Here is a 57,671-nt window from a genome sequence, read left to right as displayed (position 1 = left end):
TAATCGCTCCCATTGGATTTGGTTTATCGCTATTACTGTTATTTTTGTTCATGCCCTTGGTCATCCGGCTATCTCATTTCTTAAAAGCAGTTGCTGTTCCCAATGAGCGCACCATGCATCATTCCATCATGCCCAGACTGGGCGGAGTCGCAATTTTCTCCTCCTTTATGATCGCCTTGCTTCTGCTGCTGCCATGGTTTCATATGGATAAAAGCACCATCGCCGGAATTCTCCTGGCAGCCTTGATCATCGAAATAACCGGAATTTTGGATGATAAATATACCTTGTCGGCCAAGTGGAAAGCCTTGGGGCAATTCATCGCCACGCTGGTGGTGGTTGGTTCCGGCCTGACGATTGATCAAATACATATCCCTTTTGGGAATGATTTTTTCTTTCCTGTATGGATTTCCATCCCTCTGACCATGTTCTGGATTATGGGCGTGATTAACGCCGTGAACTGGATTGACGGCTTGGACGGGCTGGCCGGCGGGGTTAGCGCCATTGCGCTAATTACCACCATCATTATCGCATTGATCACCGGCAATTTGCCCGTTGTGCTGTTGTGCAGTGTTTTGCTTGGCAGTCTGGTGGGGTTCCTGTTCTTCAACTTTGAGCCGGCGAGAATTTTTATGGGCGAGTCCGGATCGGCGTTCATCGGCTTTTTCCTTGCCACCATGTCCATCATGGGCTTCAAGCAAGCGGTGTTTGTTTCGTTCATCATCCCCATCGTCATTATGGGGGTTCCCCTGTTTGACACCTTGCTGGCAATGACCCGGCGCTGGCTGAATCATAAGCCTGTCTACCTTGCCGACCGGGGGCATCTCCATCATAATCTGGTGGACTACGGCTTAACCAAAAAGCAGGCGGTATATGTCATGTACGGCATCTCCTGTTTTTTCGGCGCCTGCGCCATTATTCTGACTAAAGCGTCGGAATCCCAGGTTACCACGGTTTGTGTCATGATTCTGATATCCTTATTCGTGGTAGCCGCCGCGGAGCTGGTGGGCATTATTAAGAAAAAGCGGATACTGATGCGGTTTCAGCAAATAAGGTCGAAGAGATAATGGAGCAGGACGGGGGCTGTCCGGACAGACGATCCGCTATTTTTCAAAATTGCTCCCTTTTGAGCATTTCGCGGACAGACGATGCGTTATTTGTCTCTGGAGGCGCCCAATATCGCATTTTGCAGTCGCATAACGGAACCACAGTCCGCATAAATGGGAAAACGAGGTTTTTCGTCGTGATAACGGAACCTCGGTCCGGATAAAAGACGGATCGCCAGAAGCGGCGCCGCGTATGCTTAACGCAACAACAAATAACCCAGTCCGCCCCGGCACTGGGTTATTTCCGTTATAGCATCCGCTTCACTTCTGCCGGCCCGCACCGCCCCTCCATCTGGCCGGCTCACTTTCTCCGGCAGCCGCATCCGGCTCCCCGCCGCAGCTTCCCCGACAGCCACACCTTGCCGGGCTTTCCCTTCACGATCAGGGAAATCCGGATACCGTACAGCTTCTCCGCCAGAACCGTCTGATGCCGGACCAGCACCTCCGCCTGGCGTCTGAGCTGTTCCGCAGCCTCGGGAGAATCCAGCGTCAGGGCGGCGATGCCCTCCAGCATATCCGCCAGGGCACGCTGGCTCCGGGCCAGCGAACTGAGGATATCCAGCCTGATCTCCATCTCCCGCTCCTTGGGCGTCATGCGTCATCTCCCGAATCGCCGAACAGATCCGCCAGACTGCCTCCGGTTCCCTCCGATTCTTCCTTCTGAATCAGAATCCCCAGATTCTTGGCAAGCCCCTGCTCCATCCGGGTGATGCCTGCGATCACCTCCACGATGTTCTCATGCAGCTCCAGAGCGTTCTTGTGGAATTCCTCGCAGCCGGGATAGCAGCTTTCGCGCATGTGCCCGCATACCCATGCCCGGCGCTGCTCCGCCTCCAGCGCCTTGGCCTCCAGAATCACCGAAATATGCTCCTGCATCAGCGCCGATGATTCCAGCATATCGAGCAGAGTCTCACCGCGTTTCATGTACGCCTCCTCCTCTCATTCTTCCTCTTGGCCTTGAAGCTCCTTAATCACCGGCTCCAGATTTTCCGCCAAGGCCTCCTCCAAATCCGCCAGACCGTTCAAATAAACGGCAATATTCTTGGACAGATCGTGAGACTGGCTCTTCACGCTGTCCACCCCTGCGCCGGCCATATGGGCATGGGGGATATTGATCACCAGCCCTGCCGCATGGCAGGCCAAATCCCGCTCCGCCTTCAGAATGCGGGCCAGCTCACGGTGAGATTTGGCCATATGGTGCAGGACCCAGTCGATGCGTTCGTTCATTCCCTCACTCCCTTTTTTCACGGAAATGCGCAATCGTGTACCCGTCATTCACAGCATATGCAGCCGGCCAAAAATTGGAACAAAACAGCTTTGTCCTTCATGCCCCGCTCCCTGCAGACAGCCAAAAATCCCGCGGCCGGGCTGATGTCTTGTACGCGCCAATCGAAAGCAGCGTAGGATAGTCTATCGGCGCGCCGCGGGAGCCAGCCTGCACGGATTTGCCTTAAACCCGGCGCGCAGCAGCCCTGTTTTTTGTGAAGGAGGAAGCGGCATGAAAGCAATCGTTACGGGAGGCGCAGGCTTTATCGGTTCCCACCTGGCCAGGGAGCTGCTGGAGCGGCAATGGGAGGTCCATGTTATGGACGATCTGTCCACGGGCCATGCCTCCAAGGTTCCCCAGGGGGCCGCCCTTCATATTGTGGATATCCGTCAGCCGGAGGCGGAGGAACGGATTGCCGCCATCCGGCCGGACATCGTGTTCCATTTGGCCGCCCAGGCGGATGTTCAACGCTCCATTAAGGAGCCGGACACGGATGCGGCCATTAACATCATCGGGACGGCCCGGATTCTCAAGGCATGTCGGGCAGCTCAGGTCCGCAAGCTGATTTTCTCCTCCACTTCCGCCGTTTACGGGGAATTAAGCCGGGAGCGGATAACCGAGGAGGACCCGCCCCAGCCCATCTCCTTCTATGGCATGTCCAAATGGGCGGGCGAGCAGTACCTGGAGGTGTTCCGGCGTCTGCACGGCCTGCCCTACACCGTTCTGCGGTACGGCAATGTCTACGGCCCCGGCCAGACGGCCAAGGGGGAAGGCGGCGTCATCGCCTTGTTCATGGAGAAGCTGGCCAAAAACGAACCCCTGCGGATTCACGGGGACGGCGAACAAACCCGGGATTTCATCTATGTCCGGGATGTGGTGGCGGCCAACCTGGCGGCGGTGGAGGCGGGAGACGGGGAGACCTTCCAGATCAGCACGGGGCACACTACCTCCGTCAACCATATCACCCGGCTGCTCCGGGAGCTGCATCCCGGCGGCGTGCAGGTGCAGTACGGGCCCGCCCGGCCCGGCGACATCCGGCACAGCTGTCTGGCCAACGCTAAGGCGCAGAAGCGGCTCCATTGGCAGCCCGCAGTCAGCTTCCGCCAGGGGCTGGAGGAAACCTACCGCCACTGGTTTCCCCCTTCCGGCTGAAGCCGGCCGCGCCGGCGTTGAGAAAAACTCCTATCGGAGTATTTCGAGGAGGAGCGACCGCGTTAAGCGGAAGTTTTTATCGCCAATCAGAATGTTTTCCTTACGCACTTTAGCACTGTAAAGAACTTACACATTCTGATGTGGTAAGAAAAACGCCTGCGGCGTCCTTTGGCAACCTGCGGCTTACCCATAATAAGGGATGCCCACCCAGGTTTATGTTTGCATAGCCGCAGTCGAAGCGTTCTACCCGCCGCCTCTGATTCAAACAGGGATTCATCAGGTGAGTGCATGATAGCGGGCAACAAATAAAATATCGGCAATGTCCTCCAAAAGACCCTGATTCCCACTGAAAATGAAGCCCTTAGCAGACATTTCATGTCGCTATTCGGTCGATTTTCCGCCTTTCATGCAAATAACAGACATTGTTTTGCCGCTTACACACTTTCAGATCACCCCACCACCCGAGGGAAAGCGCCCCACTTCGAAAGGGCTCCCTTCCCCCAGCGATTATGTAACTACTCAGCTATCTCTTTGGAAAAATGATGTTTTAAAGGGACTCAGAAGCCCTCATTGTCTGCCGCGGGCACATTCCGCTTCCAATTCCACATTGCTGTTATCCGCTTTTAGCGACAACATCTCCGATGTATGGTAGATAGTGGCGGGATATTGGGGATGTGGAATAATATGGAGGATCGATAATGCAAAAGTACATTTATTTTATGGGTCAGCGGCTGGAATGGAGGGTCTAAATGCAAAAGTACATCTATTCACGCGAATTTTAGCCTTTTGGCGGTTTTAAGCGAAAATAAGTGCACTTTTGCATTATGAGAGCGAGATAGAGGGTTAGCGCCTAAAAATAACTGCACTTTTGCATGATAACATTGGTCGATGCTACGGAGGCGAGGACAATGGTAGTTACTGATATTCTAAAAAAATGGGAGCTTCCGTCTTTCAGACTGGCAGGTTTACCGGCGTGGCGCTTACATCGGTGGCATCGGTGGTGATCGGGTGATTATGGGTTGGATGATCCGCTATGCTCTGCAGTTGGTGAGACATAGGCGGTTCCCCCGCTTTCTAACGGCGGTCAGAGCCGCTATTTGTCCCAAAAGAGCGGTTCCAATCTTCTAACGGCGGCTACAGCCGCTATTTGCGGCAACGATCATGCGGAGGGACGGAAAAGCTCCAAATACCGTCTCCCACCGCCGTTAGAATTTCCAAACACCGTTTTTCGGCAAAATAAGGTCTTTTGCCTCCGTTAGAATCCGCAAGGGGCAGACAGTTGCCGCAGCGGGGCTGTAAGCCGGTAACAATCCCCCCCCTCCAACAAAGTAAAAAGGGCTCCCTCTCCTCGGAATTTAATACTTTCTGATATGTGAACAAACGCAAAAACGGCCCGCAACGGGCCGTTTTCTCTGCTTGCAGCAAGGTTTCGCCGGACAAGGATGCGCCGGGCACCTCCACTTACGTGCCGTATACCGCTCCCTCCAGGCTATATGGCCCCACAATCCGGGCCTTCAATTCGGGAGAGCGGACGGTCAGAAAGTAGGAAACCTGGCCTGCTTCCCCGCCTTCCTCATACTTGGTGCGGGTATGGGCCTTGAAGAAGCAAGCCTCCGTCATCTGGTAGACGATGGGGCCGGAGGCGGAATATTTGCGGATTTTGACCTCCAGCTCCCCCATATCCCAGGTTACCGGCTTATCCCAGCCGATCTCCAACAAAAGCATAATGCGGTCCGCCGGCACAAGACCGGACAGGGTGACAGAAGTGAGCACAATTTCGCTCTCCCCAACAGGGAAAGGCTGAAACTCCCCTTTTTTCGCTTCCGTTTTATAGCCGGATTTTTTGTACATGGTCATCACCTCACAAGGATTGAAGCATGGCAATAAACTGGCTGCAGTACAGGTCCGGGTTAAAGTTATTCACCACATGCTGCTGGGCGCCGACCCGGATCGCCTCCCGCAGCTTCCCGTTGCCCATTAATTCCTTCGCCTCGGCAACGGCATGGGCAATATCTCCCAGCTGGTAATACTTGCCCGTCAGGTTATGGTAGATGGAGGTGGATACACCGTCGGAGTTGCTGGTCAGGACGGGACAGCAGCAGCTCATGGCCTCCAGCAGCGCATACGGCGCTCCCTCCACCTTCGAGGTGGAGCACAGGAAACCGCCGGAATCGCCGATGACGGAAAAATAATGCTGCATCTGGGCATGGGGCACATTGGAGCGCAGGGTCAGCCGCCGGCCCAGGTCCAACTTGCTGATCAGCTCCATGAATTTCTCCCGCTCCTCCGGGGAGGAAAGGGTATGATCCTCGAACATCCACATGTTTAGATCGGGAACATGCTTCGCCAGCTGATGGCCGATGTGCAGGAACTCCCGCCAGTTCTTGTTGTCCTCAATCCGCCCCAGCCAGGCTATAATGGGCGCATCATGCTTGGGCGACGGACGGTAGGTAAAGCGGGTATAGTCGAAGCAATTGTTGAACCGGAATTGGGGCTTGGTGGGAAACAGCTCCGCAAACAGCGCGTCAATATGGGGGGTGCATGGATTCAGCAGCCCGTTGGCATAAGCATTGATATAAGGCGCCGCCAAGGTCAACTGCTCTCGGGCTACATGCTTGGGCCCGTAACCCTGGATTTCCAGCACCAGCTTGCCGGTATAGCCCAAGAGGCGTAAGCGCGGAAAGGACATGTGGTCCGTTACGGCGACGATGGCATCGAACTGATGGGAATCCAGAATATGCTTGACTGCAATGTCATCCGTGGTGACATAGACCGGGAAATCGGTGGAATTCTGCAATCCCGCTCCCCAGCGGTAGTACAGGCAATGCCCTTCGATGCCATAATTCCGGAGGGCCCGGCACCTCTCCCGGTTCAGCGTCTCCACACCTCCGCTGGGCACATAATATACAAACAGCACCTTCATAACGTTGGGCTCCCCTCCTGCGGCGAAAGGTTATGCTTACGAAGCAAGCTTTCCTGCGGAAAGCTCTTAGCCGATGCTTTCGAAGCAAGCTTTCCTGCGGAAAGCTCTCAAGGCATCCGAATAAAATCCTCCTGGCTGTAAACGGCCACCACATTGCCGTTCAGCTTGGCATAAGTAATAATTCCCGTAGTATTGTACGAATTGATATTGGTCACCAGCAGCATGGAAAAAGGGATCAGATTGGTGGGAATGTCCGGTATCCAAACAGAGCCGTAAGCGGGAACATGATGCAGCGCCACATATCCGACTGCGCCGTTATAGTACATATGCAAGAGAACGTCGAACCCCTCCGCTCCCAGATTCTGCACCGACAAGTCCATGGACGTAATATAGTTGGAGTCAATTTTTCCGCCTGCCAGTGTTTCCAAACGCATGATGGACAAGCCGACAACCTCCTTTTATAGGGACAAATGGAGCCTTCAGAGCTTTTCTCGCTATTCCTTATTACTTTATGCGGAAGGGCGGACAACGGCAGGGCATACATGGAGGGGGAAAACCCAAACTTATTTCTGTGAGTGTACAATCACCGGGCATAACCGGCGCATTTACTGTGTATAGGAAGGCATCATAATCAATAAAGGAGCGAGCCGACGTGAAGCTGGAAGATTTGAAGGGTGAATATGACGCCATATTCAGCTTGGGCGATTTGTGCCTGGCTGCCATGCAATTGGAAAGATTCAATCTCCGGCCCTATGCAGGCGTGCTGGACTGGATGGCCTCCTACAACCTGTCGGACGTTAGCCGGCTGCTGGCCAACCGGTTTGCCGGATTTATGGACTATCCCAATCTGAAGGTAGTAGGCAATGCCAGCGACAAGCTGTATCTGGTGCTGGAGCAGCAGTACAACTTTTTGTCCAACCACGATTTCTTCACCGCCAATAATTTCCCGCCCCACCTGGCTGCCTATCCTGAAATTAAAGCCAAGTACGACCGCAGAGTGGCCCGCTTCCTGGAGAAAATGGAAACGGCGGATCACATTCTGTTTATCCGGACAGAAGGAACCTATGATCAGGCTGTGGAGCTGGAGGCGGTCCTCGCCGGCCTGGTGAAGAAGGATTTCAAGGTGCTCCTGATCCAGCATGACCTCAATGTGCAAACCCTGGTGGAAAACGACTGGCCCCTGCGCAGAACCTGCTCCATCCGGCTTCCCGATCAGGACAAATGGGAAGGAAACCACCACTATTGGGAGCACATCCTAAGCGGCGTTCAGCTGCGGATTTCCTGAAAGCAGTCTTTCGTTCACACAATCGGCCAGCGCTTCCCCGGCAGTTTCAATTCCGGCGGCGGCGCTGGCCGATTATGTTTTCTATTTCTTCTGGAGAAGAATCATCGTTTCTTCATTGGGGTTGCAATCCAGAGGATAAATATTGATGGCTACGGGCATGAAGGCAAAAATCTGCGTCATCACCTCATTCCAATCCACCCAATGGTTGATAAAGCCGTCGTGATGCTCCACGCCGGTGAAGGTGGTGGAGCCCAATCCATAGAAGAAATTAACCAATACATATTTGGAGCTGACCCGGTAAAGCTCGGAGAACCCGGCTCCCCAATCCTCCAGATGGTTCAGCACATCCTTGCAGTACACAAGCTCGAAGCTCCCGTCCTGAAACGGCAGGCGGTGAATATCGCCCTTTATGAATTTGCCTCCGGGGTATTGGCGGGTGCAGTAATCCACCATATTCTGGGTCATGTCCACACCGGTATAGTCAATGGCAGGCCGGCTGTTTACAGCGCCGACATAATCCACGCCGGGACCGCATCCCACCTCCAGCATTCTGGAGATCTTCAATTGGTCAAGCAAAGACCTGTACAGCTGCCGGACCGGCTTGTAATACCCCTCATTGGCCGACTGCAAAAAATTCCTTGGATCGACATGCTCCCAATAGTTGTTCACTGCTTGATCCTCCCCTCATTTATGCGGTAAAAAGGTATAAACGGCCATATCCGGAAGCTGGTAACCCTTGGGCAGGCCGGAAAAGATCCGGTTCCATACGTAATAATCCACCGTCAGACCCTGGCTGCTGCTTTGCGTCACAAATATCCGGTTATACAAATCCCCCAGCACCTTATACCTGTCATCCTGCATGCCAAAACCTCCTCCAATCCGCTGTCAGGCCCTGCCTGAGGCCTCGATCACCTTCCCGTACACCTCCAACAGACGCGAGATCATCAAATCCAAAGACCAGTGGGACTGGGCCCAGCTCTGGGCTTGCTTCCCCAGCCTGATTCTGTACGCATCATTCTCCAGCAGTGCATTCAGCTGCTGGAAGAGCGTTACGCTGTCTCCCACCGGGGAGATCAGTCCGGTCACCCCATGCTCCACCATTTCGGGCAAACCGGCGGCGGAGGAAACCAGCACAGGCAGACCCGCCATCTGCGCCTCCATAACCGAAAAAGGCTGGTTATCCTGCAGGCAGCAATGGACAAATATATCCGATTGGCCCAGCAGACCGGGCACATCCAAACGATTGCCCAAAAAAGCCACCTCCTGCTGAAGGCCGAGCCTGCGGGCCTGCTCCTCCAGAGCCGCCCGCTGGTCTCCGTCCCCCGCGATCCAGCATACCCAATCTGACCGGGCCTGCTTCAATGTGGCCAAGGCTTCGATCAAAACATGGACACCCTTAATAAAAACCAGGCGGGCCGGGAAAATAATGACCTTTTTCCCTGGAGGACGCCGGATGTTGGTGCCGGCGGCAAAGTTGGCCCAGAACGGCTCCGCATCCAGCCCGTATTGGAACACAGCCACCTTTTCAGGAGATACCCCGAATTGGGAAATCAGCATATTGCGCTGCCAATGGTTGGCCGTAATGGACAGGTCCGTTCCGGAAGCCCCGTAATATTCCATCGCCTTGAAATAGTTATAGGCCGGGCTATTCTCATGAATGCCCAGCTCCGGATGCATCTTGAAGTGGGAAAACATTTCGGTGGCTACCGAGCCGTGAATATGGGACACCAGCGGCGTCCGTTTCGGCTTGACCCGGGCCAGGGCACGGGCCGAGATGACATCCTGGGTATGGATGACATCGTATTTCTCCAACCCGAAGTAGGCGGCGGAGAGCTCCAGGCAGTAGCGGTCAAATTCGTTCTGCCAAATCACCGGCTGCTCGAACAGATGGGGAGCGAGGCTCTGGCCGAGCTTCGTTCCCAGCATGGGAAGCAGATGCTCTTTATCCAGGGATAGCCCTTTGTTATAGATGTGGAAGTATTTGTAATCTGGACTGTTCCCCAGCAGATCCACCTCATGCCCCATCCGCTCCAGCCTGTTCCTGATCTGGTTCATGAAGGTCCATACGCCGCCGATATGCGGAATCAGCCAATATGTCGCCAACAGAACTTTCATCCATGGTTCCTCCTTGCCGTTACAGGCATTCAAGCAATCGCTGCATCCGTTCCTTATAGACGGATTGCACCCGGAAGAATTCCTCCAGCAGCTCCGGCCGGTAGCGGATGGACCCCATCTGGTCATGAAACCGGTACATCGTCAGCGCCTCCGGCAAATAATGCAGCTTGACGCCGCTGACCGCCAGCCGCAGCCACATCTCGTAATCCTGGGTATACGGCAGGCTTTCGTTGAACAAGCCGCATCTGCCGAAAACCTCCTTTCTGCACATCATGGTACAGCCGTTAATGGGATTGTACAGCGCCAGCAGCCGGTAAATATCCCCCGGAGCGGAAAGGGGCGTTCCCGCGAAGCTCTCTGTAATCACATCATCCTTATCCATCACCGCGTAGGCGGTAAAGCAAAAGTCCGCCTTCCAAAACTCCATAACCTCCAGCTGGCGCCGGATTTTATCCGGCTTATACATATCGTCGGAGGAGAGCCAGGCCACATACTCCCCGGTGGCATTCAGAATCCCCGCATTCATGGCGCTGGCTGTTCCGCCGTTGGCTTTGCGGAAGTAACGGAGGCGCTCCATATATGGCGCAATCAGCTCCGTATGCCGGACCGATCCGTCATCCACCACGATAATCTCCAGGTTGGGATAGGTCTGATCCAGCACGCTCCGGATGGCCCGCCCGATATAAGGACAATTGTAAAAAGGAATGACAACCGTTACTTTCGGATTCATGCCACACCTCCTCAATAAGGCGTTGCCAGAGCCAGCGCCTCCAGCCGGTGGCGGAAAGTATTCTGCACAGCCTGGACTTCCTCCATAATCTGCGGCCGGAACCGCATGGTTCCCATTTGGCCATGCCAGCGGTACTTGGTCAGCGGTTCATCCAGGAAGTGAATGTTCACGCCGGACAAGAGCGCCCTGATCCAATACTCGTAATCCTGGGTATACCGCAGGCTTTCGTCGAAAATCCCCACCCGCGCTATCAGCTCCCTTTTGAACATGACGGTACAGCCATTAATGGGATCGCAGGTGGAGAAGGCCCGGATAAATTCGCTTTGGCTGGAATAGCGGACGGCCTGGGCATAAGCGGTCACGTGCCCCCACTCGTTGATCTGGTCGAAGGCGGTGAAGGACAAGAGTGAATTATAATGCTGCATAAAAGCCAGCTGGCGGGCGATTTTGTGGGGATAGAACAAATCGTCGGAGCTGAGCCAGGCGATATAATCGCCGGTAGACATCCGAATGCCGTGGTTGAGGGCGCTGGCCGTCCCTCCGTTGGCCTTGCCCAAATAATGGATTCGGGACACGAAGGGATTGATTCTGTCCTGATACAGCGTGGAGCCGTCATCCACTACGATGATCTCCAGATTGGGATAGGTTTGTTCAAGGGCGCTGGAGATAGCCTGTTCCACGTAGGGGTCGTTATAAAAGGGAATGACGATGGTCACTCTGGGAAGCATGGCATGGTTCCTCCTCTTTATGTCTGTTGCGGCGGGCAAGACTGCCGGGTCAGGTCCTCCCTGCAGAAATCAAGGGCGTCCGACAGGGATTGGGTGAAGGGGATGGCCGGTGACCAGCCTAGGCGACCGGTCAGGGAGGCATCCATGGGCAGCGGCGGCGGAAGCGGCGGAGTGTTCCCCACCTCGATGGGAAGGGTAAGGGGCGTCAGTCCCCTGTAGGTCTCCACCAGATCGCCCAAGGAACGCATGGCGCCGGAGCAGACGGGATAAACAGCGCCGGACTGGCCGGATTCCAGAATGACGCGGTACGCGGCTACCGCATCCCGGACATCCAGATAATCCCGCTTTTCATGCCAGGATGACAGGCAAAAGCTGGAAGTATCCGTTCCTTTCTCCCACCGGGCGATCCGGGCGGCCAGAAGCCCGCAGATTCCATTGGAGCGGCCGGGGCCGATGAGATTGGAGGGTTTGGCCACCAGCACCTCCTGGCTGTACAGGAAGCTCCAGGCCTGGGCAATCAGCACCTGCATGGTTTTGGCCAGACTGTAGGGATGCAAGGGCTGGGGCGAATCGGCCAGGTCGAAGCCCAGCATGGAGCCGGCCACCAACAGCCGGCAATACTCCAGCCCCCGCAAGGCCTCCAGCAGATACAGGGTGGACAGAAGATTCGCCTCCATACAGCCCAACGGGTCCTTCCACGAATCGGCAACAGCATTCCGCCCGGCCAGGTGGAGCACAAAGCGGGGCTTCGTCTCCTCCACCAGCCGTTTCACCGCCGCCTTGTCGGTCAGATCGCAGATATGGAGCCGGCCTTCAATCGGCTCCCCGTCCTCCCTCCGGACGGCTGCGGCTACCGAATAGCCGTGTGCGGCGAAATGCCGGCAGGCATGGCGGCCGGTAAAGCCGCCTGCCCCCGTAATCAACACCGTGCGCTCCTTCATTGGGCAAGGAAGCCTCCCTTAATCAGGAGCTCGCGGATTTGTTCCTTGGACATGAGGGATTGGCTGGAGCAGAAGCTGCTGATTTGCGCTTTGGGATAAGATGCATACCGCTCCTTGATGCCGGGAATCTCCAGCGTAGGCAGAATCACCAGATATTGCTCGTCAAAAAGGACCGTTGTTTGGCTTTCAAATTCGGTGAGCAGAATTTCATGGATCTTTTCCCCCGGCCGGACGCCCAGCTCCACCATTTCCACATCCGGCTTGCCCATGGACTCTCCCAATACCTGGGCCAGATCCGTGATTTTGCACGTGGGCATCATCATTACGAAGGTTTCCCCGCCGATGCTGGCCTCCGTCGCCTTAAACAGCAGGCTGATGGCCTCCTGCAGGGTCAGGAAGAAGCGGGTCATGGCCATATCGGTGATGCCGACCCGGCCTTTTTCCCGGATCTGCTTCATGAACAGGTGAATGACACTGCCGTTGGTGCCCAGCACGTTGCCGCCCCGGACGCAGACGAACTCCGTATCTCCCTGAAGCAGATTGGCGTGGATAATCAGCTTTTCGCCGATGGCCTTGGTCATGCCATAGAAATTGGAGGGGTTGGCGGCTTTGTCGGTGGAGATGTAGACTACCTTCTTCACCTTGTTTTCGATGGCCGCCTCAATCACATACTGGGTGCCCAGCACATTGGTTTTCATGGCTTCGTACGGCTGCTCCTCGCACACCGGCACATGCTTCAGCGCAGCCAGGTGGAACACGTAATCAATCTGTACACATGCCCGGCTAAGCGCCTCCTTATCCCGGATATCCCCGATGATGAAGGTCAGTCTGCGGTCCTCGAAGGTGCGCAGCATAGCCACCTGGCTGGATTCGTTCCTTGAGAAGATGATGACCTCCTTGGGTTCAAAATCCAGCAGCTGCCTGACCAACTCATACCCCCAGGAGCCGGTGCCGCCTGTCACCAAAATTCTCTTGTCACGAAACATACCCTTTCCCTCCCAATAAAAATTTGACAACCTTGGCGGATACATCCGTATCCAGATAACCCTGCGGGCAATCCCAATCGGTTGGTGCCGCCATCATCACCTGGGCCGCGCTTTCGATGCAATCCGCGTCCACCCCGGATACCACATTGCTGCCGCAGTCCACTGTCTCCGGACGTTCCGTGCTGTTGCGCACCGTAACCGTCGGCACCCGGAAGATGCAGCATTCCTCCTGAACCGTTCCGCTGTCCGTCAGGACGCAGGCCGCGTGCTGCTCCAGCTTCACAAAGTCGAAGAAGCCAAAGGGCTCATGAAGCTCCACCAGCGGATGAAGCTTCAGATCGCTCACAGCCGCCAGCCTGGAGCGGGTTCTCGGATGGACGGAGAGAATGATCCGCATAGCTGTGTTTTTGGCGATCCGGTTCAGCCCCTCCATAATCTCCCGCAAGGGCGCAGGCCGGTCCACGTTCTCGGCCCGGTGGACAGTAGCCAGGAGATAATGTCCGGACGCCAGCTCCAGCGTCTCCATAACTGTGCTTTTTTCGATCCGGTCCTGATAATGCAGCAGAACCTCGTAGATGGGGTTTCCGGTAAGAATAATCCGGTGGCTGGGAAAACCCTCCCGCACCAAATGATCCTTGCTTTGTCTGGTATACGGCATATTGTAGGAGGAAATGGCGTCAATCACCCGGCGGTTCTTCTCCTCGGGAACGGACAGGTCGAAGCAGCGGTTGCCCGCTTCCATATGAACCACCGGAATCCCCATCCGCTCCGCCAGAATGGCTGACAGAGCGCTGTTGGTATCCCCCAGAAGAAGCACCTTGTCGGGTTTCTCCGCCTGCAGAATCTGCTCGATCCGCTGAAACATGATGGCCATCTGGCTGCCGAGAGATTCCTGCTTGTCGGACAGCATGTAATCCGGCTTCCGCAGGCCCAGCTCCCTGAAGAATACCTCGCTTAAGGAGTAGGTAAAATTTTGCCCCGTGTGAACAATGATGTGTTTGGAGGCAAGCTGATCCAGCTTTTTCATCACCAGAGAGAGCCGGATAATTTCCGGTCTGGTGCCCAGAACCGTGAGGATTTTCATACTATCACCCGCTTTTTTTGATTTTCCGCCGTCCGGAGTAACCGGTGTTCCGTCGGGAGCCTGCAGCCCTGCTTCCCTTGCGTCTGACGGCTTTGGAGGATAAACGCTTGCCTTTGGCCGGGGCGGACCTCTTCTTTCTGGCCGAGAGCTTTTGGCTCTTGCCCTTCCAGGCCTTCAGCGTGCGGCCCCGTCCCCGCCGGCGGCGGGAGCCCGCTTTTGCCCTGCGCCCATGGCGCCGGGACGATTGAGCGGGGAGGGCAGGCTGGCCGGTGCCCAGAACGCCGCCCATGGGAATCCGCCCCAGATAGCCGTCATCCAGGGCCAGCACCTCGTGAAAGCGGAAGCCCCGCCCCAAAAATACGGACTCTTCGGAAAACAGATACCGGCAGCCGTTTTCCACCAGATACACGGCGGGAGCCGCTCCCTTCAGCAGCAAGGGCGGTTTTTGCAGAAGCGCCTCCTGGGGCAGCGGCCGGGGACCAAGGACCGGAAGGGTCAGGGCCACCTCCTGCAGCCAATCCCCCAGCCTTCCCCGGTAAGAGTCGATACCGAAGGCCTTCTCCACTGCGATGCTGTTGCGGACGCCCCAGCTTTGGACGAAATCGCCTTTGGTCAGAAGGGAACCCACTGTGTCGATCAATCCCCGGACATCGCCCTTCTCCACCAGATAGCTGCGGTTGCCGGTGAGGGTCATAATTTCGCCCAGCCCGCCGGAGGAGTACGTCACAACCATTTTGCCGAAGATCAGTCCCTCCAGCGCGGTCATGCCGAAGCCCTCTTCAATCAGGCTGGGGATAACCAGAATATCCATAGCCGGATAAATTTGCTGAATCTGCATTTCGAACGGGTGAAAATAAAAGCGCCCCAGGAGCCCCGACAGCCGGATTTGCTCCAGGCATTTGGCGTAATAACCCACATCCGTCAGCTTGCCCGCCACCATAAACCGCAGATTAGGGTAAGTCACTCCCAGTTCAATGGCCATTTGGATAAAATGCTCCAGCCCCTTGTTGGGATAAATATCCGAGGATACGTATCCGATCACCCGGTGGGCATCATTCCAGCCGATGAGCGCCCGCTTTTCACTGCGGTAGACGGGCCACATCTCCCGCTCCAGCTCAGCCTCATTCCAGGAGGGGTACATAATGCGGATCTTGCCCTCCCCCGGAGTTCCCCGGAAGGGCTGGAGGGCTGCGTGGGATATCCCGATGATCCAATCCGAATACGCGCTGATGATTTCTGTTGAAGAGGACGTATAGCTGGTGCTCTGAATCTGCTCGGTCATCATCCAGCCGACGGGAATCCCCAGAGAGCGGGAAACCCAGGCCGGCATCAGATTGACACAGGTGTTGACGATGACCATGTCCGGGCGCTGCTCCAGCAGCAATGTCAGAAGCGACTGGACGGCATCGCCGTTATTCCGGATGAAGCCTTCCAGCTCCTGACGAAAATAAGGACCCGGCGAATACACTTCATAAAAGTTGGGGTAGGGAACCACAATGGTGGAGATGCCTCTTGCTCTGGCTTCCGCCGCAAGCAGCCCTTCGTTGGGCACAACCAAGGTGCAGTTGTGGCTGCCCCGCAGCTCCGTCGCACAAAACAACAGAAGCTTCTCCGCTCCGGTAATATGCGTGTCGGAGCATATGTGGGAAAACAGCATGATGTTCAACCGGATGGCGGTCATGTTTGGCGTATCTCACCTCCTGAGAGTTTTGCGCACAGGCGAAAACCGGCAAGGCTTTCCGCTGGGAAATCCGGTCTCCGTCAGCCGCAGCCCCTTCGACGCACAGACCCCATCGGCATTTAGCGGGTATTCTGCGAATAGTACAATATATTAGGGAGACAACCTACTGGGCACGACAGTTGACCCTCCGGCATACGTACAAATTTTGGAATGGCCCGGTCTGTCCTTCACCTTCGGAGGGGTGGAAGCCCATATGGAGGGGGTAAAAAGAACGGCGAACCAGGGATGCGGAAGGGGTGATCCTTCCGCCAATCCTTGTTCGCCGCTTCATGGAGACTTTTGGGCCGGTGCTTGCGGGCCCGCTTATAAGGGGGATGGTTGGGAGAAGTGGTGGCGTGGCTGGGGGAGCGGCAGTGTAGCCGGGATGGCCGGCGGTGTGGCTGGCCACTTGTCCGCAGCCCGGGAGCCTACGGGGCCAAAAAGCTCTGTCCATCCTGCATTCCCTGGGCAAAGCCCTGGGAAAAACCGGTATCGTAGCCGTTGTTGAAGGCATGAAGCTCCTGGCGGGACATCCCGCCGCCCTTTTGGCGTCTTTTTGCCGGTTTGGCGGCTCTGGTGGCTTTGGTGGCCGGTTTGGCGGCTCTGGTGGCTTTGGCGGCTCTGGGAGCTGACTTTGCGGTTTTGTGGGCTCCTTTGACTGCTTTGCTTCGTTTGGCCCTTATCTTCGGGGCATGCGGGTTTATCCTTTTAGTCCGCTGGCTCTTTTTCAGACGTTTTGCTTTCATGCGTCTACCTCCACGTATTGGAACTGCCGGGGGCGGCAGGGCCCGCCAGCGTTTTTCTAAGCTACCTTATCCTATGCCCGCCGGGACGCCAATCCCTCCGCATATGCCCGTTATCGGCACAAAAACCCTGCATGCACAAAAATCTCCCGTTTGCCCAAAGCCTCCGTATACACTAACTATCCGTTTCCTTCCGTTTGCGCCACTCCTCCGTGTGCAATTCCCCGCGAGATAGCCCGCCAGCCAGCTATGTTCAAGATAGCGGATAGGGATTGTCCGCTATATCGTGCCAATAGCGAAAGGCTCCTTTCCGCTATTTGGGCAACTGCCCCGTTTTAGCTGCCGATAACGGAACTCAGCCGCTCTTAAAGCAGCTTTTGGAGCTTATTCGTATCGCGACGGAACTGAGGAGCCCTTATCCCCCGCCGCAGCCTCTTTCCGCCCCCATTTTTGCCGCAATAAGGGTCGCTGAGTTCCGCTACAAATAGATAGCCAGCAGCTAACCTGCCAGAAACGTACATACTGCTGTCACTTGCACACACTCCTCCATACTTGCCTACCCTAATCCATACAAACCCGCCCCCACGCAAAAAAAGGCCCGCTGGGGCGAGCCCTTGGCGGAGCCTTTTGCATTCTATCAGTCGGAATAGGCTTCGGCATTGAAGCTCTCCGGCCCGACTCTCGTCGGGAACACAGCCAGAACGCCGGGAGTGCTGACGAAGGCCTGGTAGACGATAAAGCCGTCATTGGGCGGTTGGTAATCCACACCGTTGGCGGTCACCACATTCTGGGACAGAATCAAGGTGCCCACGGGCAGGTTTTCCGTTACCGAAAAAATCAGCGTTGAAACCCCGCCGACTACCCGGAAGATGTCAATGGTAATGGGCGTCAGGACGGTGACCAAGCCGCTTACGGTGACGGTGGCGGTAAAGTGCACCCGCAGATTGGCTCCTGCTCCGGACACGTTCAAGCCGAGCGTGCCGAACAGTGTAGGCGTAGTGCTGACGGGAACGGCAATGGCTCCGGATGTGCTGGCGTTTTGGGATACTTGTTGATCTAAGAAAATTGCCATGTTTTTCACCCCCTTCCATGCTTTCTCATGTAGCATATGCTAGAGTAGCATGAAAGAGTGGACATCCATCCAGCGGGCCGAAAAAAGGCCATTCATCTCCTACACCTGTTCCGGTTCAAACACAACGGCCAACAGCTGCGACAATCTGGACCGGAAGGAGTGGTCGAGGATGGTGCGGCGAAGCCCGCGGACAGCGATCCGGTTCCGCTCCGCCTCATGCCGGAGATAGTAATCGGCCAGACTCACAAACTCGGCAGCGGATGCGTAAGGGATAATTTCTTGACCCGGCACATAATGCAGGGCCAGATCCTCCCGGACATCCGTCAGCTGAAGGGTCCCGCAGGCGGCAATTTCATAGGTGCGGGGGTTGACGGAGCGGCCTTCGATTTGCCTGGCGTTTTTGCTGTAAACAGGGTCTACGGCGCCACGGTGCAAATTGATCACCAGCTTGGCTCCGTTATAGAACTTGACTGTCTCGTCCACCGGCGTCCACGCCAGCCGGATGTTCTCCGCCAGCCGCTCATATCCGGCCAGCCGTTCCCATAAAGCGCCGATAATAACAATTTTGTGCCGGGCCAAAAAAGGGGTAAGCTCATTAAAAAACGCGATCCGGTTGGGAAAGCCGTTGCCGATGAAGCAGATATCGCTGTGATACCGGTTCTCCACCGCCATGGGACGGTAAATGGCAGGAGAAGTGGCCATGGGCAAATAGTGGGTCCGGGGATTGCCTGCCTGCCGGTACAGCTCCACACAGCTAAGCTCATGGGTAAATACATAATCGTATTGGGCAGCGATGGAGGGGGTGTAATCCGTAAAATACGGATCATCGGCAAACCATACCGCCGTCCGGATACCTTGTGCGCGTACCTGGGCGACCATCTCCAGATGATTCTCGGGGAACACATGAAGCCCGTTCATAACCAGCACCAGATCGGGACGAAGCTCGGACGCCAGACGGTACAGGTCCCCGGGATTGCCTGTATGCAGCTCGGCGGCAAGGGCGGAGAGCGCCTCCTCCACCCCCCGGTCAATGGCTTCAAAACCCTGCCGAATGTACAGCACCCGGAGCGGAAGCACCGGATAAGCCGGCGGATTGACAGTATCCAGGACACTTTGGCAGCAGCCGGTCCGGTAGCCGTGGGAGCGCCCGGCGGCATAGCCGGTTTCATAGCTCAAGGCGGGCGGCCCGGGTTTCTGCCGCCTTTTTCGTTTGCTCATGCGTATCCCCTCCGCCCCTTCAGATGTACCGGGATGGATCGGATTCCATCCAGTCCCGCAGCTCGGCCAGCATAATCCGGTACTCCGGCACCGCAAGCGCGGCATCTTCCCTGGTGCAGCGGAGCGTACGGTCCTGGCGGAAGTGGCCGTCGGGCACAATGACCGCATCGGTTTTGCCGAAGATTTCCTTAAACAAACATAACAGCTCATATTTGCTTACTTTTTGGGGGGCGGTCAGGTGGACCAGTCCGGAGATGCCGGCGGCAAGCATCCGCTCTACGGATTTGGCCAGCTGCAGAGTGGTGACGCCGTTCCAATACACCTCGGTATAACCCTTGACCACACCCTGCCGGGACATAAACCAGTCGAACAGGCCGATCCGGCTGCTGCGGATTTCCGGCCCCACGATAGAGGTCCGGACCGTCAGATGCGGAGGATGCCGGACCTCGCCCATCGCCTTGCTGACGGCATATACGGAGCTCCCGTCCGGCAGGTCAAACTCCGTATAGTCTCCCCGCTCTCCCGAAAACACACAGTCCGTGCTGATATGCACCAGCTTGCCGCCCCACTCCCCCAGCTTCTGCCGGAGCAGATGGGGAAGCAGGCCGTTTACCTGATACGCCAGCCTTTCATGCTCTTCCGCGTCCCGGTTCAGGATACCGATAGCATTGATGACCACATCGGGCCGGAGCCGGTCCAGCAGCGCCGTTACCTGCCCGTCATCCCCGGCGTCCAGATACAGGGCATGGGAATCGCGACCGTCACGGGACGTGTAGAGCACCTCCCAATCCTGTCTTTGGCGGAAATAGTGGACCAGCACATGGCCCGCCATCCCGTTTCCCCCCAATATTAACAGCTTCATTCTGTCACCGCCTCTTGTCTTCATAAAATTAGTCTGTGAACACGCTGGTCAGGAGCGATTGAATACGCTTGTGGTAGGTGTGGTCGGACAATGTCCGGCGGAGCCCGCGGAGGGCGATTTCCCGCCGTTCATCCTCGTGGGCCAGGTAATGCCGGATTTTCTCCATACATTCCTCCGGGGATGCAAAGGTGACCACTTCCTCCCCCGGCGTATAGAAGTTCAGCAAATCGCTGCGTTCATCGGTCATCTGGAAAGCGCCGCTGGCGGCGATCTCGAAGGTCCGCGGATTCACCGAATATGCGGGAATTTTGCGGACATTGCAGTTGTAGGACTCGTCGTCATAGGCTCTGTGCACATTTAACACAATGCGGGAGCCGTAATAAAATTTGGCCGTTTCCTCAGGGGACAGCCAGACTCCGGACTGAAGCCGCTGGCCCAGCCGTTTCGCGGAGGGCAGCCGCTCCCACCACCATCCGGAGATCATGGAGTTGCTGTTCTCCAGCACCGGCAGGATGCTGTTGACGAAGGAAACCCGGTTCCAATAGGCGGAGCCGATAAAGCTTACGTCCCGGCGGTAGGTGGTTGGCACAGGCTGGGGACGGAAAACAGCCGGATTTGCCCCCAGGGGCAGATAATGGACCCGGGGGCAGCCGATGGATTGATAGAAGGGGACACAATTCAGCTCCAGGGTAAACACATCATCGTAATGAACCGCAAGCTTTTCCGTCACATCCACATAATACGGATCGTCGGTGAACCAGACAGCCGTCCGGATTCCCCGCATCCGCAGCCCATCCGCCACTTCCACAGGCAGCTCCATTCCCTCCAGGACAAGCACCAGGTCCGGCCTCGCCTGATCCGCCAGCTCCAGAATGGGGCCAACGGGTGAAATGGCGGCACACTCTCTGACATTGGCCTGCAAAGCCTCATAAATCGCCTGGTCAATGGGAGAATAGGGGACGCCTTTGCCGGACATGACGAATAATACCCGGATATCCCATATGTTCGTCACCTGGGGAGGCGCCTGGAGCAGAACCGCTTGGCTTCTCCCCCAGCTGTAGCCGTAGTCGAAGCCCAGCCGGAATCCGGCCGCTCTTCTCTCCTCCATTACGGCTGGTGTCAGTGCCGCTGTTGAAGGGCTGGGGCGGGTTTTCCGGACAGGCGACTGCCGCCGGACCTGCCGCTTCAATGACCGTTTCATGGCATAATCCCTCCGTTTCCTCTCATTGATCCCCGTTATTCCTTGCGGGACTCCGCTGCGCCGGAGCCGCCGGCCAGCCGGTTAACCGCCGCCAGGGACTCGAAGGTTCCCGCATCCATCCACCAGCCCTCCAGAATATGATGGGAAAGCTTCCCCTGTCCCGCATAAACATTATTGACATCGGTTATTTCCAGCTCCCCCCGTTTGGAGGGGTGAATGGACCGGATAATCTCAAAAACCGCATCATCATAAAAATAAATGCCGGTCACGCTGAAGCTGGATGGCGGATTCTCCGGCTTTTCTTCAATCCGGGTAATCCGGCCGTCTGCCAAATGGGGGACTCCGTAGCGTCTTGGGTCCTCCACTTCCTTCAGCAGCACCGCCGCCTGGCCGGTTTTGCCCTGGAATGCGCGCATGAAGGGCGACAGGGAGGCCTCAAACAGGTTATCGCCCAGAAGCACCACGAAGGCTTCCCCGGGAAGGATGAAAATTTCCACCAGTCCCAGTGCCTGGGCAATTCCCCCGGCGTCATCCTGGATGCAATAATGAAGAGCAACTCCCCACTCGGAGCCGCTCCCCAGCAATTCCGCAAACTGTCCGGCGCTCTCCTTGCCCGTTACGATGCATATGCTTGTAATGCCGGCTTCCTTGAGCTTGTTGATCCCGTGCATAATCATGGGCAGCTGCCCGACGGGAAGCAGGTGCTTATTGATGACCCGCGTCAGCGGATAAAGGCGCGTACCCTTGCCGCCCGCAAGAATGACTCCTTTCACCAGCCTTCTCCTCCTTTCAGATGCTCATATATACTGGCGGGGATCAATCCCCCATTTATCCATAAATTTGCGGTAATTGGCTTCAATCAGCGATGCGAGAAGCGCGCTGTCCTGCTTCCGGAAGCTGGCGCTTCCGTGGTGGTGCACGAAGGCATCCCCCACCATCATGAGCCGGAACCCGGCCAGCCTGATCCGGTAGCAGTAATCGTCATCCTCATAGTGTCCCGGCGAAAACCGCTCATCCAGAAGGCCGATCCGCTCCATCACCTCCCGTTTGAACAAAAGGCAGAAGCCCACCAGCCGGTCCAGAGGAACGCGCCGGGAGGAGTCGGGGCTGTTGCGTTCCAATGACCAGGCGTGAAACTCCTCCATCGTGCTGTATGGCGCGTCATCCTGCTGGCGGCCGCTGACATAATTGGAGCGGGGTCCGGCGGCGCCGATGTCGGGGCTTGCGTCCAGACAATCCAGCATATTGTCCAGCCAACGATGAGTCACTACCACATCGTTGTTCAGGAGCAGCAAGGCATCCCCCATTGCTATTTTCAAACCGGCATTGCAGGCGGCGGGAAAACCGGCATTGTCCGGAAAAGAAACAAAAGCCAGCTTTTCCCGCACGCAATAGTCCAATGTTCCGTCTGTAGAGCCGTTGTCCACAACAATGATTTCATGCGGCGTGGCGGTATAAGTCCGGATAGCCTCCACACAGGGAGTCAGAAGCTCCAGTCCGTTGCGGGTGGGAATGATGATGCTGGTCATTCGCATGTGACTGCCTCCTTTGCCGCATCCCGCTTGCGCAGGCGGTCCGGGAACCGGGAGCGCGGCCCGGTGGCGCGGATTTGCTCGTGGAAGGCCTCCAGCCGGTCCCCCATCAGCACCTCGGGCATTGGGACGGAGGCGGCCGCGGTTTCCTGGCGGATGCCCGCTCCTCCGCGCCGGGCAGGAGCGGCGGCGGGCACCGCTGCCGCCCGGAGTCCCTGGAGGAGGGCGGCGGTTTGCGCCACCGGCGGCACAGCCAGACTGGCCGCTCCCAGTCGGTCAATCGCTCTCCGGGAGAGAGCATGGGGACAATGCTCCAGCGAGGCTGTTCCCAGATCCCGGCGCCCTTGCGCCATATTCATAAATTCCTTCAGGATGGCGGCCGGCTCACGGCTCCGGAACGGCACACGCTGGCCGGGCATCCCGCAGACCGCCAGATCATTGCCTTTGGCAATGGAAGCAATAAACGGAAGAAGCTGCTCCGCCCGGACCGGCTCATGCTCCTCCAGAAACAGCACAATATCCGATGCGGCGAACCTGGCCCCCACCGCCCTGCCTGCGCCATAACCCAACGGCTCGGGATAATGGATCAGCACCGGACCGGCGGGATGCTCCCGGACGAGCCGCCGCAGGTCATCCGGCAGGCTGCCTGCCACAACAATGATTTCATCCAAGGCCAGCCGCCCCAGCTGCTCCAGCACAGCGCCGACGGCCGGATCGCCTGCGGCGGCGTGAACTACGGCGGATGCGCTCCTCTCCGTCGGCAGCGGGATAAACCGGCTGAGCGGCTGGCCGCAGGCCTGGCCATAACCCCGCATGAAGCTCTTGGCATGCTGCATGTATAATCTTCCCGGGCCGCTCTTGAACCGGCCGTTCCACCAGCGGGACCAGGCCCGGCTGGCCGCCGCAGCCAGCTTCCCGACGGCGGAGACGCCTCTGGGAGCGGAGCGGCCGGCGGCATAACCGGCGGCCCGGGCGCCCAGGCGCTGCGGCCTTGCCGTCCGCTTGCTCCTGGCCCGTGATCCGGCGGCGGCGGAGGCCTTGCGCCCATGGGCACGTCCCGCTTTGGCGCCGGACTTGCCGGCGGCAGAGCGGCGGGCCGATATGCGCGCCGGGCGGCGGCTTTTGGCGGAGCCGGGGGCGGTTCTCTTCGCTCTGGTTGTTGCAGTCGCGGTTGCAGCTTTCACCGGATCACATCCCTTCGTTTGGGCGTGTCGGGAAACTGTCCCCGGGGGCCGTTGCGCTCCAGCAGCCAGCCGATGGCCTCCAGATGATCTCCCAGAATCAGCCCCTCCAGCGGGTCCCGCCCGTTCTTCCACCTTCTCCGCCGTTTGGGATTCGCGCTGCCCACCTCCACATAGCAGGCCGGCACCAGCTTCAAGCCTGAGGCTGCGGCGATTGCTTGGGCCAAGGGAGGGACAGCCAGATGCTCAAAGCCGATCCGCTTGGCCGCTTCCCGGCTCATGGCATGGGGAATGGCAGTCAGGGACATTCCCTTCAGCTCGGGTTTGGCCAATACGGCGTTCAGCGCATATTTGGCCAGCACGACGCTGTGTACCTGCATCTGGTCTACCGCCCCGGAATAAGTGTTCAGGGCAATATCCGCCCCATTCTCAACCGCCGTCACGAAGGTGCGCAGCCGGCTGCCCGGAATGACAATATCCCCATCCGTAAAAACAAGAATTTCTCCCTTGGCGTGATGGGCCCCGATGCTTCTTCCCACGTCATGGCCCAGCGGCTCAGGGAAGAAGAGAACCCGTGCCCCGGCAGCCTCCGCCAATTGGCGGGTGCCGTCTGTGGAGCCGTTGGAAACCACAATGACCTCCGCCTCCGGATGTACGCTTCTGGCTGCCCGGATGACTGCCTGAATGGATCTTCGTTCGTTCATGACCGGTATAATCACGGAAACCTTGGGCTGGTCGGCGTTTTGGATAGGCAGCGGCCGCCCCCCCGCCGGAATTTCCAAAGCGGCGGGCTTCCGCCGGAACGGGGCTGCTCCTTTTCGGGTGCGCTTAACTTTGACCAAATATGCCACCTCCAAATGTCCTTGGTTTCATCCTATAGTATGTAACCGTGAAAAGAGTGTAACGGCGCTTGCACACTGCGGGCGCAGGCGGGCATGGACAGAAGCGGGATAGGAGCGGGACAGGAGCCCTGTCCGCCGTTAAAAAGAAAAAAGGGACTGTCCCCGGGCGGATAAAGCTCCGCTTGGGGGACAGCCCCGCCTGATTTCCGCGTGGGCAGCCTCAATTCATAGCAGTGGCGATCCAACTGACTGCGCCTGAGATATCGCCGCTCATTTGGGTACGGACCAGCTCGATGACCGCCCTGTCCGGATGAAGCTCCTTCAGAACGGCATAACAGGCCGGATGGCTGGTCATCGCCACCAGCACATAGCCGTTGGCCGGATATGGCCGGTCCAGGATGATCTCCAGCTGGCAGGTCTCCTGCAGCGCCGGACACTGGAAGGCAGCCACGCCGCATTGCGGCCCTTCCGACAGCTGCTGCAGCTTCTGCCGGAGAGAAGGTGAAAGATGCTCCTCCTCCACCGCGCCTTTGACCAGCTTGCTGCCATCCGTTATTCCGTCCGCCAGGTTGGTTCCATCGACTGCTCCGTCCGCCGGCTTGGCGCCGCCGATTGCTTCCTCCGCAATTTGTGAGGCTGCCGATTGGGCGGCTGCGCTTGCCTCTTCCACAAAAGCATGGGCCTGCTTCAGCATGCCCGAAATCTCCTCGGACAAATGCCTCATCCCGATAATCCCGTCCCGCAGATGCCGGCTGCCGATGTTTTCCTCGGCCAGGTGCACTCCCCGCACAGCCCCCTCCGACAGCTTCGCCGACGTGATGGAGCCGTCCTGCAAATGCTCCTCCTGCACGGCATGGGAGCTGATATGCTCCCCATAGATGGCGTCGTTGTCGATGTGCTCGCTGCGGACGGAGGCCAGGGCCAGCTTTTCCGAGGTGACGCATTCATTGCCCAAATGATCGGCGCCCACCTGGAGATTGACGATGTTTGCCGCGTCCAGCTCTACCGCGCCCAGATGGGCGGTGGCAATGCTGCCCGGCTGAATATGCCGGCCTGCGACGATTCCGGGCAACAGATGCCGCTCAGCCACAGCGCCGTCGGCCAGATGAACGCCGCCAACGGCTCCCGCCGCCAGCTTCGCCGCATTCACCGCTCCGTCCTGCAAATGCCCGCCCCAGACGGCTTGAGGGCCGATATGCTCCGGCCGGATGGCATTGGCCTGGATATGGCCGCCGTGGACCGCATCCAAAGCCAGCTTTTCCGCCGTCACACAATTGTCGCCCAATTGCTCCGTACCGGCCACAAGATCAATGATGGCGGCGGCAGCCAGTTGAATATCCCCCAAATGGGCCGTGGTGATGCTGGCAGGCTTCAGATGCTCGCCGCCCACACTGCCCGGCATAAGATGCCGGGACATGATGGAGCCGTCCTGCACGTGACTGCCGCTGACTGAACCCTCGGCCAGATGACTGCTGGCGATGGCGCCTTCGGCCACATGGCTGCCGGTGACCGTTCCGTTTGCCAGCTTCGCCCCGGTGACGGCCCCATCCGCCAGATGAAGCCCTTGGACACTGGAAGGAGCCAGAATGGAAGCGTCAATGCATCCCGTTCCGAAATGCTCCTGCTTGAGAAGCCCATTCTCCAGATGGGAGGCTCCGATGGAGCCGGATTGAAGATGGAAGCCGTGGACCGAACCGGGCTTCATGTGCTTGCTGGCCACAGCCTCCACAGCCAGCTTCTCGCCGGTAACTGCTCCGGAGGCCAGCTTGTCGGTGGTCACGGATCGGTTATGCAGATGGGCTTCCCCGATGGATTCCGGAGCAATCTGGTTGGAGCCTATGCCGCCGTCGGCCAAATGCGAGCCCTGCAGGCTGCCCGGGATCACATGCTTCCCGCCTACGGAGGAACCGGCCAGATGGCGGAAGCCTACCGCCCCATCCGCCAAATGCCGGGAGGTGACGGAGGATGCGCGGAGCTTGGCGCCGTATACGGATTCGTCGGCCAGCTTTTCGCTGGTAACCGCCTCCTGCTCCAGGTGGTAGCCATGTACGGCGCCTTTGGTGATATGGTAGCCCCTTACCGTTTCCTGCTTCAGATGGTCGCTGCCGATAATATCCATGGCAAGCTTTTCTTCCGTCACGCTGCCCTTGGCCAGCTTGTTGCCGGCTACGGAGTTGGCCGCCAGCGCCTGCTCGCCTACGGAGCCGGCCTGAATTTGCTCGGCGCCTACGGAACCCGCCGCCAGCTTCTCTGCCGTCACCGAGCCTTTTGCCAGAGCGGAGCTGCCCACACTGCCCTCCGCCAGCTTCTCCGCCGTCACCGATCCGGCCTGCAAATGGGCGGTGCGGATTTCATCCGCGGCAATATGCCCCCCCTGGACCGCCTCGGCAGCCAGCTTCTCGCCGGTGACCGCCTCCTTCTGCAGGGCGCGGGTGGAGACCGATTGATCGTCCAGATGCTCCTGCCCTACGGCGCCTTTGCGCAGTTGAAGCGGGCCCACCTCGCCCTTGCTGATCTTGCTTTCAGTTACCGCCCCATCCACCAAATGGCGGGAAGTAACGGAGGACGGCTGCAAATGGCCGCTCTGCACGGACTCCGTCTTGAGGTGGCGGGCTTCCACGCTCCCGGTGCGCAGCTTCTCCGACGTGACAGCCCCATCTGCCAGCTTCTCCTCCAATACGGAGCCATCCCCCAGCTTGGCGGAGTTAACCGCCCCGTTCATCAGCAGGCTGGCGCCGATGGAGGCCACCGCCATGTGATCCGGCCCGATGGACCGGCTGCGCAGATGCTCCGGGCCGATGATGCCTTCGGCCAGATGCTTGCCCTCGATTGCCCCGTCCTCCACCTGCATGCGGCCGATGATTTTATCCGCCAGCTTATCCCGGGTGATGCAGCTGTCCACCAGTTTGTCTGCTGCAATGCTGTATAATGCGATTTTGTTCGCCGTTACGGCCCCATCACGGAGATGGTCCGCGCCAACGGATTCATCTGCCAGCTTGCCGGAGGTAACCGCCCCGTTGGCAAGCTTGCCTTCCGTTACGGCATAATCCGCCAGCTCCCGGGTCCGGACCGAACCCGGAACAATTTTATCTGAAGTCACAGCGCCATCCGCCAGCTTGCTTCCGGTTACGGCCTGATCGGTTATGTCATCGGTATAAATGACCGGAGCGTGGAGCAGTTCCTCCTTGCGCTCCAGAAGTTTGCTTGCGGTTGGTTCGGGCGCAGGCGCGGCTTCCGCGGGAGGTTCGGGAGCAGCAGCCTTGGGAATGGTCGCGGCTTCCTTGGCCTCGGGAGCTTGCGCAGGCGGAGCCGGAGGTTTAGCCGGCTGCTTCCGGGAAGCCGCAGCCTTTACCGTTGCCGCAGGGACTGCGGGCGGGGCCGTACTTGACGCAGTTGATGCTTTTGACGCAATTGGCGCATTCGACACGGTTGATGCCTTTGGCGCAGTTGACGCTTTTGATGCGGCTAATGCATTGGACACGATTAACTCATCCGATGCATTGGGCAAGGTTGGCGCAGTTGACGCGATTGATGCAATGGGCGCGGCTTCTGCAGGAGCGGTTGGCTTCGCGGCTTCCGGCACAACCCGTGACGCCGGCGCAGATGGTGCCGCCGCGTCTTTTCCGGGAGCCCGCTCCGGCTGCTTCCGCCTGTCCCTGGTTTTCCCGGTTTCTGCAGGCTGTTCATCCAGCCACCGCAGCTCAGACTGGCGGGCGTTGACAATCATGCCTTTCCCCGTACCCTTGCGTTTCCTGTCCGTTGACAGTCTTTTACGTTTCATGGGGCTCTTCCCTTCCATTTTTGCTATGGGCGAATGGTTACAGAACTGGTCATCTGCAACATATGCCAAACACCCAGACGCAGGTTCCTGGAACTTGGGAAATGGGCGCCTCCCCATGAATGGACCCTCCTCCTACAAACGGAAGCCGGCCAGCGCCAGCCAGAGGGCCGCCGTTCCCTCCCAGGTAAACTGCTCCCGCACACGCACGGCAGCCCGTTCCCCCATCCGCCTGGCCAACCCTTGATCGGCCAAAAGCCGCCCCACCGCATCGGCAATCCCCTCGCTTAAGGATTCGACAGGAACCAGATAGCCGGTTTCCCCGTGGAGAATAATTTCCCGCATGCCGCCTGAATCCGCTGCCACCACCGGCACGCCGGAGGCCATCGCCTCCACGTTGACCAGCCCGAAGGCCTCTCTTCGGGGAGAGGGCACCACCGCCACATCCGCCAGCCGGAACCATTCCGGCATCCGCTCATGGGGAACGTAAGGCACGAAGCGGACATTTCTGGGCAAAGACCGGGCCATGCGGTGAAGCTTCCGCACATAGCCGGTGGTCCTTCCCGAGCCGTAGAAAGCGCCGCCCACCACCAGCAGCACCGCATCCGGGAACTGCGCGGCCAGCCGGGGCATCGCCTCCAACAAGTGGTGGACACCCTTGATCTCGCGGAGCCTTCCTGCGTACAGGATGATTCTCTTGCCGCCATACCCCATCACCCGCAGCTTTTCCTCCCGCAGGCGCGCCCCTTCCCCATCCCATCTGGGCAAAAAAAGGCCGGTATTCACACCGGGATACAGCACCTGCAATTTCAACGCCGCTTCGGGCACAAGACGGGCAATCTCCTCCTCCAAATACCGGCTGTTCACCAAAATCCGCTCCACATGGCGGAAGCAGTCGGCCAGCTCCTGTCTGCCGATATGCCGCCGGGATACGAAGGTCAGGGAATGCAGCGCCAGCCAAACCCGCTTCCCGGGCAGCGCCTTTTTCACCGCCCTGGCCATTCTCGGCCGGTTGTCTACCTGGATGAGGTCGTAGCTTTCCCTCCTTAGGCTCTTGATGACCGCGGACAAATAATTCTTCCTGCCCGACGGGCGGAGATAACGGACAGGTCCCCGAATCTCCCGTCCCGGTACTCCCGGTGCCCGGATGCCGTATACAGTGCAATCCGTAGACAGTCCGATGCGGTTGGCCAGCTCCTCCATTACCTGCTCCACCGAGCTGCTGACGCCGGAGGGAATAATGAAGGAACCTGGGGAAACCAAAGCTATCTTCGGTTTCATCGACACGTTCGCCACCCCCTTCAAGCGATTCTTTCTCCTTACAAGTTTATGCACAAAATGAAAGGCCGCTTAGACAAACATCCATGCAGATTCGCCCGGAAGTCATATTCTGATGGGGAGGAGGGAGAATCATGACGCATAACCGGTATGTCGGCATTCTGTTGAATGCACCCGTATATGACCGCTTAAGCCGGGGAAAAAGCACCGGCCATGAGCAGATATCCTTCTATGAGGAAGCTGCTGCAGCGCATGGTCTCACGCTGTGTTACCTGAAGCTGTCGGGCTTAACGCCCGGACGCCCGAACCGCCCCGTGCCTGCGCTGGTGCGCAAGGGAGGGCGGTATGCCAGGACGCTGGTGGAAACACCCACCGTGATTCATAACCGCGCCATTCATTTGGATTCCCGCTCCAATGGCCGGTTGGAGGCGCTGTCCAGGGGAGGAACGGAAATCTTTAATTTGCATACCCGCTACGACAAGCTGATGCTGCACCGGCTTCTGGAGCAGAACCCGGCTATCCGCCCGCATTTGCCCCTGACGGAGCGGGCCCGGCCAGAGATGCTGCAGCGGTTGATGCGGGAATATCCCGCCCTGATTGTGAAGCCGTCCAATGGCAGCGTGGGACAAGGCATTATGCTGCTTAGCCTGACAGAGCAGGGAAAGTGGCGCTGGAAGTACCGCTCCGCCAAAACAGGGGCATGGCGCACTCTTTATTTCACCACCCGGATGCCGGCCGAGCTGGTTCGGAGGCTCAGGAAGCGCAATTATCTGGTGCAATATTTTTTGCCGCTAGCCAAATTCCAGGGTCGCCCCTTCGATATCCGTGTCTCCGTGCAGAAAAACGAAGCCGGCCTGTGGCAGACCACCGGAATGGTAGCCAAGGTTGCCCGCACCGGCGCTTTTTTGACCAATGTGGCCCAAGGCGGGAAAGTGGCGACGATGGATGAGATTTTTGCCGAACATCCCGGCTGGAACGGAGCGGAAATCCAGGAGCGGATCAGCCAATTATCCGTGCAAATTGCCGAATTTTTGGACGTCCGGCTGGTTGGTCTGGCGGATTTGGGTCTGGACATGGGCATTATGGAGGACGGCCATCTGATTTTTATCGAGGCCAATGGAAGAGATCAGCGCTACAGCTTTGGCGAAGCGGGGATGCACGAGGTATGGAAGGCGGTTTACCGCAATCCGATGGGGTATGCCCGGTTTTTGCGAGGCGAAAATAAAACGCCATAATAAATTCATTGGAAGGCAAAAAGTTTTCGTGTACAATAAAGATATGAAAAAAATCACTATCGCCAAAAATTTATCTGGAAGGAGGACAGATCTATGAGCTCATTGGATACCCGTCCGGAATTCACTCCAAGCAGCTATCAAATCGGGCATTTTCTCTCCCCGGAGAATGTGTCCCGGCTGGAGAATATTATGTATCCCCAGAATGCGCCCGAAGGCTCCCATGTCTTTTGGGAAGGCGACAAGGCGGAGAAGCTGTTTTACATCCGAAAGGGCCAGGTGAAAATCACCAAATCCACTGAAGACGGCAAGGAACTGATCCTTAACATCCTTCAAAAGGGAGATTTTTTTGGCGAATTCGGCGGCTACGGAGATATGCATTACGGCTATAACGGCGAAGCCATCAAGGACAGCGTCATCGGCGTTGTCCAGCAGAAGGACCTGGAGATTCTGATCTACCAGCACGGCGACTTTGCGGTCGAATTCATGAAGTGGATGGGACTCATGCAACGCACCACCCAGTCCAAATTCCGGGATTTGATGCTTTTCGGCAAAACCGGCGCTCTTGCCTCCACCCTGATCCGGCTGACCAATACCTGCGGCGAAAAAAACGAGGACGGCAGCATCAAGCTGGCCATCAAGCTGACCAACACCGATCTGGCCAACATGATCGGCACCACCCGCGAAAGCGTCAACCGGCTTCTCAGCACCTATAAGGAAGAAGGCGTCATCAGCTATGAGCAGGGCCAGATTGTCATCCATGACCTGCTGTACCTGAAGAGTATTGTCAATTGCCCCAATTGCCCTCCGGAAATTTGCCGGATTTAGGGATTGTTTTTCCCACTAGAGCTTGCCCCTTCTTCATCACGCACCGGATGCGCCCTGAGCACTCCGGTTTTTTTCGTTTGCGGGTCTGGCGTCCACAACAGAAGGAGCCCAGGTACATATGGTGAATACAGGTGTAAATAATCCATCGGACGAGGTGGCGGCATGCGAATCCTTACTCAATCCCCCGTCGGCTTTATGTTGGTTGAGCCTGTGCTCCGCAAGGACTCCCGCGGCTCTTTTGCAGAAACCTTTCACCAGGAGCGGTGGCGGGAGCTTGGTATCTGTGCGGAATGGAAGCAGGACAATCATTCTGTGTCAAAAGAAGCCGGCACCATCCGCGGGCTCCACTATCAATTGGGCCCCGCGGCCCAAACCAAGCTGGTCCGGGCAGTAGCCGGGGCTGTCTACGATGTCATCGTGGATATCCGCTGCGGATCGCCAACCTTCGGCAAGTGGTACGGCTTTATCCTGACCGCCGCCAACGCCAGGCAGCTGCTGGTGCCCAAGGGCTTTGCCCACGGCTTCTGCACCCTGGTGCCGGATACGGAGGTCCTGTATAAGGTAGATGAATATTATTCCCCCAAGCATGACAGGGGTATCCTGTGGAATGATCCTGCGCTGTCCATTGACTGGCCCGTGACGGAGCCGGTGCTGTCGGATAAGGACGGCAAACATCCCCCGCTTCTGGCGGCGGAAATCGATTTTGTGTGGAAGGAGTGTGAGCCATGAAGATTCTGGTTACCGGCGGAGCGGGATTTATCGGCAGCAATTATATCCGGTACAGACTGAAGACGCATCCGGAGAGCAAGGTAGTCAATCTGGATGCCCTGACCTATGCAGGCAATCCCGACAATGTCCGGGAGCTGGAGACTGATCCGCGCTACTCCTTTGTCCGGGGAGACATCGCTGATTACCCCTTTATCATGGAGCTGTTCGCAAAAGAACACTTCGATGCGGTGGTGAACTTTGCCGCAGAGTCCCATGTGGACCGGAGCATTGCGGACCCGGGGATTTTCATCCGGACCAATGTGGCCGGCACCCAAACCCTGCTGGAGGCCGCCCGCCAAACCGGCGTCAAGCGGTTTGTCCAGGTGTCCACCGATGAGGTATACGGCTCGCTGGGGCCAGAGGGCTTCTTCACCGAAGAGACCCCCCTTGCTCCCAACAGCCCTTATTCCGCCAGCAAAGCGGGGGCTGATCTGCTGGTCCGCGCCTATTGCGAAACCTTCGGGCTTAACGCCTCCATCACCCGCTGCTCCAACAACTACGGACCGTACCAATTTCCCGAAAAACTGATCCCGCTTATGATTTCCAATGCGCTCCGGGATGAGCCGGTGCCCGTTTACGGCGATGGCCTGAATATCCGGGATTGGCTCCATGTGGAGGATCATTGCGCCGCGGTGGATCTGGTGCTGGAGCGGGGAGCCGCAGGGGAGGCTTACAATATCGGCGGCAGCAATGAGCACCGGAACATCCATATTGTCCGGACGGTTCTGCGGATGCTGGGCAAGCCTGAGAGCCTGATCCGTTATGTTCCGGACCGGCTGGGACATGACCGGCGCTACGCCATCGACGCTGCCAAAATCAACCGGGAGCTGGGCTGGAAGCCGTCCTACGCCTTTGATGAAGGAATCGCCATGACCATCAGGTGGTATCTGGAGCATGGGGAGTGGCTGGAGAATATCCGCCGCCGGCATACGGGTGGCGATGCCAAGTGAAGGTTCTGATTACCGGCGCCAACGGCCAGTTGGGGCGTTCGTTGGTGGAGCTTCTGACCGCAATGGGAATAGAGGTGATCCCGACAGGCCGGGATGTGATGGATATCACCAGCTGGGAGCAATGCCGGGAGCACTTTCTGCAGCACCGGCCCGATGCGGTGATCCATGGGGCAGCGTATACCGCCGTGGACCGGGCGGAGGCGGAGCCCGACGAGGCGTACCGGGTCAATGCGGCGGGAACCCGCAATGTGGCCGCGGCCGCCGAGCTGGTAGGCGCCAAGTGCTGCGTCATCAGCACGGATTATGTCTTCGACGGCACCGCCTCCACGCCGTACCGGGAGTTTGACCCGCCCAATCCGCGGACCATATACGGCCGGACCAAGCTGGCAGGAGAGCAGCTGGCGGCCAGCCTGTCCAGCCGCTGGTTTATTGTCCGCACCGCATGGCTTTACGGCCCGGGCGGCCAAAACTTTGTGGAGACGATGCTGAAGCTGGCGGCGGAGCGGGAGCATATCGACGTGGTCCATGACCAGTTGGGCTGTCCCACCCATACGGCCGATCTGGCGCGTTTTTTGGCGGAGCTGATCCAAACGGAGCATTACGGCCTGTATCATGCGGCCAACGCCGGGTCCTGCAGCTGGTATGAGTTTGCCTCGGCCATCATGGAGGAGACCGGCCTCCCCGCGCAGATTCACCCCTGCACCACGGCAGAATTTCCCCGTCCGGCCCCGCGGCCGGGATATTCCGTGCTGGACGCCATGGCCATCCGCGCCAACGGGTTTGCCCCGCTGCCCCCCTGGCGGCAGGGGCTCAAGGACTATCTGGCCGCCAGGCGCAAATAATTCACTCCAATAGAGGCTGTCCCAAAATCATCCAGCATGATGACAAGGGATCGCCTCTTTTGGTTTAGGTGACCGAGTCCGGACACCCGCCGCCTAAAAAATCGGTTGTTTGTAAGGGATGATTTATATGGCAGGTATACACTATAATTGGAATGTAAATCCCATATAATCATAGAAAGGTGTCCTTCAATGAACATGAAACGGTTCTTTATAGCAGGCTTCATCGTGTTGAGCATTGCTCTATTGTCCCAATCGGCCGTTGCTTCACAATTGCTTCAGGCTGTTTTGTACCCCGCCCGCATCACGCTGGATGGCGAGCCCCTAGCCTTGCCCGAAGGTCAGCCCATGCTGCTTTACAATGAGAAAGCTTATGTGCCTCTACGGTATTTCAGCGAGCTTGCAGGTATCGGCGTGAGCTTCAGCGGGGCTGAAAATACTATTAAGCTGTCCCGGAATGCGGACGAGCATGTTTCCGCGGTGTATGACGATATCCTGTTTACGATTCATACAGCCAAGAAGCTCTACACGGAGGCGGAGCCGATTTCCATATGGGGATCAGCGGAATACATAGGAGAAGGCAGCTCTATCGAAGTCATCGGCTATTCCACCTTATCGGGTCCGAGAATCATACATGCGAACATAACAGACAAGGAAGGCTTCCACATTCCCTTCGGATTCGATGACATTGGCCGCCCCGTTGCATTAAAGAAAAACAAGCCTATGGTATGGGATTTGTCAACATCCATAAACACCTACCTGTATGTGAAAAGCGGCAGCAATTCCGGGTTGGATAGTTTCAAGGAGATTCTGATGGAAACCGGCAAGATAAACCGGCTTCCCGCGGGACAATACACTATCAGCGCCTTGATCCGATATGAGCTTGGCTGGGGAGAAGGGAATAAGGAGCAGCAGCTGACCCTGGACATTGAGGTTCGCTAACCAAACAATCCGCGAATGAACATGCGCCGTACAAAAAAGCAAAGAGACAGGGAATCCCGTCTCTTTGCTTTTTGTTGCTCTATTCTTTTTGGAGAGAACTTGTTATTACTCCTTGCCGTAGAAAGCCTGACGGTAGATTTCGGCCAGTTCTGTTACCAGCGGCATTCTCGGGTTGGCAGTGGTGCATTGGTCTTCGAAGGCGCGGTCAGCCAGATACTCAACCTTGGCTTCGAATTCCTTGGCATCAATACCAGCTTCCTGGAAGGTAGCAGGCAGGTTCAGCTTCTTGTTCAGGTTTTGGATCGCCTTAATCAAGCTGCTGATGCCTTCTTCCGTAGTTTTGGCCGGCAGACCCAGAACGCGGGCGATTTCCGCATAACGTTGGTCAGCGATGAAGTGGTCATATTTCGGGAACGAAGCGAACTTCGTCGGTTTGGTTGCATTGTAGCGGATAACATACGGCATCAGGATGGCGTTGGTCCGTCCGTGCGGCGTATGGAATTCAGCGCCCCATTTGTGAGCCAAGCTGTGGTTGATGCCCAGGAAGGCATTGGAGAAGGCCATACCTGCGATGGTGGATGCATTGTGCATTCTTTCGCGGGCAACCGGATCGCCGGCATAGGATTTCTCGATGTTTTCAAATACCAGCTGGATAGCCTTCATGGCCAAACCGTCGGTATAATCGTTAGCCATAATGGACACATAAGCCTCGATGGCGTGGGTCAGCACATCCATGCCGGTGTCGGCGACGAGACCCTTCGGCAGTGTCAGCACGTATTCCGGGTCGATGATGGCAACGTCCGGAGTCAGCTCGTAGTCAGCCAGCGGGTACTTGGTGTTGCCGGCGTTCTTGTCGGTAATAACCGCGAAGGAGGTTACCTCGGAACCGGTACCCGAAGTAGTCGGGATAGCCACAAACTTGGCCTTTTTGCCCAGACGGGGGTACTTGTAGATCCGCTTGCGGATATCCATGAACTTTTGCTTGATGGCAGTAAAGTCGGTATCCGGATATTCGAAGAACAGCCACATTGCTTTGGCAGCGTCCATTGCGGAGCCGCCGCCCAGGGCGATGATGCAGTCCGGCTGGAAGCGTTCCATCATGGCCCGGCCGCGTTCTACAGTTTCAACGGACGGATCAGGCTCAACCTCGGAGAACACTTCTACGTAAACCGGAGTTTGACGCTTGCGCAGGTAGTATTCAATCTTCTCGACGTAGCCGAATTTCACCATCATCGGGTCGGTAATAATCGCAATGCGGGAAATGTCCGGCATTTTGGACAGGTATTGGGTTGCACCCTTTTCGAAGTAGATCTTCGGCGGTACTTTAAACCATTGCATATTCACGGTACGGTACGCCACCCTTTTCACGTTGATCAGATTCACTGCAGTTACGTTGGAGGAAGTGGAGTTTCCGCCGTAGGAGCCGCAGCCCAGAGTCAAGGAAGGCAGGTTGGTATTGTAAATGTCGCCGATAGCGCCGTGAGTGGAAGGCGAGTTGACGATAACCCGGCCGGTTTGCAGACGGTTGGCGAATGCAGTGATGACATCTTGGTCGTTGGAATGGATCGCAGAGCTGTGGCCCATGCCGCCGAAAGCAACCACTTCAGCCGCGCGCTCGATGCCTTGCTCGGCAGTCTTCACCTTGTAGCAAGCCAGGATCGGGGACAGCTTCTCGGCGGACAGCGGGTACTTGGTGCCGACGCCGTTAATTTCAGCGATCAGGATCTTGGTGTTGGCCGGAACCTTCAGGCCTGCCATTTCGGCAATCTTCACAGCGGATTGGCCGACAATAACCGGGTTAACGGCGCATTTTTCAAGATTGATGGCCATCTTGGTCAGCTGCTCGATTTCTTGCGGGTTCAGGAAGTAGCAGCCTTGGTCGGCGAAGCACTTCTTGGTTACTTCATAGATCGGCTCTTCGATAATGACTGCTTGCTCGGATGCGCAGATCATGCCGTTGTCGAAGGACTTGGACAGAATAATATCGTTAACCGCTTGCGGGATGTTGGCGGACTTTTCGATGAAGGCGGGTACGTTGCCTGCACCTACGCCCAAAGCCGGTTTGCCTGTGCTGTAAGCAGCCTTTACCATGCCGGGGCCGCCGGTAGCCAGGATCAGGGACACGCCCGGGTGGTTCATCAGCAGGTTGGTAGCTTCAATGGACGGGTTCTCGATCCATTGGATGGCATATTGCGGAGCGCCGTTGGCGATTGCCGCATCCAGAAGCACCTTTGCCGCTGCGGAAGAACATTTTTGAGCGGAGGGATGGAAGGCAAAGATGATCGGGTTGCGGGTTTTGGCAGAAATAATGGATTTGAACATGGCAGTCGAAGTCGGGTTGGTTACCGGAGTAACACCGGCGACTACGCCTACAGGCTCGGCAACCTTCTTGAAGTTCTCGTACGGGTTCTCTTCAATGACGCCGACGGTTTTTTCGTACTTGATGCTATGGTAGATATATTCCGTTGCAAAAATGTTTTTGGTGATCTTGTCTTCGTACACGCCGCGGCCGGTTTCTTCAACGGCCAGCTTAGCCAGGTACATATGCTTGTCAAGTCCGGCAAGGGCCATTTCCTGAACGATCTTGTCGATTTGCGCCTGATCCAGCTTCATGTACTCCTGATAGGCTTGTTTTGCGCGGGAAACCAGAAGATCCACTTGCTCTTGAACCGACATCTGCTCTTTCAACTTGGTTTCTTTAACTGCCATGTTAATCTCCGCCTCCTAGAGCTGTAATCTGGGTTATGTCAATCCTCACGTTAGTATGATACTTATCACAGCACCATATCAAGTTAACAATTAACTATTGTGAAGTTTGTAACGATTTTACGTGAATAATTTCACAACTTTTACGTGAATAATTTCACAACCCTTTGATGATTCTGATTATAGCTAAACTTTTTTGATTCGTAAAGAGCATTCAAACGCTTACATTAAAAAGATTTTATTTTGACAATTGATTGCGTTTTCATTCGTAATTTTCACGTTAAACTTTGTCCGAAATGTGACACGCTTGGTCATTTCTTTATGATTCTGGCGCTATTGCTCCAAACGTTCGGGTTTTCGACTGAATTATGTCTTATTTATGCCAAGATTTTGGGAAGAACAAGCAAATTCTAATTGTTGGAAAATGGACTAGCTCATGGTTTTTGAAGCCTGTTTCAGGCAAAGCTTCCTTTCTTTCATCGGACAGACTTCTCAGGGGATGGGTTGGACTTTGCGGTAGCGGTAGCGGCAGTGGGGTGACGGAACAGCGATTGGCGACGGGGCGGGCGATGAGGCTGGTGGCGGGGTTGATGACGGGGCTGGTGGCGGGGGTGGGCGACAGCGGTTAGCGGGGGTGGGCGGCTGTCCGGACTGTCGATCCGTTATTTCTCCAACATTTACTCTTCTGCAGGCTTCGCGGACACATGATCCGCTAATGGCCTGAAAACACCTTAAAACCGGCTGTTTTTCGCACAATAACGGATTCTCTGTCCGCGGGATCTAAAAAACGTTGATTTTTCGCACAATAACGGATCATGTGTCCTCCTTATTCAGCCAAACCGCCGCCAACTCTCCGTAAGAAGAACGATCACCCCGGCCGCCCAAAAGAAGCCGTTACCTGTTCTGCGAAATAAACAAAATAAAGACCAGCAGCCACGTAAGGGCCAAAATACCTCCCAGCAATATGACCCAAATGAAGGTTCCTTTCGTGGAAACCTCCTTGCGCTTGTTGTCTGCAGCCTGATCGGGCTTGCGTTCGGAATCCGTCATGGACTGCCTCCTCCCGGATGCGAAATAAGCATCATTCAACCATGCTTGGCCGTTTCACAGCTATGAAGTCCATCACACAAATCCCTCCCCCGAAAAAGCAGCGTAAATGCTCTGGGACATGTTGCGGCCGTGTCGAGAGAGCTTGTCTCATTTTTTCCTGCGGGCGTTGTGAAAAAAAGGCATTGTTCCGCTTTTGGCCAGCCGCCGGATCAGCTCTTTCCTGTCCACCAGGCGCAGCCCATAATCTGCCGCCGCCCGCCGGGCCCGGTCTGTAAAGCTGGTATTGGTCAGACACCACAGCTCCGCCTCCCCCGCGGGATGGGGGGATTCCTTCATGGAGCCCGCCGCGGACGCAACGTAATCGCCGGTCAGCCGCCGCCGGGCCGTATGCAGGATCACGTGGAGCCGGGTATCCGCTTTTTCCAGGTACAGGGCCGCTCCTGCTGCAGCGCAGCTGCCCAATTGGCTGCTCCAGCCTTCGTCCGCGCATAAACCGCTTATGTATTCGGCAAATCCCACATCATCCAGGCCGTCAACCTTCTCGATTTGCGAGTTGGCATAGACAATTTCGCCATGAAGCCGGTAGAGGCGGACGCCGATGTAGAGGCTCTGAAGCAGAATTGCCGCGCCCAGCATATAGTTGAACCACGGGTCGCCGACACTGGCGTTCAGCTGTCGGAAGATAGTCATATTGGCCAAGAGCAGCAGCACACAGCCTGCTGTCCAGGTAATGGACAGCTCCAGGGGCAGCTGCCGTTTTTTGGCGGGACGGGGCATGGGCCGCATCCTCCTTTTCTCTTTTGCAGGGGTTGCCGAAAATGGCCGAAACTGTCTTCCATTATAGCACAAACAGCGGGCGCCTCTTCACGGACTTAAGTCTTATCCCTCCGTAAAGCGTGAGAAAAAGCCGGCAAACAGCTGCCGGCTTCTTAAAGGGAATTTTGCTCTTATTGGAGATTCGTGAAGGAATCCTTGGCGGCCGGCGTTTTTCTCAGCTGCTCGGCTTTTTTCAGCCAATCGATGATACTTTGCCAGGAGGCTTCCGTTTGGGAGCCGAATGGGTCCTTGCCCGCATCCATCAGCGGCAGCAGAATATTCAAACTCTGCTTCTCCACCTCCGGGTCCAGAGGGAAATCCTTGTTCTGCTGCTCCAGCAGGTTGTTCAGAGAGGCTTCCGGATTTTTCACCGTATATTCATATCCCTTGGTTGCAGCCTCCCAGAATTTCTTATATACCTCGCGGTTTTTCTTCAAGCCGTCTTCGCTTGCCGCCAGCACCAGCTCATAAAAATCCGGCACACCGTATTTAACAGGGTCCAGCGTGCTCAGCTTGATGCCTTCCTTTTCCAGCAGCAGCTTTTCGTGGTTGATGTAGCCGCCGATGATGGCATCCACCTTCTTGGTGGTCATAGCGGGAATCAGGTCCCAGCCGATGTCGGTGTATTTCACCTTGGACGGGTCGCCTCCGTCCGCCTTCACCATGGTGTTCACGATGGCCTCATCCAGCGGAATAGAGGGGTAGCCGATGCTCTTGCCCTCCAGATCCTTGGGGCGTTTGATGCCGCTGGCCTCCAGGGCAAACAGCTGATTGAGCGGATGGCGGACAATGGCGGCAAGGGATACAACGGGAATATCCTCTGCGCGGGAAATGGCGATTACAGTCTGGTAGCTCAAGGCCAAATCGGCTTTGCCGGCAGCCAGCAGCTTCACGGCGTCATCGGTGCCGGCCGGGGTTTCCAGCTTCACCTTAAGGCCCGCTTCCTTGAAATAGCCTTCCTTTTCCGCCGCGAACAAAAAGGAATGCACCGCATTGGGATACCAGTCCAGCAGCACGGTCAGCTCCTGCTCCTGGCCACCGCCGGATGAAGCGGCTTGGCCGCAGCCTGCAGCCGCCAGCGCCATGCTCAGGGCAAGCGCCAGCAGCTTTGCGGGCCGGGCAAAAATTTTTCCGAATAATAACATGCCTGTTGCCTCCTAAGGTAAAATGTTTTCTTGCAAACTCGGGTGTTATTTCCGGTGCTGCCAGGGAATAACCCGCTTCTCCAGCCATCGGGCGGCCAGAAACATGGCAATGCCCAAGCATGACAGCACCAGCACACCGGCAAACAGCGCCTCCGCCCGCAGCTGGCTGGAGGCCCGTTTGGTGTACATGCCCAAGCCGGAGTCGGCCCCCAACCATTCCCCGATGGTAGCCCCTCCAATGCTGTAGGTAGCGGCTACCTTGAGGCCTGTGAAAAAGGATGGCAGGGCGGAGGGAATTTTCAGCTTGCGGAAAATTTGCCCTTTGCTTGCTCCCATAGTTTTCATCAGCTCCAGAGTGCCCGGATCGGTCTGGCGGAAGCCGTCGATGGCGCCTACGGTAACGGGGAAGAAGGTAAAAAGAATGACCACCGCCACCTTGCTCCAGATTTCATACCCGAACCACATGACCATCACGGGAGAAAGGGCCACGATGGGAATGGTTTGGGAAGCGATGACCAGCGAGTACAAAGTCCGTTTGGCCAGCTGCCAGCTCTCCATCAGGGAGGCCAGCAGCACACCGAACAGAACTGACAACAATAGGCCCAGAAGCGCCTCCTGCAAGGTATACAGGGAGTGACGCCACAGCAGCTCCCGGGTCTCCCAGACGGATACCAGCACCCGGGACAGCCGGGGAATAATGTAATGGGGGATGTTCAGGAAGACCGTGGCGGCTTCCCATACCCCCGCCAGAATAAGCACAAATGCGGCCGCCGGGCCGTATTGGCGAAAACCAGGCTTCATGTGCGCCCGCCCCCTTCCTCCGGCGCAACCGGCTGTTGCTTCCCGGCTCTGCCTTCCCGCAGCAGCCGGAGAATTTCCCCCTTGGCCGGCAGCAGGGTGGCGTCCAGCAGCGCATCGCTGCTCCGGGGCCGGGTGAGGGGCACCCGGAACTCCGCCAGAGAAGCGATTGGCGTGGCGCAGGCCACCAGCACACGGTCGGAGAGAAACAGCGCCTCATCCACATCGTGGGTGATGAAGAGGATGGTTTTTTTGTGCTCCTCCCACACCTGGAGGAGCCATTCCTGCATATCCAAGCGGGTCATGGCGTCCAGAGCGCTGAAGGGCTCATCCAGGAGCAGCAGCTCCTGGCCGGCCAGCAGCGTCCGCAGGAAGGAGACCCGCTGCCGCATGCCGCCGGACAGATCGGCGGGCAAGCGGCCGGCGCTGCCCTCCAGGCCGAAGGAGGGCAGAAGCTCCCGCACCCGCCGCCGGGCCTCGCCCTTGGCCACGCCGGCTACCTCCAGCCCCAGCGCCGCATTGTCCAGCACCGTGCGCCAGGGCATCAGGCTGTCCCGCTGGGGCATGTAGCCGGCCAGGCCCAGCCGCCCGGGTTTGGCAGCGGAGACGGCGGCGGCGGATTTGCCGGCCGGCGCCGCCGCCCCTTCAACAGCGGGGGCAGATCGTCCGGCGGTCCCCCCGGGCCCTCCGGCCACCCGGATTTCCCCGGCATCCGGCTCCAGGAGCCCGGCGATGAGCCGGAACAGGGTGGTTTTGCCCACCCCGCTGGGCGCCAGCAGGGAGACGAACTCCCCTTTCCGGATCGAGAAGGAAAGATTGTCAAACAACAGGCTGTGACCGTCAAACCGGTAGGTCAGCCCCTGTACCTCCAGAGCCGCGGCGTTACGGTCCGGGAGCGCTCCAGCGCCTTTGGGGCCGGCCAGCCTTTCCTGATCCGGATCGGTCATACCGGCCATTCCTCCATCCGGTAAGCCATCTCCCAGAACAGATACTCGAAGCGGGAGGCAGTGACGAACCGCTCCGTCAGCACAGCCAGCTCCCCTTCCGGAAGCCCTTCGGCCAGCCGGTTCATCAGCTCCATGCACCATTCATTCAATTGGGCGAATTCCGCCGAAGCGTACATCTCCACCCATTCCCCGTAAAAGGGGTGGGAGCGGGCCCCGGGATAAGCGGCCATGGCCGCGCCGATCTCGCAATAGCTCCACGTACAGGGCAGCAGCGCCGCCGTCAGCTCCGCCAGACTGCCGGCCGATGCGGCGGTAAGCAGATAGGAGGTATACGCCGAGGTTACGGGAGCGGGTTTGGTCTCCTCCAGCTCCTGCCGCGGAATGCCCAGCCGCTCCGCATACTGCCGGTGAAGCTCCATCTCCATATTCAGCGTGCTGTCCAGCAGCTTGGCGAACATGCCCATGGTGGTAAGATCCCTGGCCTTGATGCTGCCGTAGGCGAACACTTTGGCATATTCCTTCAGGTAGGTGTAATCCTGCTTCATATAGAAGGCAAAACGCTCCGCCGCCAAGGTGCCGTCCCGCAGCTCCGTCAAAAAAGGATGCTTGTGGCTGGCCTGCCAGATGGTATAAGCCGCCTCATGCAGCCTATCGGTAAACTTTGTCATGGTTCGTCTCTCCCTTCGGTTTTGGGGCTGTTGCACCAGACAGCGATGAACCGCAGCAGGCTTTCGGCAAAAGTGAGCAGCTCCGCCACGGACACCCCTTCGTTGACCCCATGGGCCTCCGACAGAAGCCCGGGCCCATAGATGGCTGCAGGCACCCCCGCTCCCGCCAGCCATCCGGCATCGGTGACGGTGGGACTCATGCCCACAGCAGGCTTCTCCCCCGCCGCCTCCGCATGGCTTACCGCCAGGCATTGGAGCCCGGGATGATGCCGGTCCAGCTCCAGCGAGGGGAAGATTTCCCCCCGGTCTTCAATCATGGAGCGCCCGCCCCACGTGAACCGGGGAGGATGCTCCCGGAGCCACGGGTCAGCCATGGCCGCATAACGGATATGCTCCTCAATTTCCCGGGTCACCGACTGGTAATCCTCATTTGGATAAAAATGAACGGTGATCCACAAGCGGCAGGTATCCGCCACAAAAGCGGCATGCCGCCCGCCCTCGATAACGGCGGGATTGATAGTGGCGGCTCCCGGCGGGAAGCCGGGATATTGCTTCACCACCGCCCAATGGCGCTCCAGCTCCTGGAGGCTGCCGATAAGCTTCGCCATCTTCTCAATGGCGCTGGCCCCAAAAACGCCGCCCCCGGCATGGATCATGCTGCCCCGCATCCCGTCATGATGCACCTGGGGGCTCTGCACCGTCAGCCAGCCGGTGATGACACCGCCCTGGCCCTGGATAGCCAGATTGCTGGTATCCATCACTACCGCATAATCATAGCCGTCGGCCAGCCCGCGCTCGGTTATAGATCGTGTGCCAGCCTCACCGGCTTCCTCGCCGACGGCGCTCTGGAATTGGAGGTTTCCTCCCAATTCGATGCCTTCCTCTTCTATCACCCGGATAGCCAGCAGCGCGGCGGCCAAGGCCCCCTTCATATCCGCCGTTCCCCGGCCTACGGCCCAATCTCCTTCCACCCGGAGGGCAAAAGGGTCCCCCCGCCATTCCGCAGGCTGGCCCACCTCCGCCACATCCATGTGGCCGTTCAGGATCAGGCTGCGGCAGCTGGCCGGACGGGCTCCCGGCTTAATTCCCACTACCACCGGATCGCCGGGATACAGCTCCCACCGGCTGAGACGCAAGCCTGCCGCCTCCAGCTGCTCGGCCAGGAAGGCTTGCGCTTCAGCCGTATTGCGGGCGGGAGGACTGACTGTCGGAAACCCCACCAGCCGCTCCAAAATCGCCAACAGCTCGTCCCTGCTCCCCCTGATCCGGCGGACGGCGCGTCCCAGCTTGGCCTGCAAGGACAGCCCGCCCGCTTCCGCGATGTCCGCCGCCGCTTTCGCCGCCATCCGCTCCTCCTGCTCCTCGTGCTGTGCCCGACCAGATGTCGGCTCTCTGAGCTCACCTTGCTCCGCCGGGCCAGATGTCCGCTCTCCCACCTTCCCTTGCTGCGCCGGACCAGGCATCCGCGCCTGTCGCCGCGCTTCCCGATTCTCCATATGTACGCCCCCTTTTGCTCCCAAAAATAGCTTCCGGCGCAAGAAAAAGCCCTCCGAGAATAGACGAAGGGCATGGTTTCGTTGTATTCTCTACGCCAGCATTACCTGGTTCAGATTAACGGTCAGGAACAATTATCGGTTCCAATCTCAGCCGGACTCCATCCAGCCCCCGTAAACATGTATTCAGTTACATCCACTATACCGGATAGGCGCCAAATTGGCAATTGGAATTGCCTCTTCCCAACAGCCGTGCCGGGAAAAACGGGAGAAAAACGCCGCACAACCTCGCACAACCATGTAAGCGCCATAAAATGTCTGCTATTCAGCCGCTGGTGTTTTTTTAGCCCATTTAGCGTACATAAAATGAGGCTGTCGATTAATTCTCTTGGCCGGGGATAAGTCTCGGTTGGCAGCCTTCCCTGCTACCATCATTCGTTGTCGAATTCGCTTGTTTTCTTCACATAATCATCACTTTACTCCCACTTTCTCCTCTTTTCGTGGTATAATTGAGGTATCCTTATTCCCGGAGTGATCCTCGGTGTCCACCATTACTTATAAATCCTTTAACCAATTATCTTTTACCGACATTCTCGTCTATTCCAAGCTCCCTGATCATCCCTTTTGGAGCCAAGTAGGCTCTAAAATCGACTTCTCGTTTGCCGATTCCCTGTTCTCCTTCCTCTATTCGGGCCGCGGTCCCCGTCCCTATGCTCCTTCTCTGAAGCTCAAGATTCATTTGGTTCAGGCCTACTACCATCTCACCGACCGCGGTGTGGAAGAGAAAGTTATCGGCGACTTGTTTATCAAACGTTTCCTCGGCTTGCCGGTAGAATTCTTTGGCTTTGATCACAGTACCATTGCGTTGGACCGCGATCGCATGGGACTGTCTTTGTTCCATTCCTGCCATCTGTATATTCTGGCTCAGATGCACCAATTGGGTCTTTGGGGCGACAAGGGCGAACAATGGATCATCGACTCGTTTCCTTCTGCCAGCTCCGTCGCTTTTCATGGCGCTCTGCCCTTGATCCAACAAGGTATTCTTCGGCTGGTTCGCCATCTGGAGCGATTTCATCCCACCTTGCACGCCCTACTTGACCAGCAGTTCCCTTCCGACCAACGGATCATTTCCATTCCCAAGGATGCCTCCTCTGTCCAGCGTATGGTCGCTTTCAGCCAGCAGGTGGTCCAGGCTTATGCGTTGCTGAATTGGTTCGAGAGTCCGCTGGTGGCTCCCCTCTTTTGGGCCTGGTCCCGTCCGGATGCTCAACTGCGTTCCCTGGAATTGCAGGCGCTGCTGATCCAAGTTCTTCAAGATACCAGTTTGCCTTCTCCGCCCGATGATGCTCCTCCGCCTCCTTCTCGTTCGGAGGAGAGATCTTCTCCTTCTGCCGACGTCCCCTCTTCCCCTCTGCTGGCCACGGAGTCGGAGGTTGTCGTGGAAACGGGGAAGTCGTCAGGTTCTTCAGCGCCATCTGCGGTCCAGGAGCAACCCGTATCGGTCGACTACGTCAAAATTCCGTTTCAACGTCGCCCCTTTAAGATCATTAGCCTCGACGACCCGGAGGCGCGCATCGGCAAGAAGGGAGCCTTGACTCTGCTTGGCTACAAAATCCAAAACCTCTGCTCGAGTCAAGGCGTCGTGCTGAACGTCCGGGTCATCCCCGCTTCCGAGCATGACAGTCAAGCGGCGGTGGACCTGGTCAAGGAGATCGTGGAGCTGCTCGGCTATGGTCCGGACTGGCTTTTAGGAGACAGCGCGTATGGATCGGGTTCCATCCGCCAGCAGTTGCAGGATGTCGTACAGGTGCATGCTCCTGTTCCGGCCTCTAACCAACCCAAAGGATTGTGGGACGCTTCTCATTTTCAGTACGACCCGGAGCGAGACACCTACCGCTGCCCGGAGGGACACGAGAGCGTGCGCCAAAGCCGAAGCCACGATACGCAGGGCAAACAATACGGGTTTAGCAAACACGCTTGCGCCGCCTGTCCGCAACGGGAGGCCTGCACCACAGCCAAAGGAGGACGGACCGTATTCCGGAGTGATTACCACGATCTGTACCAAAAAGCGAACACCGCCTTTACCAGCGAGGAAGGACAGGAACGGTACAAAACGCGTACCGTGGTGGAACGGGTCAACCAGGCGTTGAAAAATCCCGGTGGGCTGGGGAAACCCCGGACGAAGGGAAAGCGGCCGCTCGGGATCAAGGCTACCTTGGCTGCGATCGTCACGAACTTAAAATACACCGTCAGGCAGCTCATACACCCCAAACCGGGGTTTATTCGTCGTCCCACTTAATTGAAAAACGAAGGGTCCCCCACCCTCGAGCACCTCAAAAACGCCCCATAGAACGAAAATACCCACCCACATATTACCAAATCCCATGAAATAAATTTGAAATCGTTAGGGGTTATCCCCAAGCAAAGTTAATCGACAGCCTCATAAAATGTCTGCTATTCCCCCCGTTTCGCCTCCAAATGGGCATTTTAGACGGATTAGCAGACATTTTATGTTGCTATTTCCCAATCGTTCGGGCAGTTTGCTCCCATAGTGAACATTTGCGGTCCGCTATCATTTCTCCGAACCGCGAACCATGCCCTGTGCCGGTAGAAATGGCAGACTCCTCTTCACCGGAATCCCCCGCCAAGGAAGACCTTCCCCCCAACACTGCCTACGCATGGCCGGGCCTATGCTTGATGGGCGCGCGCCCCGTTCCTCCGCAATGGGAGCAGGATTCGGTCAACAGCTCGTCCAGCGCCGGCCGGACCTTCTTGCGGGTAATTTCCACCAGACCCAGCTTGGTCCAGCCCACCACCTGCACCTTGGTCCGGTCCTTCTTCATGCAGGTCTCCAGCTTGTCCGTCACCAGCCGCCGGTGCCGCTCCTCCGCCATATCAATGAAATCGACAATGACCATGCCGCCCATGTCGCGGAGCCGCAGGAGCCGCGCGATCTCCTCCGCCGCCTCCATATTCGTTTCGAATACCGTCTGCTCCAGATCCACCGTCCCGGTGTACTTGCCCGTATTCACATCGATCACCGTCAAGGCCTCCGTGGGATCAATCACCAGATAGGCCCCGTTCTCCAGCCAAATCTTGCGCCGGTACGCCCGCTCCAGCTGCTCCTCAATCCCGTAATGCTGAAGCACCGGCTCCGGCCCCTCATAAACCTTCACCCGGTCCTGCAGCTCCGGGGCCATGGCGCAAATCTGGGCGCCGATCTCGTTGGCCGAGCGCCCGTCGTCAATCACCAGCTCCTCCACGGAATCGGAGAACAGGTCCCGGACAAGCCGGGGGATCATGCCCAGATCCCGGTACAGAAGGGCAGGCGCTTCGGCAACGGCGGCGCGGCGCTCAAGCCCGGCCCAAATATCGCCTAAGATGGCCATATCCTTTTGCAGCGACTCCTGGCATTCATTCTCGGCCACGGTACGGATAATAATCCCGTCCCCCGGGGGTTTGATCTGCATGCCGATCTGCTTCAGCCGGGTCCGCTCCGGCTCCGACTCGATCTTGCGGGAAACAGCCACATAATCCGCATGGGGCAAAAGCACCAGCCAACGGCCGGGCAAGGTGAAATGGGTGGTCACCCGGGCGCCCTTGGTGCCCAGTGGCTCCTTGCGCACCTGCACCAGAATTTCCTGGCCCTCCCGCACCAGCTCGGTAATGGAGGGTTTGACCTTGGGCTTTTTCTCCAGGTGAACCGGAAGCAAATCATCAATATAGAGAAACGCATTCTTGCGCAATCCGATATCCACAAACGCCGCCTGCATGCCCGGCAGCACATTCACGACTCTGCCCTTGTAGATATTGCCGGCCCGTTCCCCCTCCGCCGGCTGCTCCACGAAAAACTCGGCCAGCCTCCCGTCCTCCATCAAGGCAACGGAGCTGGCGCCGGACTCATAACGAACCACTATCCTTTTCAATACACTATTCACCTCATTGCCTGGAAAAGAGACTATGAATTTATTGTAGCACAAAGAGGATAGGGTCCACACTAACCGATTTTTTCCCCCTTGCCGCGCTTGCGCCCCGCTCCGTTTCCCCCACGGCTTCCGGGAGGGCCGGAAACCCGGGACAGATAGGCCCGGAGCAGCCTGTCCTCGGGACAGATCTGAAGCACATCTCCTGCCCGGTCCACAATATACAGGAGATGATGCCGCTCCCGCTTGAAGCGCCGCAGCACCTGGACGGGCTCCTGATCATAGGGCACCACCAGCATATGGGGAGGCTGGCCGGCCTGCTTCATCCGGCTGCAGCTTGCCTCCCGGCTGATCAGGAACCGGAAGAACTGATAGGGCAAATGCTTGATGCTGTACCAATTGCTGAAAAAAAGAAATAGCCCGATAGCCAAGAGATTCAAGTGAACGCCTCCCGCCGCGTAGCGGGCCAAGGCCGCAATCACCATGCAGAGAGACAGCAGCAGACTGGTATGCAAAACGGCGGACAACACCCGATGGTATGAAAACAGATAGCTGAAGGCTCCCAGCACCAGCTTTCCCCCGTCCAGCGGAAGAACCGGCAGCAGATTAAACAGTCCGATCATCAGGTTCGCCTGGAGAAAATACGCCCAATAATCCGCCGTTTGGCCCGGACCCCATTCCAGCATGGCGGCGGCAAAAACAGCCATCCACACATTCTGCAGCGGACCGCACAGCGCCACCACCATCTCTTCCTTTGCCGGAACATTGGCGGATTCTTCCATTTCGGCCACCCCGCCGAAGGGAAGCAGCTGAACCCGCCTGATCCTCCAGCCGTAGGCCCGGGCGGCGGCAACATGGCCCAGCTCATGGATGGTTACCACTCCGAACAAAGTCAGCATTTCCGCAAAGTAGCCCGTCCAGACGGAGAACAGCATCAGGATGAGGAACAGCGGATGAAGCCGGTATTCCACGCCTCCCCATTTAATCAAAGGTAACCACATCCAGCGGATTTATGAAGCGCTCATCCTTCATAACCGCCAGGTACACATTGGCTGAGGAGCTTTCTTCCTCCGCCAGGGCCTTGCCGATAACCTCTCCCGCCTTGACCCAATCCCCGGTTTGCCATTGGGCGGGACGCAGCCCGCCGTAGGACGCCCGGAGCCCGTCGGAATGGCGGATCATCACCAGATAGCCGTAGCCCTCTTTTTGGCCGGCGAATTCCACCCTGCCCTGGTCCATCGCCGCCACCTGGGCGTCGGGCTTGACGGCCAGCCAGATCCCCTCCTGATTGGCGGAAAAAGGCTTGATCACGGTTCCCCGCACCGGCTGCACCAATAACGAGGCCTGCCCGGGAGCCTGCACCTTTACCGCATTCTGCCGCTCCCCGAAGGCAGGCAGAAAGGAGGGAGCGCCGCTGAAGGTTTTCTCGTACCAGGCAGCCGCCTGGCTGAAGTCCATTTCGCGGGTCAGAGCTTTCCTCACCACAGCCTGGGCATCCTGAGTCCAGCCGGTATTCAGCTGGAACATCCCCCACACTCCCGCAAAAAGTATCCCGGCCAACACCAGCTTCGCCCGGAACAGCTTGAAAAAAGGGCCGCGACCCGGAGAATGCCCGTCATCCCCTTCGCCTTTTCCCGCATAAAAATCGCCGCCAGGACCGTTCCGCTCCTCCTCCGCATACCAGGCCATCAGCTGCTTTTGCCGTTCCTTCCAGACAAGCTCCGGATCGCCTCCATGATCCCTTTCCTGCTGACCCCGTATATATAACGGCAAGCCGGGATGCGCCTCCCTGCCGCTCCGCACGCTCTCGCCGGCGGAAACAGGCAACCCCTCTCTCTGTTCGGGCTGCAGCGGCCCTGCCTGTCTTTCTGCAGACGCAACCCGCTCTCCCGCCACGGTCGCAAGGACACCGCCGGCAGGCACTCCATCGGCTTGTACTCTGTCGGCTTGTACTCTGTCGGCTTGCACTCCGCCGGCCTGTCCCTGGCTGCGGCTCTGCAGCTCCCTCAGCCGGCTTTGCCGCCTTCTCTGCACATTGGCTTTAACCTCCACCTGCTTCGCCCTCCTTCTAAAATCTTCCCCCGTATATACATGCAGATCACTGCAAAACCTTGTCCCTTGTCTAACCCTTTAATTCATCCTATGCCTGTCCCCGGGCCATTATGAAAACAAGGGCGGAGCGGGAAAAGAGAAGCTGGCAGCAGCAGCGCTGATGGGGAAAGCCGGGGGTGACGCCGGTGTGCAAGCCTCGGTGACGCTCGCGGGAGCCGATGCTGCTCACACCAAAAAACGCCGGTTTTCCGCATATTAACGGAACCACGGTCCGCCGCGTTGCAATTCAGCTGCTCCGTGATTCCGGCAACAGCTGCCGAAGCAGAAAAACCGCCGTCCCGGCTGGTAAAGCCGAAACGGCGGTGCTGATATGGACTAGCAAGAACGGGAAGCGGCGATGGCCAAGGGGGGAGAGCCGGAGGTTAGCCGCAGGTGATAGCAGGAATCTCCCAGCGTAGAGGAGGCAAACGCCTCCCCGGCGTTCGATGCAACAAGCTCTGCCCCGGACGCTGGCGCCAAACCTGCCTTTGCCGCCCAATCCGGCAGCCGGACCACCACCTGCGTGTCCCGGTCGGCGGTAAACTCGGCGCGGAGCCATCCCGCCTCCCGGTCCCATTCCATGCTTACCCGGCCGGTATGGAAGCGCCAGTCCGCCAGCTTCCCCCGCTTCCAGCGCTCAGGGAGGGCGGGCAGCAGCTTGACCAAACCCGGGGACACCTGAAGCAGCATCTCCTGCACCGCATTCACCAGCCCCAGGTTGGCATCCAGTTGCACAGGGGCAGCGGGCATATTCATGGAGACGCCCATCCCGCGCCAATCGTTGTGCAGAGTAAACAGGTTGGGCAGCAGACTGGCCCGGACAAGCAGGTCCAGGCATTCCAGCGAGCGGTTCCCGTCGCCCAACCGGGCATATACCGCCGCCATATGGGCCAGGGACCAGCCGCTTTGGGCGCCGATTTCCCGCTTTTGCACCGCTAATTCAAAGGCCCCGAACAGCCCCGGATCATGCTCCCGGGTCACCTCATGTCCGGGAAACACCGGATACAGATGGGACAGGTGACGGTGAGTGTACCGGTCATCGAAATCGGGGTGAATCCATTCGCAGACTGCGCCGTCCCCATTGACCCGGTAGGCGGGCAGCCGCTCCAGCATGGCGCTCCATTCCCCGATTTCCCCAGGGTCCCCGCCCAACGCCCGGCTTCCTTCCATGAGCTGCCGCAGCAGCTCCTTCAGAATCGCCACCTCCATGGTGGCGTTGATGGTAGTAGGCATGGGATGGGCAAGGGGCTTGCCGTCGGCGGGCATGTAGTTGAGCGGGGTATTTTCCGGCGAAACGGACGGGTACAGCTTGTATTCGCCATTTTCATCGATCACCAGAAAATCCTGGTAAAACGCCAGCGCCTCCCGCATAAACGGCATCGCCTTTTCCCGCAGAAACTCCAGGTCGCCGGTATACCGGCAATACTCGGCGTAATGGCGGGCCAGCCATCCGGCTGCTCCTGTCCAGTTGAGAATCACCGGCACAATTTGGTTGGGCGAGCCGATACCCGGGGCAGTACCTGCGGGAATATAGATGCCCCGGCAGCCGTACAGCTTGCGGGCGTTGCTGCGGAAGTCATCCAGCAGCCCCTCATAATAGCGAAACAAAGCCTCCGTCAAGCTGCCCAATCCGCCGGTATGGGCGTGCCAATACATCATCTGGACGTTCTCATTGGCCATATTGTGGCTCCACATCAGCCGGTAGTCCCCGGCCCACAGGCCATAAAGCCCGAAGGGCTGGGCCTGCGGATCAGCCGAGGTGCCGCTTATGAACAGGTAGCGTCCGAAGGACCAGAGCTTCTGCACCAGCGCAAGGGGCGCTTCCCCTTCGTAAGCCTCCAGCAGCAGCCGCTCGTTGGACAGGGCCAACTGCTCCTCCCCACTGCCGTCATCCAGCTCCAGAGACACCGAGCGGTAAAGAGGGGTGTGGAGGGCGGTATGCCGCTCCAGCAGCCGCTCATATGCCACATCCGCTGCAAGCCCGGCCAACTCCCCCTTCAATCTTCCAAGCTCCCTCCGGCGGTCCCCCTGTACAAAAACCTTGACCACCACCAGCACCCGCTCCGCTTCCGCAAACCGGACAAAACCCTCCTCCGCCTCCAGGCGGCCGCCCTCCGGGATTACCCGGAGCACAGCGCCAAAATCGGTTCCGTCATCATTTTGGGCCGCATACCAAGCGAAGCCGCCCTCCGCCCCCGTTTCCACCGTCTGCTCCAGCGCCTTAAACTCCGGGGTGTCGCCGAAACGGTCGCTGGCATGGAGCATCAGCCCCAACCGGCCGGAAACCCCGTTGCAGCCGCAGCCTCCGTCGATAGCGTACACCACGGCATCATCGGCCCGGGAGACAAACAACCGCCGCCTGAAGCTCCGGCCGCCGTCCCTCCAGCTAACCTCCACCTCCCCGGTATTCATCCGGAGGATGCGGCGGTAGCCCTTGAACGCCTGATCGCAAGGCATCTCAAGGCGAAGGGCCGCCAGCGGGAAGCGGGAGGCCAGCTTGGTCCCGTAGCCCTTTTCCTTCAAGGCATTGGCCAGGAGCCAGCTTGCCTCCAGATACCGCTTTTCATCCATCAGCTTCCGGGTTTTGGGCAGAATGCCGCTCACATCCGGGAGCTCATCCTTTTGCCCCCAATGCCAAAGGGCCGCATGATTAAGGAGCACCGTCTCCTCCTGAACGCCTCCGAACACGGACGCCCCCAGCACCCCATTGCCGGAGGGCAGCGCCTCCCGCCACATATTGCCCCACCAGGAGGCCGGATAGCTCATGATGAGCTTATCGGCAAACCGCTCCTCTGAGGATTCACGCATCTTTTGTCTCCGTCTCCGCCAGCCGCTCCAGCTCTACACTGGCCAGCAAAAGCGGGGCCACGCCCATCAACGAATCGCTGACCACGGCCTCGCTTAAATAATAGGCGTAGGAGCCGTCCCGGTATCTGCGGCCGCCCAATCCTGCCCCGTGGCAAATGCTGTGAAGATGCACACCCTCCGCATCCTCTGTGACAAAATGATTGCGGATGCCCGCAAAAGCCCGTTCCACCGCTTTCCTGTCGATACCGGACAGGTAACCCAGGCGCAAGCCTTTGGCCAGGGCATAGGTGAGCATGCAGGAGCCGGAGGCCTCCAGGTAATTGCCCTCCCGGGCGTTGCAGTCCATCACCTGATACCACAGGCCGCTCTCCCGGTCCTGGACCCGCAGCGCCGCTTCGGCAAACCGCTCGAAGATGCCCATCAGCTGCCCCCGCTTCGGATGCAGCACCGGGAAAAACTCCAGCGCATCCGCCATCGCCATGGCATACCAGCCCATAGCCCGGCTCCATACATGCCGGGAACGGCCTGTGCTGCCGTCGCACCAGCGCTGCTCGCCGGATTCATCCCAGGCGTGATGCAGCAGACCTGTCTGCGGATTGCGGGTATGGCGCTCAATCAGAAGCAATTGGTGGGCAGTCTCGTCGAACCAACCCTCTTCTCCGAAGGTCGCCCCATATTCGGCCATAAAGGGGGAGGACATGTACAGGCCGTCCAGCCACATTTGGAAAGGATAAATCTTCTTGTGCCAGAAGCCGCCCTCGGAGGTGCGGGGCTGTCCGGCGAGCTGGGCGGCCAATAGCCGGGCAGCCTTCTCATACCGCGCTTCCCCCGTTTCCCGCCACAGCCGCAGCAGGTTCTTGCCTTTGTTGATGTGATCCAAATTGTATTCGTTCAGGGAGTAGCCCTTGATAGCGCCATCCTCGGGGATAAACACATCCATATGCCGCTTGACAAAATCATGGTACTTGGAGTCTCCCGCCCAATCGCCGGTCCGGGTCAAGGCCGTCAGCGCCATGCCCGCCACATAGCCCCATTTGTTGGCAATGCCGGGATGGTACCCGTCCTGGGCCTTGGAGAGAATCGTATCGGCCACCCGCACAGAGAATGGCTTGGTCTGTACCGCGTTAGCTTCAGCCTGCATCATCATACTCCTTTTTCCGGTTTGAGTTTTTAAAGCCGTGTCCGCCCGCCCAATGTACCCGGACTGACGATCCGTTATTTTGCGAAATTGCCTGCTTTTGCGCTTTTCGCGGACTGACGATCCTCTATTTTGACTTTACAGCTCCCAAACCCCCACTTTTCCCCTGCATAACGGAACCACTGTCCGCCAACAAGAAAAAACACGGGTTTTCCGTCAAATAGCGTATCCTCTGTCCGCCCGGTAGCGCATCCTCTGTCTGCCCGATAGCCCACCTCTGTCCGCCCGGCCCGCCACCGGAGGAACCGGGGCCGGGACGTCAAACTTGGCTCCGGAAGGAGCCAGCCGGGCTATTCCATCAGCGGCAATACGGACAAATCCTCGGGAATATCCACCAGATACAGGTTGGCATAGCCGTTTTTGTCGCTGGTGAACAAAAGCCGCTTGCCCTTGGCGTCAAAACGCGGATGGGCGTGGACCTTCTGGGAATGGAAGCTGCAGCGCAGCTCGCAGAGGGTTCGGGGGCCTTCGTACACATCGCCTTTTTTGCGCCAGATGGAGAGGGTCTTCACCTCGCCCTTGCCGTCCACCACCGCCTGCCCCAGCCCGTCGGCATAGCCGTGCCAGGTATCGAAGGAGAAGTCCGTTTCCTCCATGCCCGTGTTGTCATAGCGGATATTGCCGAAGAAGTTGGTGCCGTCGGCCCGGAAGCCATGGTACCCTACCGTAACTCCATCGGGGAAAAAGAACTCATGGCCCACCATCTCCAGCGGCTCCAGCCGCTCGCGGATTTTCCAGGCCTGGCCGGTGCGCAGGTCCAGTCCCCAGATGCGGTGGTCCACCAAATGCCAGGGTCCTTCATGGCAGAAGGTCATGAGCCACGGCTCTGTGGTGGAGGCGTTGATATGGGTGATGAAGCTTCTGTCCTCATACACCTGCTCTACCTCGCCGCTATCCGCCTCAATGCGGACAATTCTGCTGTGGGGAGCGGCCTCCATCAATTCCCGGTGGCCCACATAGCCATTGCCCAGGTCCAGCCGGATTTTGGAGGACAGATCCTCCTGCACGCAGGTCAGCACATAGCGGCTGTCGGCGGTGGCGCTGGCATTGCCCAACTGGTAGCCCGCCGGTGCCTCATACAGCAGCTTTTCCTCCAGTGTCTGCAAATCCAGCCGGATCAGACGGCGCTTCAGCTTCACAATGGCCGCCCGCTCATCGGGGAGCAAGCACGCATCCAGGGCGTTGTTGTCCGGGTAATCCGTCAGCTGCGTCATTTCCCCGCTGGCCACATGCAGGCTGAACAGGTTCGTGCTGTTTCCCCTGTCGGAAATGAACAATAGCCGCGCTTCGCCGTCATACCACCCGTTTTCGGTAAAATAAAGATGGTGGCTGTGGGTTTTGTAATCTGTCAGCTGCTTTACCTCTATCCCTGTCAGCCGGTCAACGGCTGTTTTCATTTCACTTGGCCATACGGTTCCCTTGCCCATAATCGGATTCCTCCCGGATATATTCGTTTATTGGTTTTGAGAGTTCGCCCCTACTGTACACCTCTGCCGCCAAGGGGACAATTAGACAAATTTTCCGCGTTTGCACTTTATTGCTCCGGCAGGCCGTCGGACGGGGCAGGCCGGGCTTTCTGCTTCTCCGGAGGCTGGCATGGGCTACATCAAGGGCTTCAGGCCCTCCCACTTCACCGTCCAGCTGCCGTCTTGCGGGAAGCCGGGGTTATGTCCCGGAGCATCGCTCCAGCCGCAGGCCATCATGGCGACGGCCGTCAGCAGGCCGCCGTTGCCGGGCAGATAGGCGGAGAGGCCGGGACGCTGGTAATTGTGGCCGTTGACCAGGTAGGTGTTTTTGACCGCATCCATCAAAAGAAAATCCACCGCCAAATCCCCCTCCCCCAGCCGCGCCGCCGTCATGGCGCACATGGGGAAGTCCCAGCCCCAGGCCGAATCCCACATCCATACCGCCTTCACCTTCAGCAGAGTATTCCGCATCACCCCGCGGTCGACCATGGTCCCGGGAAGAATGCCCAAAGCCCCCAGCATGGAGGGATGATCCCGGTTCTTGGCGGTAAAGGTATCCCCGCAAAGAGCATGGGCCAGATACACCCCGTCCGCCTGGGGAGGAGGAGCCATCGCCGCCGCTACCTCTGCCCACCGCGGGTCCGCAGCCAAGCCCAAACGCTCCGCCCAGCGAATGGCGATCTCCAGCCCGTATTTCCAGTATTCCAGCTCATAGGGCGGGTTCTTGCTGCTGTGCAAGGGATGGCATTCCTGCGCCGGGATCAGCGGAGGCCCCAGCTCGTAAGCTCTAGTCTCCTCATTCAGATGGGCGTAGGAGACCATAAAATCGGCGGAGGCGAATACAAGCTCCCGGAACCGCTCCAGCGTCCCCTCCGACGGGTCCGCTTTATAGATCAGTTCCGCCATGGTCATGGGATGGGGCTGCTGCCAGATCAGCCCCGGAGCCACCGGGGACGGGCAAGGTTTGCCGTCAAAGCCCACCATCTTGGGCCAGCGGGCCCCTTCATACCCTTGAGACTCCGCCAGCTCACGGGCAATGGGGAGCACACGGGTATACCAGTCCATGCTTTTCAGCAGAAGATTCTCCCGGCCCCACAGGGGAAAATGGGCCCCATGCCACCAATGCATCTCCAGATGGGCCTTGCCGAACCAGCTGTTGTACATCAGCCCCGTCTCCTGGGGCGGCAGAGAGCCGCCGCTGTGCAGCGCGCACAGAAACTGGGACAGGACCACCCGGCGCTCCAGCTCGAAGGCCCGGGGAT

51 protein-coding genes and 1 riboswitch (1 of these 52 only partly in view) are annotated in these 57,671 nt (G+C 57.9%); of the genes, 10 read left to right on the top strand and 41 right to left on the bottom strand.

Annotated elements, in window-relative coordinates; all coding sequences use genetic code 11:
- Nucleotides 1–113: 113 nt before the first annotated feature.
- Nucleotides 114–1,064, top strand: a complete 951-nt coding sequence (locus DQG13_RS12855; RefSeq protein WP_258525652.1) for an MraY family glycosyltransferase — start codon at nucleotides 114–116, stop codon at nucleotides 1,062–1,064.
- A 340-nt stretch (nucleotides 1,065–1,404) separates the two neighbouring features.
- Here DQG13_RS12855 and DQG13_RS12850 read toward each other — a convergent pair whose 3' ends face one another.
- The 3 genes from DQG13_RS12850 to DQG13_RS12840 are packed head-to-tail and all read right to left on the bottom strand — an operon-like array spanning nucleotide 1,405 to nucleotide 2,330.
- The gene (locus DQG13_RS12850; protein WP_113020166.1) at nucleotides 1,405–1,698 is read right to left on the bottom strand and encodes a hypothetical protein; all 294 of its coding nucleotides are present in this window, start codon (nucleotides 1,696–1,698) and stop codon (nucleotides 1,405–1,407) included.
- Nucleotides 1,695–2,027: an alpha-helical endospore appendage domain-containing protein gene (locus tag DQG13_RS12845; RefSeq protein WP_113020165.1), complete on the bottom strand. Its 333-nt coding sequence runs from the start codon at nucleotides 2,025–2,027 to the stop codon at nucleotides 1,695–1,697. The genes DQG13_RS12850 and DQG13_RS12845 overlap by 4 nt, the downstream gene beginning before the upstream one ends.
- A gap of 15 nt (nucleotides 2,028–2,042) precedes the next feature.
- Nucleotides 2,043–2,330, bottom strand: coding sequence for a nucleoside-diphosphate sugar epimerase (locus DQG13_RS12840; RefSeq protein WP_113020164.1), 288 nt, complete (start codon nucleotides 2,328–2,330; stop codon nucleotides 2,043–2,045).
- Between the two features lie 271 nt (nucleotides 2,331–2,601).
- On the opposite strand from DQG13_RS12840, the gene DQG13_RS12835 reads away from it, so the two are divergent.
- Complete coding sequence (locus tag DQG13_RS12835) at nucleotides 2,602–3,522, top strand: NAD-dependent epimerase/dehydratase family protein (protein WP_113020163.1); 921 nt, start codon at nucleotides 2,602–2,604, stop codon at nucleotides 3,520–3,522.
- A gap of 1,461 nt (nucleotides 3,523–4,983) precedes the next feature.
- Here the strand turns inward: DQG13_RS12835 and DQG13_RS12830 are convergent.
- From DQG13_RS12830 to DQG13_RS12820, 3 genes are all read right to left on the bottom strand, one after another.
- Entirely contained in the window at nucleotides 4,984–5,373 is a 390-nt protein-coding gene (locus DQG13_RS12830) for a hypothetical protein (RefSeq protein ID WP_113020162.1), read from the bottom strand.
- Between the two features lie 10 nt (nucleotides 5,374–5,383).
- Entirely contained in the window at nucleotides 5,384–6,445 is a 1,062-nt protein-coding gene (locus tag DQG13_RS12825; protein ID WP_113020161.1) for a glycosyltransferase family 4 protein, read from the bottom strand.
- Between the two features lie 107 nt (nucleotides 6,446–6,552).
- Nucleotides 6,553–6,879 (bottom strand): hypothetical protein, encoded by a 327-nt coding sequence (locus tag DQG13_RS12820; protein ID WP_258525661.1) that lies wholly within the window; start codon nucleotides 6,877–6,879, stop codon nucleotides 6,553–6,555.
- A gap of 218 nt (nucleotides 6,880–7,097) precedes the next feature.
- Here DQG13_RS12820 and DQG13_RS12815 point away from each other — a divergent pair, with 218 nt between their 5' ends.
- Nucleotides 7,098–7,730, top strand: a complete 633-nt coding sequence (locus tag DQG13_RS12815; protein WP_113020159.1) for a DUF1796 family putative cysteine peptidase — start codon at nucleotides 7,098–7,100, stop codon at nucleotides 7,728–7,730.
- Nucleotides 7,731–7,811: 81 nt separating this feature from the next.
- On the opposite strand, the gene DQG13_RS12810 is transcribed toward DQG13_RS12815, so the two are convergent.
- The 20 genes from DQG13_RS12810 to DQG13_RS12725 all read right to left on the bottom strand — a co-directional run bounded on the left by DQG13_RS12810 (nucleotide 7,812) and on the right by DQG13_RS12725 (nucleotide 29,744).
- The gene (locus tag DQG13_RS12810; protein ID WP_113020158.1) at nucleotides 7,812–8,399 is read right to left on the bottom strand and encodes a class I SAM-dependent methyltransferase; all 588 of its coding nucleotides are present in this window, start codon (nucleotides 8,397–8,399) and stop codon (nucleotides 7,812–7,814) included.
- Between the two features lie 15 nt (nucleotides 8,400–8,414).
- On the bottom strand, nucleotides 8,415–8,591 hold the full coding sequence (locus tag DQG13_RS30755) for a hypothetical protein (RefSeq protein WP_181592729.1): 177 nt from the start codon (nucleotides 8,589–8,591) through the stop codon (nucleotides 8,415–8,417).
- A gap of 24 nt (nucleotides 8,592–8,615) precedes the next feature.
- Complete coding sequence (locus tag DQG13_RS12805) at nucleotides 8,616–9,845, bottom strand: glycosyltransferase family 4 protein (RefSeq protein ID WP_113020157.1); 1,230 nt, start codon at nucleotides 9,843–9,845, stop codon at nucleotides 8,616–8,618.
- Nucleotides 9,846–9,864: 19 nt separating this feature from the next.
- Nucleotides 9,865–10,575 carry a glycosyltransferase family 2 protein gene (locus DQG13_RS12800; protein WP_113020156.1) on the bottom strand — a complete coding sequence of 237 codons (711 nt, stop codon included), beginning with the start codon at nucleotides 10,573–10,575 and terminating at the stop codon, nucleotides 9,865–9,867.
- Between the two features lie 11 nt (nucleotides 10,576–10,586).
- Complete coding sequence (locus tag DQG13_RS12795) at nucleotides 10,587–11,303, bottom strand: glycosyltransferase (RefSeq protein WP_113020155.1); 717 nt, start codon at nucleotides 11,301–11,303, stop codon at nucleotides 10,587–10,589.
- A gap of 17 nt (nucleotides 11,304–11,320) precedes the next feature.
- Nucleotides 11,321–12,244 (bottom strand): NAD-dependent epimerase/dehydratase family protein, encoded by a 924-nt coding sequence (locus DQG13_RS12790; protein ID WP_113020154.1) that lies wholly within the window; start codon nucleotides 12,242–12,244, stop codon nucleotides 11,321–11,323.
- Nucleotides 12,241–13,230, bottom strand: a complete 990-nt coding sequence (locus DQG13_RS12785) for a polysaccharide biosynthesis protein (protein WP_113020153.1) — start codon at nucleotides 13,228–13,230, stop codon at nucleotides 12,241–12,243. The genes DQG13_RS12790 and DQG13_RS12785 overlap by 4 nt, the downstream gene beginning before the upstream one ends.
- Nucleotides 13,220–14,314, bottom strand: coding sequence for a non-hydrolyzing UDP-N-acetylglucosamine 2-epimerase (gene wecB / locus DQG13_RS12780; protein ID WP_113020152.1), 1,095 nt, complete (start codon nucleotides 14,312–14,314; stop codon nucleotides 13,220–13,222). Before wecB ends, DQG13_RS12785 begins: the two co-directional genes overlap by 11 nt.
- A gap of 4 nt (nucleotides 14,315–14,318) precedes the next feature.
- Nucleotides 14,319–15,995, bottom strand: coding sequence for a glycosyltransferase family 4 protein (locus DQG13_RS12775; protein ID WP_113020151.1), 1,677 nt, complete (start codon nucleotides 15,993–15,995; stop codon nucleotides 14,319–14,321).
- A gap of 467 nt (nucleotides 15,996–16,462) precedes the next feature.
- Nucleotides 16,463–16,780: a hypothetical protein gene (locus DQG13_RS30545; RefSeq protein WP_146767147.1), complete on the bottom strand. Its 318-nt coding sequence runs from the start codon at nucleotides 16,778–16,780 to the stop codon at nucleotides 16,463–16,465.
- Between the two features lie 634 nt (nucleotides 16,781–17,414).
- On the bottom strand, nucleotides 17,415–17,849 hold the full coding sequence (locus DQG13_RS12770; protein WP_113020150.1) for a hypothetical protein: 435 nt from the start codon (nucleotides 17,847–17,849) through the stop codon (nucleotides 17,415–17,417).
- Between the two features lie 99 nt (nucleotides 17,850–17,948).
- Entirely contained in the window at nucleotides 17,949–19,067 is a 1,119-nt protein-coding gene (locus tag DQG13_RS12765) for a CgeB family protein (RefSeq protein ID WP_113020149.1), read from the bottom strand.
- 19 nt (nucleotides 19,068–19,086) lie between these two features.
- The gene (locus DQG13_RS12760; RefSeq protein ID WP_113020148.1) at nucleotides 19,087–19,929 is read right to left on the bottom strand and encodes an SDR family oxidoreductase; all 843 of its coding nucleotides are present in this window, start codon (nucleotides 19,927–19,929) and stop codon (nucleotides 19,087–19,089) included.
- A 28-nt stretch (nucleotides 19,930–19,957) separates the two neighbouring features.
- Nucleotides 19,958–21,130 (bottom strand): CgeB family protein, encoded by a 1,173-nt coding sequence (locus DQG13_RS12755; protein ID WP_258525651.1) that lies wholly within the window; start codon nucleotides 21,128–21,130, stop codon nucleotides 19,958–19,960.
- 35 nt (nucleotides 21,131–21,165) lie between these two features.
- On the bottom strand, nucleotides 21,166–21,903 hold the full coding sequence (locus DQG13_RS12750; protein ID WP_113020147.1) for a sugar phosphate nucleotidyltransferase: 738 nt from the start codon (nucleotides 21,901–21,903) through the stop codon (nucleotides 21,166–21,168).
- A 24-nt stretch (nucleotides 21,904–21,927) separates the two neighbouring features.
- The gene (locus DQG13_RS12745; RefSeq protein ID WP_113020146.1) at nucleotides 21,928–22,665 is read right to left on the bottom strand and encodes a glycosyltransferase family 2 protein; all 738 of its coding nucleotides are present in this window, start codon (nucleotides 22,663–22,665) and stop codon (nucleotides 21,928–21,930) included.
- On the bottom strand, nucleotides 22,656–23,846 hold the full coding sequence (locus DQG13_RS12740; RefSeq protein WP_113020145.1) for a glycosyltransferase: 1,191 nt from the start codon (nucleotides 23,844–23,846) through the stop codon (nucleotides 22,656–22,658). Before DQG13_RS12740 ends, DQG13_RS12745 begins: the two co-directional genes overlap by 10 nt.
- Nucleotides 23,843–24,694, bottom strand: coding sequence for a glycosyltransferase family 2 protein (locus DQG13_RS12735; protein ID WP_397333966.1), 852 nt, complete (start codon nucleotides 24,692–24,694; stop codon nucleotides 23,843–23,845). The genes DQG13_RS12740 and DQG13_RS12735 overlap by 4 nt, the downstream gene beginning before the upstream one ends.
- Nucleotides 24,695–24,905: 211 nt before the next feature.
- Complete coding sequence (locus tag DQG13_RS12730) at nucleotides 24,906–28,466, bottom strand: WIAG-tail domain (protein ID WP_113020144.1); 3,561 nt, start codon at nucleotides 28,464–28,466, stop codon at nucleotides 24,906–24,908.
- A gap of 132 nt (nucleotides 28,467–28,598) precedes the next feature.
- On the bottom strand, nucleotides 28,599–29,744 hold the full coding sequence (locus tag DQG13_RS12725; protein ID WP_113020204.1) for a glycosyltransferase family 4 protein: 1,146 nt from the start codon (nucleotides 29,742–29,744) through the stop codon (nucleotides 28,599–28,601).
- 131 nt (nucleotides 29,745–29,875) lie between these two features.
- Between DQG13_RS12725 and DQG13_RS12720 the strand changes: the two genes are divergently transcribed.
- The 6 genes from DQG13_RS12720 to DQG13_RS12695 all read left to right on the top strand — a co-directional run bounded on the left by DQG13_RS12720 (nucleotide 29,876) and on the right by DQG13_RS12695 (nucleotide 35,300).
- Nucleotides 29,876–30,976, top strand: a complete 1,101-nt coding sequence (locus tag DQG13_RS12720) for a YheC/YheD family endospore coat-associated protein (protein ID WP_113020143.1) — start codon at nucleotides 29,876–29,878, stop codon at nucleotides 30,974–30,976.
- Between the two features lie 93 nt (nucleotides 30,977–31,069).
- A complete protein-coding gene (locus DQG13_RS12715; protein WP_113020142.1) occupies nucleotides 31,070–31,801 on the top strand; it encodes a Crp/Fnr family transcriptional regulator in 732 nt (243 codons plus the stop codon).
- A gap of 162 nt (nucleotides 31,802–31,963) precedes the next feature.
- Nucleotides 31,964–32,530 (top strand): dTDP-4-dehydrorhamnose 3,5-epimerase, encoded by a 567-nt coding sequence (rfbC, locus tag DQG13_RS12710; RefSeq protein ID WP_113020141.1) that lies wholly within the window; start codon nucleotides 31,964–31,966, stop codon nucleotides 32,528–32,530.
- Nucleotides 32,527–33,519, top strand: coding sequence for a dTDP-glucose 4,6-dehydratase (gene rfbB, locus DQG13_RS12705; protein WP_113020140.1), 993 nt, complete (start codon nucleotides 32,527–32,529; stop codon nucleotides 33,517–33,519). Before rfbC ends, rfbB begins: the two co-directional genes overlap by 4 nt.
- Nucleotides 33,516–34,361 carry a dTDP-4-dehydrorhamnose reductase gene (gene rfbD, locus DQG13_RS12700; RefSeq protein ID WP_113020139.1) on the top strand — a complete coding sequence of 282 codons (846 nt, stop codon included), beginning with the start codon at nucleotides 33,516–33,518 and terminating at the stop codon, nucleotides 34,359–34,361. The genes rfbB and rfbD overlap by 4 nt, the downstream gene beginning before the upstream one ends.
- Before the next feature lie 189 nt (nucleotides 34,362–34,550).
- Nucleotides 34,551–35,300 carry a stalk domain-containing protein gene (locus DQG13_RS12695; RefSeq protein WP_113020138.1) on the top strand — a complete coding sequence of 250 codons (750 nt, stop codon included), beginning with the start codon at nucleotides 34,551–34,553 and terminating at the stop codon, nucleotides 35,298–35,300.
- Between the two features lie 105 nt (nucleotides 35,301–35,405).
- Here DQG13_RS12695 and adhE read toward each other — a convergent pair whose 3' ends face one another.
- From adhE to DQG13_RS12655, 8 genes are all read right to left on the bottom strand, one after another.
- The gene (gene adhE, locus DQG13_RS12690) at nucleotides 35,406–38,009 is read right to left on the bottom strand and encodes a bifunctional acetaldehyde-CoA/alcohol dehydrogenase (RefSeq protein ID WP_113020137.1); all 2,604 of its coding nucleotides are present in this window, start codon (nucleotides 38,007–38,009) and stop codon (nucleotides 35,406–35,408) included.
- Between the two features lie 891 nt (nucleotides 38,010–38,900).
- Nucleotides 38,901–39,056 (bottom strand): cytochrome c oxidase subunit 2A, encoded by a 156-nt coding sequence (locus DQG13_RS12685; RefSeq protein ID WP_113020136.1) that lies wholly within the window; start codon nucleotides 39,054–39,056, stop codon nucleotides 38,901–38,903.
- A gap of 147 nt (nucleotides 39,057–39,203) precedes the next feature.
- Nucleotides 39,204–39,833: a restriction endonuclease gene (locus DQG13_RS12680; RefSeq protein ID WP_113020135.1), complete on the bottom strand. Its 630-nt coding sequence runs from the start codon at nucleotides 39,831–39,833 to the stop codon at nucleotides 39,204–39,206.
- A 170-nt stretch (nucleotides 39,834–40,003) separates the two neighbouring features.
- On the bottom strand, nucleotides 40,004–41,017 hold the full coding sequence (locus tag DQG13_RS12675; protein ID WP_113020134.1) for an ABC transporter substrate-binding protein: 1,014 nt from the start codon (nucleotides 41,015–41,017) through the stop codon (nucleotides 40,004–40,006).
- A 45-nt stretch (nucleotides 41,018–41,062) separates the two neighbouring features.
- Nucleotides 41,063–41,818: an ABC transporter permease gene (locus tag DQG13_RS12670; RefSeq protein ID WP_113020133.1), complete on the bottom strand. Its 756-nt coding sequence runs from the start codon at nucleotides 41,816–41,818 to the stop codon at nucleotides 41,063–41,065.
- On the bottom strand, nucleotides 41,815–42,762 hold the full coding sequence (locus DQG13_RS12665; RefSeq protein ID WP_113020132.1) for an ABC transporter ATP-binding protein: 948 nt from the start codon (nucleotides 42,760–42,762) through the stop codon (nucleotides 41,815–41,817). Before DQG13_RS12665 ends, DQG13_RS12670 begins: the two co-directional genes overlap by 4 nt.
- Complete coding sequence (tenA, locus tag DQG13_RS12660) at nucleotides 42,759–43,430, bottom strand: thiaminase II (protein WP_113020131.1); 672 nt, start codon at nucleotides 43,428–43,430, stop codon at nucleotides 42,759–42,761. The genes DQG13_RS12665 and tenA overlap by 4 nt, the downstream gene beginning before the upstream one ends.
- Entirely contained in the window at nucleotides 43,427–44,776 is a 1,350-nt protein-coding gene (locus DQG13_RS12655) for an acetylornithine deacetylase (RefSeq protein WP_113020130.1), read from the bottom strand. Before DQG13_RS12655 ends, tenA begins: the two co-directional genes overlap by 4 nt.
- A gap of 220 nt (nucleotides 44,777–44,996) precedes the next feature.
- A riboswitch (TPP riboswitch) is annotated at nucleotides 44,997–45,109 on the bottom strand.
- Nucleotides 45,110–45,464: 355 nt separating this feature from the next.
- On the opposite strand from DQG13_RS12655, the gene DQG13_RS12650 reads away from it, so the two are divergent.
- Complete coding sequence (locus DQG13_RS12650) at nucleotides 45,465–47,222, top strand: transposase (RefSeq protein WP_113020129.1); 1,758 nt, start codon at nucleotides 45,465–45,467, stop codon at nucleotides 47,220–47,222.
- Between the two features lie 373 nt (nucleotides 47,223–47,595).
- On the opposite strand, the gene DQG13_RS12645 is transcribed toward DQG13_RS12650, so the two are convergent.
- The 7 genes from DQG13_RS12645 to DQG13_RS12615 form a co-directional block, all read right to left on the bottom strand.
- Entirely contained in the window at nucleotides 47,596–48,849 is a 1,254-nt protein-coding gene (locus DQG13_RS12645) for an Rne/Rng family ribonuclease (RefSeq protein ID WP_258525648.1), read from the bottom strand.
- Nucleotides 48,850–48,920: 71 nt separating this feature from the next.
- Nucleotides 48,921–49,835 (bottom strand): M50 family metallopeptidase, encoded by a 915-nt coding sequence (locus tag DQG13_RS12640; RefSeq protein WP_258525647.1) that lies wholly within the window; start codon nucleotides 49,833–49,835, stop codon nucleotides 48,921–48,923.
- Nucleotides 49,828–50,898 (bottom strand): M23 family metallopeptidase, encoded by a 1,071-nt coding sequence (locus tag DQG13_RS12635; protein ID WP_113020127.1) that lies wholly within the window; start codon nucleotides 50,896–50,898, stop codon nucleotides 49,828–49,830. Before DQG13_RS12635 ends, DQG13_RS12640 begins: the two co-directional genes overlap by 8 nt.
- Nucleotides 50,899–51,273: 375 nt before the next feature.
- Nucleotides 51,274–53,745, bottom strand: coding sequence for a glycosyl hydrolase family 95 catalytic domain-containing protein (locus DQG13_RS12630; RefSeq protein WP_113020126.1), 2,472 nt, complete (start codon nucleotides 53,743–53,745; stop codon nucleotides 51,274–51,276).
- The gene (locus DQG13_RS12625) at nucleotides 53,738–54,892 is read right to left on the bottom strand and encodes a glycoside hydrolase family 88/105 protein (protein WP_397333964.1); all 1,155 of its coding nucleotides are present in this window, start codon (nucleotides 54,890–54,892) and stop codon (nucleotides 53,738–53,740) included. Before DQG13_RS12625 ends, DQG13_RS12630 begins: the two co-directional genes overlap by 8 nt.
- Before the next feature lie 341 nt (nucleotides 54,893–55,233).
- Nucleotides 55,234–56,370 (bottom strand): oligogalacturonate lyase family protein, encoded by a 1,137-nt coding sequence (locus DQG13_RS12620; protein WP_113020124.1) that lies wholly within the window; start codon nucleotides 56,368–56,370, stop codon nucleotides 55,234–55,236.
- A gap of 174 nt (nucleotides 56,371–56,544) precedes the next feature.
- Nucleotides 56,545–57,671, bottom strand: partial view of a glycoside hydrolase family 65 gene (locus DQG13_RS12615; RefSeq protein WP_113020123.1) — the 3' portion only. The gene runs 922 nt beyond the window's last position; only the last 1,127 of its 2,049 coding nucleotides appear in the window; its start codon lies beyond the right edge, outside the window; the stop codon is at nucleotides 56,545–56,547.

It is taken from the genome of Paenibacillus sp. YN15 (genome assembly GCF_003285005.1).
In the GTDB taxonomy this organism is placed as follows: domain Bacteria; phylum Bacillota; class Bacilli; order Paenibacillales; family NBRC-103111; genus Paenibacillus_AR.
The sequence above is the reverse complement of the archived record's forward strand: the minus strand, read 5'-3'. Positions and strand labels throughout refer to the sequence as shown.

Bases quoted from the DNA above. Each gene is read 5' to 3' on its own strand.
- DQG13_RS30545 (WP_146767147.1), bottom strand. From the start codon at position 16,780: ATGAAAGCAAAACGTCTGAAAAAGAGCCAGCGGACTAAAAGGATAAAC.
- DQG13_RS12760 (WP_113020148.1), bottom strand. From the start codon at position 19,929: ATGAAGCTGTTAATATTGGGGGGAAACGGGATGGCGGGCCATGTGCTG.
- adhE (WP_113020137.1), bottom strand. From the start codon at position 38,009: ATGGCAGTTAAAGAAACCAAGTTGAAAGAGCAGATGTCGGTTCAAGAG.
- DQG13_RS12715 (WP_113020142.1), top strand. From the start codon at position 31,070: ATGAGCTCATTGGATACCCGTCCGGAATTCACTCCAAGCAGCTATCAA.
- DQG13_RS12675 (WP_113020134.1), bottom strand. From the start codon at position 41,017: ATGTTATTATTCGGAAAAATTTTTGCCCGGCCCGCAAAGCTGCTGGCG.
- DQG13_RS12770 (WP_113020150.1), bottom strand. From the start codon at position 17,849: ATGGCAATTTTCTTAGATCAACAAGTATCCCAAAACGCCAGCACATCC.
- DQG13_RS12765 (WP_113020149.1), bottom strand. From the start codon at position 19,067: ATGAGCAAACGAAAAAGGCGGCAGAAACCCGGGCCGCCCGCCTTGAGC.
- DQG13_RS12795 (WP_113020155.1), bottom strand. From the start codon at position 11,303: ATGCTTCCCAGAGTGACCATCGTCATTCCCTTTTATAACGACCCCTAC.
- DQG13_RS12625 (WP_397333964.1), bottom strand. From the start codon at position 54,892: ATGATGATGCAGGCTGAAGCTAACGCGGTACAGACCAAGCCATTCTCT.
- DQG13_RS12805 (WP_113020157.1), bottom strand. From the start codon at position 9,845: ATGAAAGTTCTGTTGGCGACATATTGGCTGATTCCGCATATCGGCGGC.
- DQG13_RS12830 (WP_113020162.1), bottom strand. From the start codon at position 5,373: ATGTACAAAAAATCCGGCTATAAAACGGAAGCGAAAAAAGGGGAGTTT.
- DQG13_RS12840 (WP_113020164.1), bottom strand. From the start codon at position 2,330: ATGAACGAACGCATCGACTGGGTCCTGCACCATATGGCCAAATCTCAC.
- DQG13_RS12665 (WP_113020132.1), bottom strand. From the start codon at position 42,762: ATGACCGATCCGGATCAGGAAAGGCTGGCCGGCCCCAAAGGCGCTGGA.
- DQG13_RS12800 (WP_113020156.1), bottom strand. From the start codon at position 10,575: ATGAATCCGAAAGTAACGGTTGTCATTCCTTTTTACAATTGTCCTTAT.
- DQG13_RS12755 (WP_258525651.1), bottom strand. From the start codon at position 21,130: ATGAAACGGTCATTGAAGCGGCAGGTCCGGCGGCAGTCGCCTGTCCGG.
- DQG13_RS12630 (WP_113020126.1), bottom strand. From the start codon at position 53,745: ATGCGTGAATCCTCAGAGGAGCGGTTTGCCGATAAGCTCATCATGAGC.
- DQG13_RS12695 (WP_113020138.1), top strand. From the start codon at position 34,551: ATGAACATGAAACGGTTCTTTATAGCAGGCTTCATCGTGTTGAGCATT.
- DQG13_RS30755 (WP_181592729.1), bottom strand. From the start codon at position 8,591: ATGCAGGATGACAGGTATAAGGTGCTGGGGGATTTGTATAACCGGATA.
- DQG13_RS12790 (WP_113020154.1), bottom strand. From the start codon at position 12,244: ATGAAGGAGCGCACGGTGTTGATTACGGGGGCAGGCGGCTTTACCGGC.
- DQG13_RS12820 (WP_258525661.1), bottom strand. From the start codon at position 6,879: ATGCGTTTGGAAACACTGGCAGGCGGAAAAATTGACTCCAACTATATT.
- rfbC (WP_113020141.1), top strand. From the start codon at position 31,964: ATGCGAATCCTTACTCAATCCCCCGTCGGCTTTATGTTGGTTGAGCCT.
- DQG13_RS12775 (WP_113020151.1), bottom strand. From the start codon at position 15,995: ATGACCGCCATCCGGTTGAACATCATGCTGTTTTCCCACATATGCTCC.
- DQG13_RS12620 (WP_113020124.1), bottom strand. From the start codon at position 56,370: ATGGGCAAGGGAACCGTATGGCCAAGTGAAATGAAAACAGCCGTTGAC.
- DQG13_RS12825 (WP_113020161.1), bottom strand. From the start codon at position 6,445: ATGAAGGTGCTGTTTGTATATTATGTGCCCAGCGGAGGTGTGGAGACG.
- DQG13_RS12745 (WP_113020146.1), bottom strand. From the start codon at position 22,665: ATGCGAATGACCAGCATCATCATTCCCACCCGCAACGGACTGGAGCTT.
- tenA (WP_113020131.1), bottom strand. From the start codon at position 43,430: ATGACAAAGTTTACCGATAGGCTGCATGAGGCGGCTTATACCATCTGG.
- DQG13_RS12850 (WP_113020166.1), bottom strand. From the start codon at position 1,698: ATGACGCCCAAGGAGCGGGAGATGGAGATCAGGCTGGATATCCTCAGT.
- DQG13_RS12720 (WP_113020143.1), top strand. From the start codon at position 29,876: ATGACGCATAACCGGTATGTCGGCATTCTGTTGAATGCACCCGTATAT.
- DQG13_RS12680 (WP_113020135.1), bottom strand. From the start codon at position 39,833: ATGCCCCGTCCCGCCAAAAAACGGCAGCTGCCCCTGGAGCTGTCCATT.
- rfbB (WP_113020140.1), top strand. From the start codon at position 32,527: ATGAAGATTCTGGTTACCGGCGGAGCGGGATTTATCGGCAGCAATTAT.
- DQG13_RS12725 (WP_113020204.1), bottom strand. From the start codon at position 29,744: ATGAAACCGAAGATAGCTTTGGTTTCCCCAGGTTCCTTCATTATTCCC.
- DQG13_RS12845 (WP_113020165.1), bottom strand. From the start codon at position 2,027: ATGAAACGCGGTGAGACTCTGCTCGATATGCTGGAATCATCGGCGCTG.
- DQG13_RS12670 (WP_113020133.1), bottom strand. From the start codon at position 41,818: ATGAAGCCTGGTTTTCGCCAATACGGCCCGGCGGCCGCATTTGTGCTT.
- DQG13_RS12730 (WP_113020144.1), bottom strand. From the start codon at position 28,466: ATGAAACGTAAAAGACTGTCAACGGACAGGAAACGCAAGGGTACGGGG.
- DQG13_RS12835 (WP_113020163.1), top strand. From the start codon at position 2,602: ATGAAAGCAATCGTTACGGGAGGCGCAGGCTTTATCGGTTCCCACCTG.
- DQG13_RS12785 (WP_113020153.1), bottom strand. From the start codon at position 13,230: ATGTTTCGTGACAAGAGAATTTTGGTGACAGGCGGCACCGGCTCCTGG.
- DQG13_RS12685 (WP_113020136.1), bottom strand. From the start codon at position 39,056: ATGACGGATTCCGAACGCAAGCCCGATCAGGCTGCAGACAACAAGCGC.
- DQG13_RS12655 (WP_113020130.1), bottom strand. From the start codon at position 44,776: ATGGCGGCGAAAGCGGCGGCGGACATCGCGGAAGCGGGCGGGCTGTCC.
- DQG13_RS12855 (WP_258525652.1), top strand. From the start codon at position 114: ATGCATCATTCCATCATGCCCAGACTGGGCGGAGTCGCAATTTTCTCC.
- wecB (WP_113020152.1), bottom strand. From the start codon at position 14,314: ATGAAAATCCTCACGGTTCTGGGCACCAGACCGGAAATTATCCGGCTC.